Below are 57,671 nucleotides of genomic sequence, written 5' to 3'. Positions count from 1 at the left end.
TCACTGAGGACTGTTGCATGATTTTAACCTCCTGCTTGACTTATCTACTGTTTTTTATAACGACTAGCAAGCATATGTGCTCGGCGTGTAGGTTCAGGCAATCTGTATTTGGTAGTCATCTTCAATACTAGCTCCACAGCCTGTTCGAGGCTTATCATATTACCTACTGATACGTACACAGGTTTCACTCCAGGCTTGGTTCTGACTGCAGCCCCAAGCACTTCACTTCCTAAAGTTATAGGCTTCCAATCTCCCTTGTTGTCCCCTGGTTCCTCAGCATTGCCGATCAGCAAGCTTTTTGCCACTCCTATGGAAGGCTTTCTTAGTATCAGTCCAATGTGACAGGCTATACCAAATCTTCTAGGGTGGGCCTTGCCATGCCCGTCTATCATGATGACGTCTGGTTTTGCTTTGAGAGAATTGTATGCCCTAAGGATTACTGGTGCTTCTCGAAATGCCAGCAGCCCTGGTATGTATGGCATGGTTACGGGCATGTCTTCAAGTATCTCTTCGACAGTCTCCATTGTGCTTGACTCTATTACAACAGCCGCAGCCCTGGCGTTATTTGGGAAACTGAGGTCGAAGCCACCAACGGTAGCAGGAGGGGTATCTAGTGGAGACTCCGCTATATATCTGCTAGCCTTGATTTGTAACCTTATAGCTTCTTTCGGATCTATATGGGTACTTTGTAATTTATTTATAAGATCTTCCAGTTCTTTATCTTTGCTTGAAATCATATTTGGATGTTATTACTTTGTTTGATATGGCGCAAGAAGAAAAAGAGCTGAGAAGTAGCGTGCAAGATTTTCTAGACTATTGTCTAGTTGAGGAGGGTTTATCCCCAGCTAGCGTGAGAACATATCAGCAAGTCCTCTATGCTCTTGTAGATTGGCTAGAGCTGCGATTGCAATCTAAGGTCTACACTTCAGACCTGGACAAACGGTCTGTGAAAGCATGGCAGAGATACCTGGTCGTAGAGAAGCAGTTGGATGATGACACATACGTTAAGTACATTTCTGCTTTGCGAAGCTTTGTTAACTACCTCCATGATGAGGACTTGACCTCTCTCACACGAGACGACATCAAGTTGCCAAAGAGTCATATGGATGTATCCTCGATCAAGGCTTTATCGGTCGATGATGTTAGGGCACTACTGATGGCCCCAGACCCCTCTACTCCTTGGGGCAAACGAGATAGAGCTCTACTTGCGCTGCTGTACTGTACCGGGATGAGGATAGCTGAGCTATGCTCCTTGAATAGAGATCAGCTTCCATTGGAGCATCTATGTGAGGACGAGATACTTGAGGTATCTATTATAGGTAAAGGTAGAAAGCCACGGGTGGTCTTTGTTGATGCTGTAGCTCAGAGATTGCTTAAGGAATATCTACAACTGAGAACTGACGAAAATCCTGCGTTGTTTGTATCTTTCAAGGGTCCAACTGCTGAGGATAGGCTGACCCCTAGAGCCATCCAGATGTCAATAAAGAAGTACGCCAAAAAGGTTGGACTCAAGACTATCCCCACACCCCATACTATGCGACATACTTTTGCTGTGCATAAATTGCAGGGTGGTGCTGACACGCGCATAGTACAAGCCTTCCTCGGACACTCGAGCCTGGCAACTACCCAAAGGTATACAAGAGTCACTGATCGCTACCTCCGCGAGAGCTACGAGCGTACTCATATCCCGGCTGATCTTGACTAGTTTTTGAAGGAACACCACCAACCGGAAATCTATCCTCGAATATTTTAAAATTTTTGATTAATTACTTGGATTTATTAATTGATTGATATATAATCTTATGGAGGTGATCTGAGTGAGAAAAATTCTAGAAAGATGTCCTACTTGTGGTGGCCAATTGATCATAAGAGAGGTGAGGTGTGTAGACTGCGGGACCGAGGTTAGAGCCGAGTACAGGCAGTGTGACTTTTGCTCGCTAACAGATGAGCAAGCAACCTTCCTCAAGATATTTGTAACTTCGAGAGGTAATCTTAGTGAGGTAGAGAAGCGCCTTGGCATAAGCTACCCAACTGTGCGCTCTAAGCTGGAGGAGATAGTGAACGTTTTGACCAGGGCAGAAAATCAGCCTTTGAAGAGGGAATCTGCTAAATCTTCCCGGCGCAGCATTCTAGATGCTGTTGCACGAGGCGAGATAAGCCCCGAAGAAGCCCTGAGCAAGTTGAGATCTACTCAGTAGTTGGATTACCTGAAGGAGGGGGGAAATGTACTACGGGCTCACCGACAGAATCCTCAAGGAGAGGTATAAGGACCTGAGAGACGCCGCTGGCCATAGATACATGGTACGTTGTCTCAAAACTCCTGAAAGGAGCAAAATGAATCTTCTAGATAAGTCGCTGTTGTATCTAGGAGTCTACATGGTCAAGGTTGGTCTGTTATTACAAGAGCATTACTTGAGCAAAGAACTAAGAATCAGGGAGGCATCAAGATGAATATCCAAGAAGTCGCAAACGGAGCTGATGAGTTACGAGTTAGCCTAATACATGGAGATATATCGCTCAGGGTGCAAGGAGAAGAATGGTCTATCAATGTTAGTGGGGGGCTGACTCCATCCATAGAGAGATCGGGAGATATGGTTCATATATCACAGCCTAAGGAAGATATAAGTCTGCGCTCGATTCAGAGAATGGATCTAACTTTGTCTATACCGTCCAGTGTAAACGGGGTAAAACTTGAGACCGGTAAGGGCCAGATCGAGTTCAAGGGGCAATCTCAGTATGAGGGGGATGTGGTATGTCACTCTGGGTGGGGGAATGTAAGCGTTGAGTCTGTTGAGGGCGACGTAAGGGTAGAAACGGGTAATGGAGATGTCAGGGTTATACAAGTAGAAGGTGATATAACAGTCTCGACAGGTAATGGCAGAATCATAGTGACTGATTTCGAGGGTGATGTTACCCTCTCTTCGGGCAATGGGGAGGTAAAAGTGGCTTCTGGAGAGGGCGACTTAAAGGTTTCTACGGGCAATGGAGACATTAACGTCCAACAAGTTGAGGGGGATCTAAGTATAAATACTGCCCATGGGAAGGTGAATATTTCTGGTTGTGAGTCCGCGCGTATTAGGGCCTCTTCTGCCATGGGGCCGATGCGGGTGGTAGGTTGTGAGATCGGAGAGATGCAACTTAATTCCATGATGGGTGACATCTACTTGGATTCAGAGCTAGACGAAGGTAGGTATCAACTGTCGTCTGGCCTAGGGGATGTGGTTGTTATCTTACCTGATGATATATCTGTACGCATCGATGCCCAGACAGGTTTTGGAAAGGTGCATTCAGAGTTCCCTCTAGTGCAAGTGGGTAGATCTGGGCCAATGGGCTTTGGTGGCGTAAGAATGGTAGGTACCACTGGCAGCGATCATCCAGAAGCAGACCTATCAATAAAGACCGGCAAGGGCGATATCTCTATTCGTCGCGGCGATGGACAAGTTTTGCAACCTCGATCGGATAGGTCTGAAGATGCTGAAGAGGATCTACAACAGGAGCCGACATCTATACAGGATGCTAATGTAGATACTTCTTCAGTTCCCACTCCTCAAGCTGATTACACACCTCTGATGAAGCCTATGCTCGAGAGTAAGGGCAAAACTAACGAGGAGTTCGTAAGAGAGGTACTCAGGTCGCTATCCAAAGGCGAGATAACTCCGGACGAAGCTGAGAGACTTCTCCAGAGCGTATTATAGCCAGTTTGTATTGGATAACATAGACGTGTAGTTGGTAATATTTATCGCGTATGGAAAAAGCCGCCGTATTGTGGGATCTTGATGGAGTCCTTGTGGACTCTAGACAATTTCACTATGAGTCTTGGCTATATGTAGCCCGCCCTAGGAGTGTGGAGATTAGCTATCAGGATTTTCTCCCGACTTTTGGGATGAGAAATCCTGATGCTATTCGTGTCTTGTTTGGGGATCTTCATGAGGAAGAGATAAACAGAATAGCTGAAGACAAAGAGAGATACTTCCGGGAGTCTATTAGAGGGAGAATTAAGCCACTTCCTGGAGCTTATAACCTGGTAGTGTCTTTGCATGCGAGCGGACACAAGCAGGCTATAGCTTCTTCTACTCCCAGGTTGAATATAGAGGCGATATTGACAGAGATCGGCTTGAAGGGCTGCTTTGACGAAATAGTATCTGGGGATGACGTCGAAAATGGTAAGCCTAACCCTGAGATATTCCTCCTGGCTGCCGACAAGCTTGGTGTTGATCCTCAGTGTTGCGTCGTTGTTGAAGATGCTGTAGTGGGAGTTCAGGCTGGTAAAGCCGCGGGGATGAAGGTTTTTGCTGTTGCCGGGACGCGACTACCAGAGGATCTACATCTTGCCGATAGGGTCGTTCACTCTTTGGAAGAGTTATCCCCTGAGGACTTTCGGATAGATTGCTAATCTATATGCCTGAATTTATATTGTCTTCGTCCACGGATTTAGGATAGGAGCCCAAAACTTTTACCCATCTCGACTGTTTATTTAGACAATCTAAGGCTCTCATTAAATCCGGGTCGGTTACCCACCCTTGACAATCTACATAAAATATATATTCCCATCCTTCGCCTCGCGAGGGTCTTGACTCTATCTTCGTTAGGTTTACGTTGTTTTCGGCAAAGCACCCAAGGGCATGATAGAGAGCCCCGGGCTTGTTGGGGGTTGAGAACACCAGCGTAGTCTTGCCTTCCTCGCTGGGTTGCTCTATATGTACTACAGGCGATCGGCCTATTATCACAAATCTTGTACGGTTAGTTTTGTTGTCTTCTATGTTGGCTGCTAAAACCTTTAGTTCCCATACCTCAGCTGCTCTACTTGAAGCTACAGCGGCGATAGTAGGATCTTGCAGCTCGGATACAAGCTTGGCTGCGCCTGCCGTGTCGTAATACGCGACAGGCTGTATGTTATGTGCTCGTAACCAGTTTGCTGCTTGAGCCAATGCCTGTGGATGAGAATAAGCCTTATTAATCCTAGCCAGCTCAGTATCCTGTACACCTAGAAGGCAGTGCCGCACTCTAAGCTCATGCTCGCCTCTGATAAATATTTTGCCGGCATACTCGAGCAATAGGTCGTAGGTTTCATGTATGCTACCTGCTTGTGAGTTCTCTACAGGGACCACCGCTAAGTCTGTATGCTTGTTAGCCACCGATTCAAAGACATCCCTTAGTGATGGTAACGGTACAGGCTCGCATCCCGGCACAGAAAGTAGAGAAGCTTCTTCGCTATATGCTCCTGGTTCTCCCTGAAACGCTACGCGCTGTCTATCTGTCATCGCACCTTCCTATAGCCGCTTTTGTCTTATTGTGCCAGACAGGGCGGCATGTATAGAAGATCGTTAGAGGCTCTATTTGCTACTATTAGGGATGTGACGATAAAGAGATTGGTGCAGGATAAAAACAATGATTGTGAGGGTGATGCAAAGGTATGAGTCAAGATATAGAAATTAGGAATAAACTGAATGATCTAGCTTATAACCTTAAGTGGAGTTGGACTCCATCCACTGGAGAGCTATTTTCCTATATAGATCCCGAAAAATGGCGGAAAACCAAGCATAATCCAGTGCTGCTGCTAAAGCAGGTATCTGATGAAAGGCTGCAGGTACTTCTAGCTGATAAGTCGTTTGTAGATAGGGTTAACCAAGAGCATGCTTTCCTTCAACAGTATCTTGAGGCTAATAACACTTGGTTCACAGAAAATTATGGCGTCAAGGATTTCAGCGTTGCCTATTTCTCAGCTGAGTTTGGCTTAGTAGAGTGTCTCCCCATCTATTCTGGAGGTCTGGGAGTGCTCGCTGGTGACCATCTTAAGTCCGCCAGCGATCTGGGTGTTCCTCTGGTGGGGGTAGGTCTGCTCTATAAGAATGGCTACTTCTTTCAGAAGATAGATGAGAATGGTTGGCAGCGAGAGGAGTATCCAGATATGAACTATCTGGACACTCCGATAACACTGGTAACCGACATGTCGGGCAATCGAGTAATAGGCGAGGTTGATGTCGCCGACGCTGTGGTTAAGTTCCAGATATGGAAGGCAAAGGTAGGGAGGGTAGACCTATATCTTCTAGATACTAATTTAGAAGAGAATGAGGCCCCCTACAGGGATATAACCGATAAGCTTTATGGGGGGGATTCTGAAAAGCGCATTCAACAGGAGATCGTGCTTGGGATCGGGGGCATCAAGGCTCTGCGAATGCTTGGGCTATATCCCCAGGTCTATCATATGAACGAGGGACACTCAGCGTTCCTCGTCCTTGAGCGCATGAGGGAGATGATCCAGGATATGGGCAAGAGCTTCGAAGATGCTCTAGAAACTGTGCGATCTACTAACGTTTTTACTACTCATACCCCTGTAGCTGCTGGACATGACTACTTCTCAATCGATCTGATTAAGAGATATCTACAGTCTTATATTAACAAGTTAGGTATCTCATTTGAGCAGTTGTTGGCCTTGGGAAGGAAGAACCCAGAAGATGAAAACGAACTCTTCTGCATGACCGTGCTTGCATTGAAAGCATCCGGTAAAAACAACGGCGTAAGTAAGTTGCATGGTCGAGTCTCTCAGGAAATGTGGCAATCCCTATGGCCGAAGCTGCCTGTCGAAGATGTGCCGATTGGTTATGTTACCAATGGTGTGCACGCGCCTACATGGTTATCCAATTCTCTTAGAGATGTTCTAATCGGATCAGGTGGGAATATAGATTGGCAGAAAATATTGGAGGTGGATGACGAACTTTTATGGCGTCTGCACCAGGAGCTCAAGAGACAATTGATCGAGTTCGTCAATAGCAGGTCGAAGATAGGTGAGCTAGGAAATCTTACTGCTGATGTCCTGACTATAGGATTTGCCAGGAGATTTGCTACTTATAAGAGAGCGACTTTGCTCTTTAGTGATGAAGAGAAGCTTGCTGCTATATTAAATAATCCTCAGTATCCAGTACAGATACTGTTCTCGGGCAAGGCACATCCGCGTGACAACGGCGGTAAGGAGCTGATACAAAAGATCGTACAACTCTCCAAGCGTGAGCCCTTCCTTGGAAAGATAGCCTTTATAGAGGATTATGACCTAGATATTGCCCGTCACCTTGTTAGGGGATGCGATGTTTGGCTGAATAATCCAGTACGTCCAATGGAGGCAAGCGGTACTAGTGGAATGAAAGCCAGCATGAATGGGGTGCTTAATGCAAGTACCCTGGATGGATGGTGGGCAGAAGCTTGGGAATTCTCAAACAAAGGTAAAGATGGCTTTGGGTGGGCTATAGGGGACGGGAAAGTCTACGAAAACCCAGAAGTGCAGAACGAGGTGGAATCGAGAGCAATATATGAGTTGCTAGAAGCAAGCATAATTCCTCTCTTCTACGATCGAGATGAAAAGGGGATCCCCCGTAAATGGGTCAGGATGATGAAGGAGGCTATATCTAGTTTGGGGCCTAAGTTTACCACCGATAGAATGCTGAGAGAATATGTGGAAAGCTTCTATATGGTGGGTCGTACCGGTGATAAGGTATTAGTGTAATTTCTGGACTTTAAACTAGAGAACTGCAGGTGCTCATATGAGCACCTGCAGTTCTCTTTTACATGCTAGCTGAAAGCGAAGGATGTCCCGTGCATCTGTTGAGCAATCTGGTAAAGCCTTGCAACTCTCTTGGCCACTGGAGGATGCGTACTGAACAAAGAGGCCAGATCTGCACCTCTCAGTGGCTGCACTATGAAGAGATGGGATGCTGCAGGATTGACTCTCATCGGATGCATCGCCACAGATGCCTCAAGTTTTTGTAAGGCCGATGCCAGATCTAGCGGTCTTCCCGTCAGCCTGGCAGCCCCCTCGTCAGCTGCATACTCCCTGGATCTAGAGATTGCTAGCTGTACTAATGTAGCCGCTATCGGCGCTACTATGATCACTAATAGTGCGCCTAATGGATTAGCACCACCCTCGCGATCGTCAGATCTACTGTATCCGCCGAATATGAACGCCCACCGCGCCATATTCGCCAGGAACATGATAGCACCAGCTATGGTAGCTACGATAGTTTGTATGAGTGTATCTCGGTTTCTTACATGAGTCAGCTCGTGAGCAATTACCCCGGCTAGCTCTTCCCTATTTAAGATACTCATTATTCCTGTTGTTACAGCTACTGCCGCATGCTTGGGATCTCGGCCTGTTGCGAAAGCATTAGCTGCAGGAGTGTCTATAACATATACCCTGGGTTTCGGTATCCTAGCTTGCTGAGCTAGCTGATCCACAATTTGATGCAGCTCTGGAGCCTCGTCCCATCCAACTTCTCGGGCTCCAGTCATCATAAGAGCTATCTTATCGCTGTACCAATAGGAAAAGAAGTTCATGCCTAGAGCAAGTATGAAAGCAAATACTAGCCCCTGCCTACCGCCCAGCAGCATGCCTACTAACAGAAACAATCCTGTCAGTAGTGTGAGTAGGAGTACTGTCTTTATACCGTTCTTTGATGTCACCTCGTCGAGGCCTCCGCAATCTAGTATTGTCTACATAAAACTATATCCGTGCTTGTTATCTCAGTCAAACAGCTGAGGGAATGAGATTAACCTGAACCTTTCTTACGAGATTGTCCACATTAGTGTCAACTAGTACTATGGACTGCCAGGTTCCTAACTGTAGTCGTTTATCTCTCACAGCTAATACTAGAAAAGGAGATATGAAAGCCGGCAATATATGGTCTCGCCCGTGTCCTGGAGATCCATGTGCGTGTCTATAGTTGGAACTTTTGGGAAATAGTTGGTCTATCGTGTTAATTAGATCTTGCTCAGAACCTGACCCTGTCTCCATCAATGCCAGTCCAGCTGTGGCGTGTGGTACGAAGATGTGTACCAATCCTTCCTGTAAATCTTTAACTGCGCCTTCTATTTTACTCGTAATATCTACCACAGCAGGCTTATTACCAGTGTTGATCGTAAACTCAAGAGTCTTCACTCTTTATACCTCCCGATTCACTTGATCCTAGCAGGTTTACCTTGGATTTTACTCTTAGAATATAGTGATATAATGCTGAATCGAAAGCTATCTGTTCTCTATATTTTGCAGGAGGAGATGTCATGAGTGACTCGATACATGATATCGCTATAGAAAGCCTCATGAAGGAGGAGCGTATATTTGACCCTCCTGAAGAGTTTCGTAAGAGAGCGAACGTCAATTCCCCCGATATCTATAAGAAGGCTGAGGAGAACTTTGAAGCATTCTGGGATGAGCTTGCCAAAAGCGAGCTCCATTGGTTCGAACCTTATCAAAAAGTGCTGGATTGGAATCCTCCTTATGCGAGATGGTTTGATGGTGGCAAAATTAACGTCTCCTACAATTGCTTAGATAGGCATGTCCTCTCAGGTGGTGGTGACAAGATTGCTTACTATTGGGAGGGTGAGCCCGGCGATACACGTGAGGTAACCTATGCAGAACTCCTTAGAGATGTAAAGAAGTGTGCTAATGCTCTCAAGCAGCTTGGAGTGCAGAAGGGTGATAGAGTGGCCATATATATGCCTATGGTGCCGGAACTCCCGGTTGCTATGCTTGCATGTGCCCGTATAGGGGCTCCTCACACTGTGGTGTTTGGAGGATTTTCAGCCGATGCATTAGCTGGCAGAATAAATGATTCCCAGGCTAAGGTTCTTATTACTGCTGATGGCGGATATCGTAAGGGGAATATAGTCCCCCTCAAGAAAAACGCAGATGAGGCTCTAAAGAATACATCTAGTGTCGAGAAGGTAATAGTCCTCAGTAGAACAGGACATGATGTAGACATGACTCCTGGTAGGGATATCTGGTGGCATGACATTGTTCCAAATCAGTCCGAGGACTGCCCCGCCGAGCCGCTCGATTCAGAGCATATGCTATATCTGTTGTATACCTCCGGTACTACTGCGAAGCCCAAAGGTATAGTCCATACGAGTGCTGGATATCTACTTGGTGTATCCCTGACCCACAAGTGGATATTTGACATAAAGCCTGAAGACGTCTATTGGTGCGCTGCTGATATAGGTTGGGTTACAGGGCACTCCTATATAGTCTATGGGCCCCTAGCTAATCATACTACCAGCGTTATCTATGAAGGGGCGCCAGATTATCCGGGACCTGACCGTTGGTGGTCAATAATAGAGAAGTATAAAGTGACCATACTCTATACAGCTCCAACAGCTATAAGGGCACACATGAAGTGGGGTCCTCAACATGCTCAGGCTCACGATCTGTCTTCTCTCCGTCTGCTTGGTTCAGTGGGCGAACCGATCAACCCTGAGGCGTGGCTGTGGTACCACAAGTATATAGGTGGGGAGAGGTGCCCTGTGGTAGACACCTGGTGGCAGACCGAGACAGGTATGATCATGATAAGCCCGCTACCAGGTATAACTCGTCTCAAGCCAGGATCTGCTACCTTCCCCTTCCCCGGGGTTCAGGCAGATGTTGTTGATGAACAGGGCAATAGTGTCCCACCTGGGGTAGGAGGGTATCTTGTCCTCAAGAGGCCATGGCCAGCGATGCTTAGGGGAATATACGGAGATCCCGATAGATATGTTCAGACTTATTGGAGCAGGTTTCCTAATATCTATTTCTCAGGAGACGGAGCTAAGCGCGATGAAGACGGTTACTTCTGGCTCTTGGGTAGAGTGGACGATGTAATGAACGTTTCTGGGCATAGAATATCAACCATAGAAGTGGAAAGTGCGCTTGTTGATGATCCGCGCGTTGCTGAAGCAGCTGTTATAGGGCAACACGACGAGGTAACGGGTGAGGCTATATTTGCATTCGTGATTCTTAAGTCCGATGTCGAGCCTACACCCGAGCTCGGAGAAGAACTACGCCAGCACGTTGCGAGGAAAATAGGTCCTATAGCTAGACCTAAACGCATCATGTTTACTCCTGACCTGCCGAAGACTCGTAGTGGAAAGATCATGAGGAGATTGCTGCGAGATATAGCGAATGATCGTCAGCTTGGAGATACTACTACTCTTGCAGATGCATCAGTAGTTGAGTTAATACAGAACGCCACCAAGGCTAACGTTGAGGATGAGGACTCGGTAAGGCGTTAGTAACAAAGAGCTCTAAGGGAGCGGGTATATCCGCTCCCTTGACCCTCCCTAGGGCGCAAGGTATATTGTAAAAGAAATGTAGCAGGTGCAAATTGTTTCAATCGCCATTTGATGCTTTGATTTTCGAGCTTACTTGTGCCCGGAGGATGCTATGCATATACCCGATGGTTATCTCAGCCCGTCAACTTGTGCTGTGATGTATGCAGCAACAGCACCTTTTTGGTATATAGCCTTACAAAGGCTACGCAAATTCCTTTCTAGCAGGCTCATTCCCCTAATATCTTTGATGAGCGCATTCTCTTTTGTGATAATGATGTTCAACATCCCTCTCCCCGGCGGTACCACTGGGCATGCTGTGGGTATGGGTATAGCTTCAATTGTTCTTGGCCCTTGGGGATCGATTATAGCTATATCGATAGCCCTCATCCTCCAGGCTGTATTCTTTGGAGATGGTGGAATCCTGGCAATAGGTGCCAATTGCTTCAATATGGCTGTAGTGGGATCACTAGTAGCGTATGGTGTATACAGGCTTTTGTCGGGGAGGGTGTCTCTCACATCCGGTAGAAGAGTCATATCAGCTGCGATAGCGGGTTATGTATCTATTAATGCCGCAGCTTTTCTTGCTGCTATAGAGTTTGGTATTCAGCCAATGCTTTTCAAAGACGCTAATGGTGTTCCCCTTTATTCGTTTTATCCTCTTTCAGTAGCTATACCTGCCATGATGATAGGGCACCTGACATTTGCAGGTATAGCAGAGGCTATAGTAACCGGGGGAGTAGTAGCTTACTTGCAGAAGGTAGACCCAAGCCTGCTCAGAATGACAGCTGCGGGTGTAGAAGAGGGTGTGCGGCATACTGGTGTATCAACTCGTAGGCTGATACCTTTATGGGTAACTCTTGCGTTATTGGTTGTACTTACGCCTCTTGGATTGCTAGCTTCGGGTACTGCATGGGGAGAGTGGGGTGCTGAAGAGGTGGTTCAAGAGCAAGTTGGGTACTATATACATAATCTGTCGCCTTCTGAAAGGCAGGCACTTGCCTCTGACTTTAGAACCCTAGCGTCGCAGACTTCCGATGAATCGTTACGCAACGATTATAACCTCACTGCTCAATCAATTGAAGGCGGAAATATAAACGAAGCATCTAGCCTCGTCCAGAAGCATATCTCCTTACTAAGGGATGCTAGTAGTAGCCAATATGGAAGAATTAGAGATATGGTCTCTAATGTCCATGAGCCTTCAGGACTCAAGAAGTGGTCTTCCATCTGGACAGCTCCCATTCCGGATTATGCTCCTTCTTTCATGAGGAGTGAGGTGGCAGGTTACATCATATCAGCTGTGGTAGGTATACTACTCGTCACATTGGTTACCTGGCTAATAGGGAAAATATTTTTGGCAAGTAGATGGAACAATGGATCCTAATACACCAGGCTATGGTTTATGGACTTAATTAGTAAAAAGAAGAAGAGAGCCGGATTTCTAGAGAAGAGCTTAGATGGAATAACCAATGCCCTAGAAAGAGCTTCTTTTAGTGAACACACTTATGGTAAAGGAGGCTTCCTACAGCGGCTGGATCCAAGAGTAAAGGTTATAGGCTTCTTGCTTATCATATTATCTTCAGCTGCATCTAAGTCTCTTCTTGTGATCTTGAGCATATATATCTTTTCTATAGTATTGGCTATTATTTCCAAAGTCTCTCTAGGAAATATTGCCAGAACCGTATGGGTTGGTGCTTTCATATTCACAGGGACTATAGCTTTCCCAGCCCTTTTTCTTACTCCTGGGGATGTCGTTTTTCACATTCCAATCCTGGGTTGGGGTGTGACCGAGCAGGGTGTTAAAAGTGCGGCATTTCTCATATCTAGGGTCATAACATCTGCTACCTTTGCATTTCTACTTGTATTGACTACTCCTTGGAGTCACATATTGAAGTCATTGCGTTTCCTGCGGGTGCCTGTATTATTCGTGGTCATACTCAACATGACTTATAGATATATATTCCTGCTATTACGCACGGCGCAAAATATGTTTGAGTCTCGTAAAAGTAGGACTGTTGGGAAGCTCTCTCCTGCCGACAGCCGCAGGATAACTGCCGCAACAGCCGGTGTGCTGCTTAGCAAGAGCATGAAAATAAGTAGTGATGTCTATATGGCTATGCAGTCTAGGGGATTCCGAGGTGAAGTAAGAACACTTGAGGACTTTACAATGAGTTCTAGAGATTGGTTGGTCCTGCTAACATTTGTGTTCCTGAGCTGCATGTGGCTGTGGCTAGGAAGATAGGGAGAGTAACTATGAGTGATGCTGTTTTTGTTCTGGAAGATGTGTGTTATAACTATCCTGGCGGTATAAAGGCCCTTGACGGTCTGAATCTCTCCGTAAACACTGGCGATAGAATAGCCATACTAGGTGCTAATGGTTCTGGAAAGTCAACACTACTTAGGTTGCTGGATGCTCTGTACTTTCCTAGCCAGGGTAAGTTTACCGCCTTTGGAAGGCTAATAACTGAAGAATCTCTCCAGGATGAGGATTTCGCATTTTCTTTTAGAAAAAGAGTGGCTTTAGTTTTCCAAGACCCAGATGTGCAATTGTTCAATGCTACAGTTTTTGACGAAGTCGCCTTTGGTCCATTGCAGCTGGGTTGGGATAAGTCCGAAATAATTCGTAAAGTCAATGACATTTTGGATCTTATGGAGATAGCTCATCTTCGTGATCGGGCTCCGCATAGACTCTCAGGTGGGGAACAGAAGAGAGTGGCATTAGCCTCTGTTCTAATACTGGATCCAGAGGTGCTACTTCTGGATGAACCTACGGCTGCTCTTGATCCTAGGAGTCAAGAGCAGATCATAGACTTCCTAACTTTGTGGGGGCAGAAGGGTAAAACTATCATTTGTAGTACTCATGATTTGGATATAGTAGAGGACATAGCTGATAAGTGCTATGTCATACAAGCAGGTAAAGTCGCCGCGCACGGTAGACCTAGAGATATCCTAGCAGATATAGATCTGCTTCTAAACACTAATCTTATTCGCACATCTAGGGTCAGGCTCAGTAGTTGCTAAGATCTGTACCAGCTAGGCCCTAATAAAGTTTGGGCGCAGAAACTATCTGCGCCCAAACTTATGTTGCTTTTAGGGTTATCTGTTGATGGAGAATGTGACCTGTACGCTGATTGTCACTTTCATGCTGCCGGGCTCTATAGGGGTACTAACATCAGCAGCTGACCTAGCTTCGACACCAGCCGGCAATACTATAGGCGGATTAGAAACTGCTCCCTCGGATATATATACTGGCAGCCCAAGAGTTACACCAGCCGCCTGTGCTAGCTGCTGAGCCTTCTCTCTAGCATTCTCCATTGCTCTCTGGCGTGCTTGCTTCTCGAGCTCTGACTTGTTCTCTATTCCAAAGCTTATACCGCTTACGTAATTGGCGCCAGCCTTAATAGCCTCATCTAGGATATTCGAGGAGGATTCTATGTTACGTATAGTAACACTTACGTTGTTGTTGATAACAAAGACTCGCCTTTCCTGATCGTACCATATGCTGTAATTCGTCGTCTGAATATCCTTTTCCTTAACTCCTAGCTGCTTGATCTTATCAAGGATGTTGTTCATCTGTTTTGCAGCTTCTTCTCTTGCCAACTCTAAAGATGTGTTTTCGGTTTGAAATCCCAAGTTCAGATAGGCAGTATCTGGCCTGGCCACAGCCTCGCCTTCTGCCGTGACAGTTATGCCTGATGACAGTTGACTAGGTGCTGGATCGCTGCTTTGAACATCTTGGTCTTTCAATGTGCTTGCCCTCGTTATAAACAAGCCATAGCTGATAGCTGCAACCGCTAATAGCAATAGTATCGCCTGTACTAGATTCCTTTTTATTAAGTGCCACATTATACTACCCCTCCGATTTGATGACTCTTATTTGTTTTACTTCGCCTGTCTCCTGGGATATCACAAGCAGGTAATTTGTGATACTAAGACTAAAATTGTCCTGGCTTAGTTCCCATTGTATTCAAGAAATATCTTGAACTAAGGTAAAATCGCTCTTTAGAAAACTGTTTTGGAGGGATTATGAGACTAGTAACCTATCTAGAAAACGATCTACCCAAGTTAGGAGCTGTCAATGATAATAGGGTGGTTGATCTAGCCAGAGCTTCTTCCGGAAGGCTGCCTAGCACTATGCTAGAGTTTATTGAGATGGGAGCACAGGCCCTGGACTTTGCAAGGGAGATAGTTTACGGATCAGATAATCCTGCCTCTGTACCCCTTGAGTCTGTTAAGCTTTTAGCACCGATTCCAGTTCCTCGTAGAAATGTAATGTGTGTGGGCTGGAACTATGCAGAGCATTTTGAGGAGGGTTTAAATAAACGGGGACCGAGTGATGCTGAGCAGATGCCAGAATACCCAACGTTTTTTACTAAGCTCACAACTACTGTGGTGGGCCCGGGAGAAGGCGTGCAGTTCAACAGGAAAATATCCGAACAGGTAGATTGGGAGATAGAGCTTGCAGTAATTATTGGTCGTAGAGGCAGAAATATAAGCCAAGAAGAGGCTATGGATTATGTCTTTGGCTATACCATAGCGAATGACGTATCAACAAGGGACCTACAAAGGCGTCATGGTGGCCAGTGGTTTAGGGGTAAAAGCCTAGATACTCACTGCCCAATGGGGCCGTGGATAGTGACTGCTGATGAGATCGAAGATCCTCACGATTTAAGATTGTCCCTCAAGGTAAATGGTGTCGTAAAGCAAGATTCAAGTACCAAATACATGGTCTTTAGGATTCCTAGACTTATACAAGAACTGTCCTTGGGTTCAACCTTATTGCCTGGTGATATTATCTTGACCGGTACGCCTTCTGGGGTAGGATTTGCGCGTACTCCAGCGGAGTTTTTGCGTCCTGGTGACGTCATGGATCTGGAGATAGAGAAGATAGGTAGACTATCTAATCCAGTAGTAGAGTTCAACGATTAGCTGATTTCTAATGCAGGTGCGCATATAAGCCATTTTGCTTACTAAGCAGTAAGCAAAAAGTAGGATGGAACTATGCGCACCTGCACGATGACGTTTCTCCCTCAAGTAGCTAGTATCTAGAGTGAGAGGGAATGGAGGGAGAACGTGAATTCAGAACTCAAGGACAATATAAGTACTCAGCACATCTTGGACAAAGAAAGAGAGTTGGTAGAAAAGTCAAAGGTAGATAAGAGCGCGTTCGCTGAGCTGTACGCTTCATATGCCGAGAGGTTATATAACTATGTTTACAGCAGAGTTCATAATCGCGAGGATGCTGAGGATCTTACATCTCTGACTTTTATGCTTGCCCTCGAGGCTATAGAGAAGTATGAATGGCGTAATTTGCCATTTGGAGCATGGCTATTTAGGATAGCGTCCAATCAGATAGCCGTATACTATCGCAAGAAGAGGAACCTTCAATCAATTGAAGATCTTGCGATCGCTGATAGCGCACTTGATCCGGAAAGAGAAACTATGCGCATCGGTGATCAGATGATGATCCAGAAAGCGATCAACAGACTTAACCCCGACCAGCAAAAGGTCATACGCATGCGTTACTCACACGGTATGAAAAACAGAGAGATAGCAGAAGTGATGGGTCGTACTGAAGGTGCAGTTAAGCTGCTCATACATCGTGCGACAAACAATCTTCGTGCCCAGATGAGTAGAGCGCTCTGATTTCTAGAGCGCTCTACTCTTTGCTATTTGTTGTCTTCTTCCTGATCTTCCTCGTCGTCCTTGTTTCTGTTCTGGCTTTGCTGACGTAGATATTCCTCTATGGATCTGATTAGTCCCTCAGCCTCTGAGGCATCGTAACCCTCAGGGGTACCTTCGTCTTGTGTCTCCTCGCTCTGTTGATCCTCCATGCGCTGTTCCAGTTCGTGTACGTATTGTTCTATATCCGGATTATCTGAGACAGCAGCATCTACTTGTGATTCAAAGGTTATAGCTTCCATCTGAAGTCTGTCCACAGACACTCTGAGTCCTGTTAGTCTCTCGACACTGTCTACAAGAGCTAGTGCTGCCTTTGGATTAGGTGATGCGGATATATAATGAGGAATGGAAGCCCAGATACTGGCATGCTGAATACCTGACTCTGCTAGGGTAAGCCCTGCAACGCTTACAATCCCCGTGGGCCCTTCATAGAAGGAACTGTTTATGCCTAAACTCCTTAGCTTTTCTCCAAGCTCCGGACTGCTAGCCCCACCGCTTAGGGGTACAGGGCGAGTATGAGGGGTATCGGCAAGCATGGATCCAAGAGATATAACTTCTTTAACGCCTAACCTGTTTGCCATTTTTACCAATAATGAAGAATACCTTCTCCACTTCAGATTAGGCTCGGTGCCAACGAAAAATACATAATCCTTGGATTCTGAGATATGTGCGTAATAGAAGTTATTCGGAGTCCAGGTTATTACTCGGCCATAATCTCCTATAGGTCGTGTGTAAGGTCTTACTTGTGTAAAGTCATAGAATTCGTCAGGATCTATGGACGCGAACATGGTAGCGCCCGTCTGCGAGATTATATACTCGAGCGCATATGTGGCAGCGTTACCAGCATCATTCCAGCCTTTATAAGCAGCTATCATTGTGGGATTCGCCAGGTTAGGCCAGCTTTCTGCTCTGATCTCTTCCAATTCATGTCCCCCTAAGAATTCAGAAGATAGATTTCATTATGCCACGCCCGTCTGGACCTTTGATACCTTCAGGCAGCATAATGTGATCATGAATCTTTTCCTTTTCGACAGCATTCTGGCTTCTGTACCTATATCCGTACGAAGTTTATTAATTCTAGCTACTGCGGCTTTGATTGCGGGGGCTATTAATGCTATAGCTGGCGGAGGCTCTCTCATCACTTTCCCAGCCCTTCTTGCTGTGGGTCTACCTAGCGTGACGGCCAATGTGACGAATACGGTAGCATTATGGCCTGGGACTATAGGCGGGAGTGTAGCCTATCGAAGGGAACTTCGCTGTCAAAGCAAGAGGATATGGATCCTGGGGACTGTAGGTTTTGTAGGAGGACTGCTTGGATCTTTTATCTTGCTAATCAGTCCTCAGTCTGTATTCGACCTTATAGTACCTTTTCTTATACTCTTTGCTTGCGGCCTCCTGCTTGTACAGAAGAGAATAGCTAGGTGGATACTAACAAGTAGAGACGGCAAGGGAGAGAATTTGTTATCTCCTGGCATCCTGCTCGGACAGTTTCTTGCTGCTGTGTATGGAGGATATTTCGGGGCTGGATTAGGAATAATAACCCTAGCTATTCTGGGGCTTTTCCTAGATGATGATCTTCAAAGGATAAACGCTCTGAAGGGTGTTCTAACGCTAATTATTAATGGTATAGCAGCGTTATATTTTGCTGTGTTTGGTAATGTTGTGTGGCCTTTAGCATTACTTATGGCTATTTGTAGTTGGACGGGAGGATTCTTGGGCGTAAGGGTAGCGCGCAGACTCAATCCGGACGTGTTGCGGTTGCTAGTAGTAATATACGGTATAGTTGTGTCGATCAGGTTGATGTTTCCTTAGGTTACATAATATTTGTTGCCTCAGGCGTTTTGTTTACTGAGAGCTTAGCAACCACTATTCCATTATGTACGTCGTGTCTAATAGAAAAACCTAGTTTCCTACAGAGCTTTTGCATGCCGTAGTTTTCGGGTAGTATCTGAGCTTGAAGATTCGCTATACCTTCCCTTTTTGCTACTTCAATAAGTTTGCTCAATAAGAGGGTGCCTATTCCTCTGCGCTGAAACTTGTCGCTGATTATCATTGCAAATTCAGCATCTTGGCTCCATTCCACCCTGCTTAGTCTAGCCACCCCTATTATTTCGCTCCCCGCGCTTGGATCATATCTTTCCGCTACTAGTGCCATCTCCCGATCATAATCTATGAAGCATATTCTGGTTAGTCGCTCGTGTGCCGTCCTCTGAGTCAGACTCATCATCCTGAAATATCTAAAGTAGATACTTTCTTCTGATAATGTCTGGTGGAACCTCACGATTAAAGGCTCATCTTCTGCCCTGATAGGACGAATAGTTAGCTCTGTACCGTCTTCCAAGTTTACCCGCCATATGTACTCTGCCGGATAAGGTCTGATGGCGGGCCTAGGGAAAGAACTAACACCCTGATTGTGCAGTATAGCTCGAGCGTCTAGTGCCAGTATGTTGTTTGAAGATGCTAGTAAAGGATTAATCTCTATTTCTTTGATTTCTGGGTAATCAACTACCAGCTGACTGAACCTTACTATTATTTGCTCAAGAGCGTTAATGTCTATTCGCTTTCTTCCCCTTACTCCCAGTAGCGCTTGAAATATCTTAGTTCTCTCCATCATTCTACGAGCTAGGGTGGTGTTCAGAGGTGGCAGGCCTAGTTCCCTATCTCTATATACCTCTACTAGCTGTCCTCCTGATCCAAAAAGCAGGACTGGTCCAAACTGAGGGTCTACACTGCTACCAATTATAAGCTCGTAGCCTGATTCCTTTATCATTGGTTGGACGGTTACGCCATCAAAGTCCCCTCCCAAGGCCGACTTCATCGTATGCCAAGCATCTTTGACCCCTTCAGGGTTCGTTATATTTAGGTACACTCCTCCCACATCCGTTTTGTGTGTGATCTTGTTAGATAAGAGCTTGACAACTACTGGATAGCCAATCTCAATAGCAGCATCTAAGGCCTCTTCTAGTGTGTAAGCAGGTATAGTTCTAACGGTGGGTATCAAGTAATAGCTTAGGATTTGCTTCGTTTCCCATTCAGTTAGGACTGTTCTTCCAGCATTCCTACATTCTTGGATCTTATTAGCTATATCCTGACGATCCTCGTTAGATATGTTGATACTGGCTAGAGAAGGGGTTTCATACAGCAACCTCAGGTTTTCGTTGTACTGCCACATGTAATTAAACATTCTTACTGCTACATCTGGGTATCTGAATGTGGGGATGTTAGCGTTATTTAGCACTCTTTCTCCTTCAGCAATCATCTCTGCGCCCATCCAGCTTGCTAGTACAGGCTTTTTTGAATGCCTGGTGTTTGATACAAGTGCTTGTGCGGTGCGTGTTGGTTCAGTCATGGCTTGTGGGGTGAGAATTACTAGCAGTCCATCAGAGTTAGGATCTTCGACTACAGATTCTATGGCTTTGTTATATCGGTCGGCATCTGCATCTCCCAGAATATCTACGGGGTTGCCGTGGCTCCAGGTGGGTGGGAGAAAAGAATCTAAGATCCTGCTAGTATCTTCGGATAGGGTAGCCAATTCTCCTCCACCGCTGATCAGTGCATCTGTAGCTAGAACACCAGGTCCACCAGCATTAGTAACTATTAGCAACCTCTTCCCTTTGGGCCTCGGTTGCTTGCTAAGAACTTCGGATATGTAGAACAAATCAGATATGCTGTTGACCCTAAGGGCACCTACTCTTCTTATGGCTGCATCAAAAACCTCGTCACTTTCGGCAAGTGCGCCGGTGTGTGAGGCTGCGGCTCTAGCTGCAGCTTCGGTTCTACCAGCTTTTACTATGATGATAGGCTTTGTGAGCGCGATCTCTCTTACAGCAGAAAGGAAAGACCTTGTATCTCCTATGGATTCTATGTATAGCAGGATGCTGCTAGTGTGAGGATCATCTCCTAGATAGTAAATTAGATCGCTCCAGCTTATATCTAACATGGAGCCAATAGATATGAAGGCCGAAAATCCTACATTTTCCCTAAGGCTCCAATCCAAAATAGCGGTACAGAGTGCCCCACTCTGGCTTATAAAGCCCACGCTTCCTGGCTTCGCCATGGATGCAGCGAACGTGGCATTTAGACCTATAGGTGGCCTCATGATACCAAGGCAGTTAGGACCAATGATTCGCATCCCAGAGGTTCTAGCTATATCAAGGATTTCGCTCTCAAGCTTTTTGCCTTCTTCACCACGCTCTCGGAAACCTGCACTAAGTATTATCGCTCCCTTGATACCTACTTGAGAGCACTCCGATATTACTTGAGGTACAGTTTGTGGAGGAGTAGCGATAACAGCTATATCTGCTTGGTCAGGAATGTCCATTACAGACCGGTAAGCTTTTATGCCAAGGACACTGGACCTACGTATATTGACTGGGAATACCGTTCCTCCAAAGGGATTGCTAATAAGGTTCCATAAAACAGTTCTACCTACACTCCCCGGCTCTTCACTAGCGCCTATTACAGCTACGGCCTTGGGTGCAAATATCGCATCTAGTGCAGTCCTTCCATAGCCTAGTATATTGTGAGCGGGATCACCTGCCGTTACGGACCTATCGTGCACCTTTGTACTCCTAAGAAAGCATATTCTAGTGCCAAAACTAGGACATTGAATACCATGTTTACTTAGTATAATTGCTGCACTGTATATCCATCCTATTTTCAACCTTATTATCTCTGTCTATCTGGGGAGCATCAATGAAGATAAGCAATAAAATGGCAAGATATGCCTTATTACATGCTCAGGGACTTAGGAAGAGAGCTGAACCTGCAACTAAGTGGGATGTGCTTCAGGCTATCAGGCGGATGGGAGCACTCCAGATAGACACTATAAATGTAGTGGCTCGTAGCCCCTATCTAGTCCTTTGGAGTAGATTAGGTGATTACGATCCTAGATGGCTAGACGAACTACATGCTGAGGGTCATCTTTTTGAGTATTGGTCACATGCAGCATGCTTTCTCCCCATCGAGGATTATCCGATCTATCGTAGACGTATGATCGATAGATCTAGATCATTAGCCAAGTGGTATCAGGTAGACTCTGAGACTATCGATAGTGTCTTAGATCTTGTATATAACTATGGACCCGTACTATCATCTAGCTTCCCCAATCTTGACAAGCGTGCCGGAGGTTGGTGGAATCGCAAGCCTGAGAAAGAGGCCTTAGAGTACTTGTTCGATATAGGCGTGCTCATGGTAAAGGAGAGGAGAAATTTTCAAAGAGTTTATGACCTGCGGGAACGAGTTCTGCCAGATTGGGACGATTCCAATGTGCCCTCTACCGAAGAGATGAATAAGTCATTAGTACTTAAATCAGTAAAAGCTATAGGAGTAGCTAAGCTCGCATGGGTAAGTGATTACTTTCGCCTTGACAGAACTTCGACTGTAGCTGCTATCAAACAATTGCTGGACGAGGGAGAGTTAGTTCAAGTAGATGTAGATGGATGGGATGTTCCAGCTATAGCAAGCAGTAGTTTTATATCTGAGTTGAATGTAATTGATGAGGAGATTTCTAAGTCTCAGATTACTACCTTCCTATCTCCTTTTGATCCAGTGATTTGGGACCGTAAGAGGGCTTTAGAGCTGTTTGATTTCGACTACAAAATAGAAGTATATACGCCTGCTTCCAAAAGGATATACGGATACTTTACGTTGCCGATTCTTTACAAAGGAAGAATAATAGGACGCATCGATCCAAAGGCTCATCGTAAAGATGGAATCATGGAGATAAGGGCTTTGCACTTGGAATCTGGGGTTGAGATAGATGATGAGCTCATCTTCGAAGTCAGCGAAGCCTTAAGGAGTTTTGCTAATTGGCATGGTACTCCTGAACTTCTAGTAAGGCGAGCTCCCTTTCAAATATAGATTTAGATGCACTAATGACTATTGGTGACGTAACTCTCTACAGGTTGCATCTTGACGCCTGCGAAAATTATTTTCCCCCTTTATTCCAAAGCAGTGACAAAGTAGCTGACAAGAGCGCTCTCTATCATTTCTTTAGAATCAGAGATCAATTTTCAAGGGGGCAGATGTATGAAGTGGTTTACGTCTATATTATCTACTCTAGCTTTGGTAATGCTTGGCGTTAAGGGGATTGCTCTAGCAAAACAAATATATGGTAATAACGCTAACAATTACCTCGTAGGTACTAACTCCTGGGATACGATCTTTGGTAGGGGAGGCAGGGATACAATCTACGGCTTGGGTGAAGATGATGATTTGTACGGCGGCGACGGCGGAGACAGAATCTATGGCGGCTCAGGATGGGATACAATCCGTGGCGATGATGGTCCTGATTATGTCGAAGGTAATAGCGGTATTGATGATATAAAAGGTGGTTACGGAAATGACACACTCTCAGGGGGAGGCGGAGATGATGATATCGCAGGGGGCTATGGTGATGATGTGATCCACGGTGGCAGCTATGATGATTGGCTTGAAGGGCAGAATGGCAAGGATAAAATATACGGCGATGCGGGTGAAGATTATATCGATGCAGGGTCAGGGTCTGATTATGTGTACGGCGGTGATGATGATGATTCCATAGATACTTATGGAGACGGCTCCAAAGACTACGTGTACTGTGGGAAAGGAGTAGACGAAGTTTTTGCGGATAGCTGGGACTACGTCTCAAGGGATTGTGAGGAGGTTTACTAGCGCGTAGTCAACGCGCTAGTAAACCTAAACAGTATCGAATTTATGATATTTTTGCTTCAAGAATATTCTCTTTACGGTTTATTACTTTAAATTATGGCTATAAACCGTAAAGAAACTGGGGAAGAACGATGTGGACACTAACGGGACTGGGCGGCAACTTCACGACAAAAGACGAAATGATGCAATCTGTGGAGCTTATACTCCAGATAGCTGTACAAAGGCTGCAGGAAAGTAAGGACGAAGCTGAAGCTATGTCAATCGCGATGAAGGATCTGGCGAGGGATATACTTGCTGCATCTGATTCAAGCTCCCAAGTAAGGGATAGCCTGCTTCTATCTTCATTGCTAAGATTGTATGCGCTTTGTATAGCTGCAGGTATCTTTGACGAGAGAGGTAAGCTTATCCAGTTCAAGACTCACCCTTAATTTTTTATATAGTAGAGGGTAGAAGAGAGTAATCTCTTCTACCCTCGGATAGTATTTATGAGTGCGATATTTGCTATAGAACCGTGAGTATTGTCTGTTATATGGCAAGGACGTTTATCGACTGTGCTGAAAACTCGTAGCTACTATCTGGCAACTTGTAAGGTTCTACTATTTGATAGATAAGGTCTCTAAGTTCTAAGAGCGCGTCTTCACGCAGAGTGCTGATAAATCCCGAGTAGTCGCCACCAAGTCGGGTTATTACCTGCCAGTAGGTTTCCTTGTCAGGAAATCTCAATTTTGTTTCCATGCTGCTCATTTCAAGTGTCAAAAAACCGCTCTCTGTGAGTGCCTCTTTTAAACTGTCACGATTAGAGAGGTTGAAGATATCGGGAAAACTGGATTTGGGGATAAACCCCTTACCTATTAGCAGGTTATGTACTAGTGAGATCCAGGGATTTTTTATGGGATCACCCCATACTGCAAGAGCCAACCTACCCCCAGTTCTTAGCACACGTCTTGATTCTCGAAGCGTTTCCTTGTAATTAGTGGAGGTTATTCCCCATTTACAGATGGTTGCGTCTACACTATTATCAGGAAGTTCTATCTTTTCTGGGTTCAACACTTTGAACTCTACGTTATTTATCCCTAACTCCTTAGCTCTCATCCTAGCAATGTCAAGAGCTTCTGTGCTTCGGTCACTGCAGATCAATTTTCCATTGGGCCCCAAGAAGCTAGCAGCCACAAAGCCGGTGTCTCCTGTTCCCGCTAGCAGTTCCAGTATTACTTCTCCCGGCCCTGGGTTGATCTGTCTTACTAGCCAAGCTGTAACGGGTCTGGATATAGTCCATAATTCGTTTCTAAGCCTGTAAAGGCTCGTAGTCAATTGCCATCTGGCTTCCTTATTGTGGTCTTCTATTGGTTCCATAATCCCTCCAGTTAGTAAGCCATTATAGGGTTAGAAGGATTGTTATCTGTCATTGTGGGAGTGAATTTATAGTTGATCTTTTGTAGAGGGGCATCTTATGGACTAATTATTTTGCCGAATAGTTGGAAATTCTAAATTATGCACAAAAATTTGCGCGACAAGTCGCACTCTACTGTTGCCAAGTTTTCACTATAGTAGTAACCTTCTGATAAGTCACTTTCTATGCGGGGGTAACTATTATTGAAGCCAAAACTTGCAGTCTCTAGCTACTCCTTTCATCGCTTTGGATGGGGGCCCGAGGGTAATAATAAACCAAGCCTCGAGCAGATGATAGATAAGTGCTCTGAACTCGGTTTGGAAGGAATAGAACTTTTGGGGGTTCACTTTGAGAAGTCGGATCCTACCTATCTACATAGCCTCAAACAGTACGCTTTTATGAGAGGTATAGATATAGTAGCCGTATCGGCTCACCACAACTTCGTACATCCTGATTACTCGACCCGCATGGGAGAACTAGATAAGCTAGTTAGATGGATAGACGTGGCCTACGAATTAGGAGTCGCTACTGTACGGGCCTTCGGTGGAAGGTGGAATACCATTGGGAGTTTCGAGGATTTTATGGCTGCCGGTGGGGACGAACCTCCTCTCGATGGGTATACAGATGATGATGCTTTTGATTGGAGCATCGAGTGCTTCAAGATAGCTAGTTATTATGCAGGTAAGAAAGGCGTAACCATAGCACTTGAGAATCATTGGGGACTAACTGGAAAGGCTGAAGGCGTACTAAGGATAATAAACAGTGTCCGGTCTCCTTGGCTAAAGGTAGTGCTAGACACCGGGAATTTTAACTTCCGTCCCGATCAGTATGAGGAGATGCGAACTCTCCTACCTTACGTGGTCATGTTGCATGCCAAAACCTATTTTGGTGGAGGGATATTTTACGACGCCCACCTAGACTATCAAAAGATTGGTCAAATGCTTCGAGAAGCTAATTTTAGTGGTTACGTATCTATTGAGTTTGAAGGAAGGGATCACCCTAGTAAGGGTATCCCGTCGAGTATAAAGCTCCTTCGCTCTTGCCTGTAGCTGGGTATCAATTAGCAGTACGTTCATTTGCTACTAGTTGTTGACAGCATGTGACTATGGTTTTATACTTTGGCCGCATTACTGGATGAATGTTATAGAAAGGAGAGATAATGGCAGTCATTCAGGAAGGACGCGCTGTAGCTGAACCCAACGTTGGTATCGTGGTACTAGCGCGTCGGGTGGTGGGTAACTATCTGCTGCGGAGGATAATCAGAGCTATACTTACTATCTACCTGGTATCTACTATAACCTTCTTTCTTGTAAGGTTAGTTCCGGGTAGCCCCATCGAGGTCTATATTTACAACCTAGTCAACCAATACGGAATTCCCTATGAAGAGGCAAAGCAGCAAGCGGCTTCGCTGTTCTCTCTTGATCTGGATGCTCCAATATGGCGGCAATACTTTGACTATATGGGAGGACTTCTCCATGGGGATTTTGGTAAATCCCTTATAAATGTTGGTACGCCGGTAACTACTTATGTGCTCAAGTACCTCCCATGGACGCTGTTTAGTGTGGGTATTGGAGAGATACTAAGCTTCTTGCTAGGAATGTCCATAGGGATGTTTATGGCCTATCGTAGAGGGTCGAGACTAGACCACGTAATGACTGTAGTTGCCTCAGCACTTAGCTCCATACCTAATTATCTTGTAGGCATGATGCTAGTTGTGTTCTTAGGAGTGCAGCTGGAGCTCTTCTCGTTTACGGCTATGCGTGGGACGATTTCTCCTGGTATACAACCGGGATTTAGTCTGACTTTTATCAAAGATGCACTTTATCATGCATCTTTGCCTATAACCGTCTACCTACTCACCACTATTGGTGGATGGATACTCACCATGAGAAGTAGTACCGAGTCAACACTTGGAGAGGACTATGTCACGGTCGCTAAAGCCCGTGGATTGAAGGAAAGAAGGATAGTAACTTCCTATGTGGGTAGAAACGCCTCATTGCCCCTGTTCACGCAGTTCACCATATCGCTAGCCTTCGTAGTAGGCGGGTCCTTCTTTGTAGAGTGGTTGCTGAACTATCAAGGTATTGGATTAGTTCTTTTCAATGCTATACAACAGCGCGATTACCCAGTGCTCCAAGGTATATTCCTGCTAATCACTATATCTGTAATATTTGCAAACCTCCTGTCAGATCTAATCTACGCGCGACTTGATCCTAGGATAAGGCTTGTTGGAGGAAGATAGGCAATGACCACCACTACAGTAGAGGCTAGGTCTAATCCGCTCTCCTGGCTTGCTAGTGTGATCAGCTGGATTGGTACCACTCTCAAGCTAATATCCAATAATAAGGTTGGTTTTGTGGGATTTATAGGACTGGTAATTATTCTACTGATAACCTACATAGGACCTATATTTGTACCCATGGACATGTCGGCTAATGTGGGGCAAATATATCAACCCCCATCTCTCGAGCATCCCCTAGGAACAGATTCTGAAGGCAGGGATGTTCTTGTGCAGATCATCCACGGTGGTAGATCCATCATATCTGTCGGTTTCATGGCGGCTGTGATATCTACTTTTATAGCGTTAACCTTGGGTTCAATAAGCGCTTATTTTGGAGGGCTAGTAGATACCATCCTCACTTGGATAGCTGACGTCGTTTTGACAATACCCAGTGTTATCTTCCTTGCTGTGTTAGCCGGAATATTTCAATTCAAGACTCAGGCTAGTATCGCACTTATAATAGGTGCTATTAGCTGGCCCAGCTTGATGAGAGCAATTAGGTCACAGGTACTATCCTTAAAAGAAAGGGATTATGTAGAAGCTGCTAGATGTCTGGACCTAGGTACTACACACATCATATTTAGGGAAATAGCCCCCAACATGGCAGGTTATATAGCCATAAGCTTTACTCTCGCATTAACATCAGCAATGTATGCCTCAGTAGGATTGATATTCTTGGGGCTTGTGCCTCTGGCAGGAATAAACTGGGGGGTGATGTTGAACCTTGCCTGGGTACGAGGGGCGATATTCTTTAAGGATAGCCTTCTATACATACTCTCCCCTATTGTAGCCATATCCTTATTCCAGCTTAGCCTGGTGGCATTCTCCAGGTCTCTGGCTGAGATCTTTGATCCAAGACTGAGAGGAGGTTCCTAGGTGAAAGAGAAGACCTTATCCAGTGCGGAGATAAGGGGATTTGAAAGAACCGCACTGTCTGTCGAAAACCTGGAGATAGGCTACAGGGCTAGCAGAGGAATTGTTCACGCTGTAAGAGGGGTTAGTTTCGATCTACTAGAGGGCGAAAGCCTAGCTCTAATAGGTGAGAGCGGTTCTGGGAAGACTACCATGGGATTGGCTTTGGTTCGGCTACTTCCAACTTCTGCTAAGGTCTTTAGCGGTAGAATCATTTTCAAAGATGATACTGGTAGACAGCTAGATGTACTCAAGCTTGAAAAGGAAGGTCTGCGACGCTTTAGATGGGAACAATGTGCGATGGTCTTCCAGTCGGCATTGAATGCGCTCAATCCTGTTCTCAGGGTTAGAGATCATTTTCTGGATACGTATAAATCTCACAATTCTGGTGGCCAGGTAGATGAGAAAAAGGTCATCGAAAGGGCTAAAGAAGTTCTAAGATTTGTCCAACTCGATCCAGATCGAGTACTTAACTCGTTCCCGCATGAGCTCTCCGGTGGTATGCGTCAAAGAGTCATGATAGCTCTGGGTTTGTTGCTAAATCCTAAAATTATTATTCTAGATGAGCCTACAACTGCTTTGGATGTTATTACCCAGAGGGCTATCATTGATGTTATACGTCGCCTGAAGCAGGAACATGAATTTGCAATGATATTTATATCGCACGATCTATCGCTAGCTGCTGAGCTAGCTGATCGGGTAGCGACTATGTACGCTGGACGTGTGATCGAGATTGGCAGTGTGGAGGACATATTCTATAAGCCTTGTCATCCCTACACTGTAGGTCTACTCAAGGCAGTCCCGACACTCGAGGGCGGTAGGAAAGACCTCATATCCATTCCGGGTTCTCCCCCTGACCTTATAGATATGCCTAGTGGTTGTAAGTTTCATCCACGTTGTCCCTATGCCACTCAGCAATGTATGGAAGAGGAGCCCCCTCTAATAGACGTTGGTAATAATCACGGGACCGCTTGCTGGCATTGGCAGCGCGTCATGCAAGATTGGGAAGTAGGAAAGGATGCCTATGAGCGAGACAGCGATTGAGTTTGTACATGTGAGCAAAATTTTTGGCCATGGCAAGAACCAAGTAAGGGCCGTGGATGATGTCTCATTTAAGATCGAGAAGGGTAAAACCTTGTGCCTTGTTGGCGAGAGTGGATCGGGTAAGTCTACTACTGGCAAGATGGTAGCAGGTTTGCTCCCACCATCTGAGGGCAAGATACTCTACAGGGGCAAAGACGTCTCCACCTTAACTCATTCTGAGAGCAAGCAGTTTCGCCGAGCGGTCCAGATGATTCACCAAGATCCATATGCTTCTCTTAATCCTGTAAGGTCGATTGCACAAATTCTTGCTACTCCTCTTCAGCATCACCATATAGTTAGATCTAAGCCCGAATTATACAGAAAGATGGAAGAGTTGCTTGAGATCGTAGGGCTTACACCTCCACGTGATTTTCTGTTCAAGTATCCACATCAGCTCTCAGGAGGGCAGCGACAAAGAGTAGCGGTAGCACGAGCCCTGACTGTAAATCCAGAGCTTATAGTGGCGGATGAAGCCGTATCCATGGTGGACGTATCTCTGCGTGTCAGTCTCCTCAATATGATGCTCAGGCTTCAAAACGAGCTGGGTGTTACGTTTCTTTTCATAACCCACGACTTAGCGGTTGCCAAGCATTTTGCTTGGGAAGGTCAGCTCGCTGTGATGTATTTGGGTAGAATAGTCGAGTTGGGTGATACCCAAGACTTGATAGCCGACCCTATACATCCCTATACAAGAGCTCTTATAACCGCACTCCCCGAAGCTGATCCTGTGGTAACTCGGACCAAGAAGAGACTTATATTGCGTAGTCCAGACATACCTAGCCTCCTTAATCTACCATCTGGATGCACTTTTCATCCTAGGTGTCCGCTATATGAAGAAGGTTTCTGTGAGATAGAAAGGCCGGCATCTGACGTGGTCAACATTAATGGACATCTAGCTGCCTGTTTTGTCGAGGCTCGCAAGAGAGGGCAGGAGGACAGGATCCCGGAGTCCGTTCGCTCTGGGGGCGTGAAGGTGTAGCTATGAACCCGCAGACAGGACAAGCAGCTTTCAGAATAGGCTGCTTTATAGTTCTATTATCTGCAGCGCTGTTGATATGGCTAAGACCTGGTACTGCTGAGTTCACTATAACAGTATTCATGCTGTTCATAGGGATTATTTTCTTGTTCATTGTAGCTTTAGTAGTTCGAAGATCTATCTAGGCTATACCTTGGAAGGGGGTGATGAAAGGGAAAGGGGCACTGCGTAGGTTAGCCGGAAGGCAAGGTTGCTGGCTGGTCGTGTCATGCCAAATAGACTTTTTGGGAGGGAATACCTAATGTCAAAGGATAGCAAGATTAATAGAAGGAAGTTTTTGAAGTTTTCAGCAATGGCAGCAGGTAGTGCGATACTTGTTGCTTGTGGTGGGGGTACACCTGGATCTACACCTACTACAGGAGCTTCGCCAGCTCTAGGAGGATCTCCAACGCCAGCTGCTTCAGCTGGTGGGAGTCCTTCTCCAAGCCCGGCTGCCAGTCCAACTTCGGCTGCTAGCCCAGCTCCATCTCCAACTAGTGTGGCAGCTTCACCTACTCCAGCTATGCAGGAAACACCTGCTGCGTCACCCACTTCAGCTGGACAGGCTGGAGGTAATATAACCGCTCAAATAGCTCCTATGGCACCTGAGATCAAGCCCTCTGGTCAACCGACTGGAGGTGAATTCCATGGTGCTTGGCCTTACCAGATGCCTCCTACGGGACACTGGAATACCTTTGCCACGAATAACAATAGCTTTGGCATATATTGGGACATGCTTGAGATGCCATTAGGCTTTTATCTCTGGGACAAGAATCAATATGTACCTCTGTTGGCAGTCAGCTGGGAGATAATACCACCTGATACCTTCCAGGTGAAGCTCCGCCAAGGTGTTAAGTGGAGTGATGGCTCACAATTTACATCTAAGGATGTAGTAACTACCTTCACTTTGCTGCGCTTGCAGGATGCTGTGGTTTGGAACTACCTAGGGTCCATAGACGCACCTGACGATTACACTGTGGTGTTTAAGATGAAGGACCCATCGACCGTAGTACCTAGGTACATTTTGCGGGAACATATAAGGGCGAACTCCGTATATGGCGAATTTGCCCAGAAGGCTAAGGCCATGTTCGACAAGGGTGCAACTACAAGCTCAGCAGATATGAAGAAGCTACGCACTCAATTCGAGGGCTTCCGCCCCAAGGAGCTTGTGGTAACCGGCCCGTACAAGGTCCAGCCTGGAAGCATGACGGAATCTCAAGTTACGTTGGTCAAAGTGCCAGACGCATGGAATGCCAACATGGTTAACTTTGACAAGATAGTTCTCTATAACGGTGAGACGCCCACGGTCACCCCGATCCTGCTTTCCAAGCAGATAGACTATGCTACCCACGGCTTCCCGCCAGCTACTGAGAAGGCTCTACAGCAGGCTGGCTTTCGTATCATAAGACCACCAGTGTACTCTGGCCCGGCATTGTTCTTCAACTACAAGAGGCTAAATGAGTTCTCTGACCCTAGGGTCCGCCAGGCCATAGCTATGGCTGTCAATATGGATCAGAACGCCACCGTGTCCCTAGGGGAGTCAGCAAAGCGTTGCAAGTACATGGCTGGTGTATCCGATGCGATACTTGAGAAGTGGGTACCGCAGAGTGAGTTATCCAAGTTGAACTCTTATGCATATGATCCAGATAAGGCGGCTCAAGTACTCCAAAGTGCTGGATTCAAGAAACAAGGAGACACATGGGTCACCCCTAATGGTAAACGTATGGAGTACGAGCTTGGTGTACCTGCAGAATACGCCGACTGGTCAGCAGCTGCTCAAAACCTAGCTGATCAGCTGACTAAGTTTGGGATTAAGACTACCGTAAGGCCTGTCACGTTTACTCAGTGGAGTACGCAGATGGATGCCGGTAGGTTCCAACTGGGCATTAATGCGTGGGGAGCTGGTAATCCTCATCCTCACTTCTCTTATGTTGCGGATCTTCTTACTCATAATGCTCCTCTCGCTTCTGGTGGAGGTATGAACTATCCTCTCAAGCAGAAGACACAGTCTGTAGGTGAGGTGGATCTGCAAAAGTTAACCATTCAAGCTGCTTCTGGGCTCAATATTGACAAACAGAAAGAGGTGATTACTACTCTAGCTAAGGCCTTCAACGAGCTCCTGCCGATAATCCCTCTATGGGAACGTTATGGTAATAACCCGGCTCTCGAAAACGTGAGAGTTGCGGGCTGGTTACCTGAGAACGATCCTATCTATGCTAACAGCCCATATAGTGATAACTTTGTGACTTACATGATCCTAAATGGCACGCTAAAGGGCGTTAGTAGATAGGAAATACTTGAGCATGGGTAACATAGTACAGCTATGTTACCCATGCCTACTTCGCCGTAACGACAGTAAGTAGCTGTTGTGCCAAGTAAATGGCGCTACCCCACATAACTATGGCTGACGCCTTGTTCAAGACACCCTACATTGCTGTGCTTTTCTTCATAATTCTGCCGGTTAATGCTAACAGAGCAAACCAGATCCAAGATACTGCTATAGTTGCAAGGGTAAAAGATAGCTTTTCTTTCCCAGAGTAAGTTAGCGAGCTTGTACCTATCACACCTACGGTGTCCATTATTGCTCCGGGATTCAGGAGAGAAAAAGATAGTGCAAATACAACTTGCCTACGAACTGGCCAATTCGTCGATTCACCAGTATGTATAACGTGGTTGTGTGCCTGAGAGCTTTTCCAGTTAACCCATCCTGTGTAGATTAGGAATACTGTACCTATAGTAGTCACCGTTACCATTATCCAAAGCTTGTTCAATACCAACAAAGACACGCCTAACACTGCGATAAGGATCAGAATTGTGTCGGATACCGAGGACGTAATAATAGCTGGGATAGCCTTAGCGAACCTTGGATGTGTAGCTCCCTGTGTGAGAACGAACATATTTTGTGGGCCGATGGCGATTATCAACCCAACGGCCAACAAAAAGCCGTGTAGGAAAGCTTTTAGCATAACTCCCTCAACTTTTTGATTTGTTTTGTCCTTCTTTGAGGCTTGTAATTGCTATATAATTCGCTCTGATTCTGTATATGAGTCTGCAATAATTATTACGAGTTTTCACGCTGGAGGTCACGATCGTAAACATGAAGAAGAGCAAACAGGCCATAAAAAAGTCTCTAATGTTTCCAATATTGATCTTAGGATTAACCTTTTTGATCGCCTGTGGAGGGCAGCAGGGAGGGGCTACCCCCACCTCTGGTAGCACCGGCACATCGTCTCCTTCTCCCTCTACTCAATCTCCATCGCCATCTCCTACTACAGCTGCATCTTCACCTGCACCTCAGCTAAAGCTGATAAATGATGGGTATCTAACTGTAGGAACGGATGCTAGCTATCCACCTATGGAGTCCGTTGATCCAAAGACAGGACAAATAGTAGGCGCTGATGTGGATTTGGCCAATGCCCTTGCTAAGGCGATGGGGCTAAAGGGCGCCAAGATGGTAAACAATTCCTTTGATACGATAATCGCGGCACTGCAGAGAGGAAAATTCGACATAATAATGTCCAGTATGAACGACACTCCAGAAAGGAGGCAACAGGTCGATTTTGTAGATTATATGACAGCCAGCATAGGAATCGTTGCCCCCAGCGACAGCAATATTAAAGCTGATAGCTATAAGGATCTCTGCGGCTATACTGTGTCTGTTCAAAGGGGGACTGTGGAGCTAGATGAGCTCCAAAAGGTCAATGAGCAATGTACCAAGAAGATGACCCTGAAGACCTTTACGCAGGATACCGATGCCTGGCAGGCACTTGTATCTGGACACGTAGATGTATATACTTCGGATCTCCCCGTGACTGCCTTTCACATAAAAGAAAACCCATCTAAGTTCAAGCTGGCTGGTAAACCTTTCTCCGCTGGTCAGAATTATGGTATAGCGATTCCCAAAAATAGGCAGGATCTCAAGAATGCGCTGACTGAGGCGCTGCAACAAATAAGGGCAAGCGGGGAATATGACAGAATCCTCAAGAAGTGGGGCGTAGAGGGAGCAGCTCTCAAAGAGTAAATTTATGGATCGGGATTTTGAGAGATGAACTTTGATCCGGCAATATTTTGGGAGTACTTATTTCACCCTTCTATAGTTAGAGGGGCCGAGTTAACTATATTTCTCTCTGTAATATCACAGCTTCTTGGCATATTGCTGGGATTGGTAGCGGCTTTGGGGAGAATATCTCATAGTCGTATACCTGTATTCAGGTGGATAAGCGGTTTCTACATATGGCTTTTCAGAGGTACACCTCTGCTTGTACAGATAATATTCGTCTATTTTGCCATTCCGCAACTTACTAATCAGAAAGTAGTGATACCAGAGGTGCCATCAGCAATAATAGCTCTCAGCCTGAACGAGGGCGCGTACATGGCTGAGATTATACGTGCAGGCATTCTTTCTGTTGAGGGCGGCCAAATGGAGGCCGCCCTCTCCTTAGGTATGACTAGGTGGCTAGCAATGAGAAGGATAATTCTTCCTCAGGCTATAAGGATAATTATTCCTCCCACAGGTAATGAGTTTATCTCAATGCTCAAAAATACCTCCCTTGTGGCCGTTATAAGCGCTCATGAGCTGCTCTTCGCTACCCAGGAGATATATAGTGCTACATTCAGATACTTCGAGCTGCTCACTATAGCTTCTCTGTGGTATCTTGCTATGACTACCGTAGCCTCTTACTTGCAAGGCAAACTAGAGAGAAGGTTTGAAAGAGGATTTGTGCGTGAGCCTCAAGCAGCAGGTCTCTTTGGAAGGATGATGACAGGAGCTCTGAGAAGAGGATGAATGCTCAGAATGCTATGGTCTATGTAGAAGATGTTCATAAGAAGTTTGGGCACATAGAGGTGCTTCGAGGAATAACCCTGGAGGTCCAAAAAGGTCAGACTATAGTTATAATTGGTCCTAGCGGATCTGGGAAGAGCACACTCCTGAGATGTATAAACCATCTTGAAAAAGTAGAATCAGGGCGCATATATCTAGAAGGTCACCTTGTAGGGTATAAAGAGGTTAACGGCAGACTTATAGAGTTGTCCCCCAAAGCTGTAGCTCGGCAGCGTGCCGAAATAGGCATGGTGTTCCAACGTTTCAACCTTTTCTCACATATGACGGCTTTGGAGAATATCATAGAGGCTCCTATTCACGTCCGCGGTATTCCCAGGAAACAGGCTATAGAAGAGGGCTTGAGCCTACTATCTAAGGTGGGGCTTGCTGATAAGGCTAATAGTTATCCTAGCCAGCTTTCTGGAGGACAGCAACAGAGGGTAGCTATAGCTAGGGCCCTAGCTATGCATCCTAAGGTTATGCTGTTTGATGAGCCCACTTCAGCTCTTGATCCTGAATTGGTGGGAGAGGTTCTTATGGTTATGGAAAACCTTGCTTATGAAGGTATGACCATGATTGTTGTGACTCACGAGATGGGATTTGCCCGTAAGGTTGCTGATGAAGTCGTATTTATGGATCACGGTGTTATTTTGGAACAAGGCAAGCCCGAGGACATATTCAGCAATCCTCAACATGACCGCACGCGCACTTTTCTACGTGCTATACTCTAAGCCTTCTGGACTGGTTCTAACTAAACAAATGTTAGTTTATCTCTCTGCGCCTGTATTGTATAGCCTCCGCTACATGTGATGTTTGTATCTGATCGTAACCCTCTAGATCTGCTATTGTTCGGGCTAACTTGAGTATTCTATGGTAGGCCCTTGCTGATAGGCCAAGTTGTTGCACGGCCATTTTCAGAATTGCTTGACCCTTTTCGTTTAGCTGGCAGTAACGTCGTATGTCAGCAGGATTCATGTTTGAGTTTTGCTTGTGAGGATTATTATCAAACCTCTTTTTCTGTATCTCTCTTGCCTTTTCCACTCGCTCCCTTATATTCTTTGAGCTTTCTCCTGTTCCTCGAGAAGCTAATTTCTCAAATTCCACTCTGGGAACCTCAATGTGGATGTCTATCCGGTCCATCAATGGCCCAGACAGCTTCTTTTGGTAGCGAGTGATGGCAGCTGGAGAACACTGACACTCTCTTACCGGATCCCCAGCGTATCCACATGGGCATGGGTTCATGGCTCCAACCAACAGAAAGTCAGCCGGTAGTGTAATGGTGCCAGAAACTCGGCTAATGGTAACTACTCTATCTTCCAGTGGTTGCCTCAATAACTCGAGGATGTTCTGCGCAAATTCCGGCATCTCATCAAGGAATAAAACTCCTCGGTGTGCAAGACTAACTTCGCCAGGTTTGGGTTGTCTTCCGCCTCCAATCAATCCCGCGTAAGATATAGTGTGATGAGGTGCTCGAAAAGGTCTCTCTGTTATCAAAGGTCTATTCTTAGGGAGTAGCCCTGCTACGCTATAGATCTTGGTAACTTCCAGCGCTTCTTCTGTATACATTCTGGGTAGTATGGTTGGTAACGATCTAGCTAGCAACGTCTTCCCAGATCCAGGAGGCCCTGACATAAGGATGTTATGATGACCCGCTGCTGCTATCTCTAGGGCTCTCTTTGCATGGTCTTGCCCTTTTATTTCTGACATGTCTGTCAGACCTTCTATAGCAGCCTCGTCTTGCCATCCTGCACTATTAGTAAAAGGTACTATGGGGGCTTCACCTCTTAGGTGTGCTGCCAACTCTCCAAGTGTGTGTACTGGGTAAATAGTTACATTTGGTATAAGGCTTGCCTCCGGTGCATCCTCCTTGGGAACGAATACCTGAGAGAAGCCTTCTTCCATGGCAGTGCTTACCATAGAGATTATGCCGTTTACATGTCGTACTGTCCCATCTAATCCAAGCTCTCCTATGAACACTGATTTCGGCGTTGAGGTGTTGGCCTGGCCTGAAGCTATTAATATGCCCACCGCAATTGGAAGATCATATGCTGGTCCTGCTTTTCGAAGGTCTGCTGGTGCCATATTTACTGTGATCTTTCTGTTAGGGAAAGCGCATCCCGAGTTCTTGATGGCTGTTCTAACTCTCTCCTTAGCTTCTTGAACTGCGGTATCTGGAAGACCTACTATGGTAAAGGTGGGTAAGCCTGGCCCTATGTCTACTTCGATGTCTACTAGTGCACCATTTAGCCCTATAACTGCACAACTAGCAACGCTTGCGAGCATAGAAACCCCTTCTGTATAGATATAGAACTTTACTTATGGTCCCCTTTGCGCCACACTGCTACCTGATTTATAGGAGCTTATCTATTCTGCTGGACCTGATTCCTCAGCCTTGATGAGGCTAGAGACCTAATGTTGGCAACATCTCGATCCATTTGATCTATGAGATCTTCTACAGACGCGAACTTGAGCTCGTCTCTAATTCTGTGAATGAATTCAAGTTTGAGTGTCCTGTCGTAAAGGTCACCATACCAGTCCAGTAAGTAGGCTTCTATTGTTCTTTCTCCACCTCCAAAAGTGGGCCTAGTGCCTATGCTTACTGCAGCTACTTTTGGTTGTGTTGATGGTTCATCTAGATAGGCATCGCAGTAGTAGATGCCATTGTATGGCACGACTATATCGCTGCTTATACTGAGGTTTGCTGTGGGATAACCTAGCTGCCTGCCCCTCCCCTCACCATGTACCACTGTTCCTTTGATGTAATAGTTACGGCCAAGGAGAGAGGCTGCTGATTCTACATCTCCCTCTTGGGTCAATAGATGCCTTATTCGAGTACTCGAGACAGGCTGCCCATGAATATATAGTGTTGGCACTGATATAAGCTCCCATCCAAGTTCCTGTCCAAGAACATCTAGTTCTTTGACTCCGGCTTCTCGGTTACGACCTGTGCGGAAGTTTTCACCCACTACTAGTGCTGCTGGCACTATCCATTTTGAAAGGAGTTCGAAAAACTCCTTTGCCGTTAGCTTGGCTAGCTCTAGATCGAAATTAATGCACCATACATGGTTGATGCCCATATCGGCAAGAAGGTCTAGTCTGTCTTCTAAGGGCAGTAGTTGAGGAACTTTACTCCCGCTAAGTACATATCTAGGATGCGGGTGAAATGTGATGGCAGTACTTTCTAAGCCATGTTCTTCAGCTATTGCTAGTGTCTTTTTGATTATTGCCTGGTGCCCAAGATGTAAACCATCGAAGGTCCCCATAGTTATTACTTGAGGCCCTGGGGATTCTCGGTATGGCCTTTCGTGGATAAGCGAAGAGATGTATTTATGCATACGATTACTTTAGCATTATACGAGGGAATAGTGTATTATCTCTATACTCAGCAAGACCAACTATTTCTCCGTTGGCACTATATATTCTTACTAGAGGAACAGTTTCTTCCGATATATCTGCCATTTTTACCGTCGCTCCATTACTTATCCTATGGACCTCTAGCTCGTCCAGCACGACTGCTGGTAAGTGGGTAAGTGCGTCATCTGGAGGATGTACCAAAGCAGCCTGTAGATCGTTGTCTGTCGATTCCAATTCCTCTATAGTTATGGAACTCTCGATGCTAAATGCCCCTACACTTGTTCTTACGAGCTTGCTGAGGTACCCGTATGCTCCTAGACGCTCAGCTATATCCTCGGCAAGCGAGCGTATGTATGTACCCGATGAGCAAGATATAGCTAGTTTTAGGGTACAATCTCGAAATTCCAACACCTCTAGCGAGTAAATTTCTACCTTGCGAGTAGGCAAGGTCAATTCTTTCCCTTGTCTAGCTAATTCGTAAGCTCTCCTACCTTCGATCCTAATTGCAGAATATTTGGGAGGATTTTGCTCTATTTGACCTATAAACTCTGGTAATATCTCCGCTATATCTTTTGGCCTAGGGATAATGTCCGATTGGGCAATGATATCTCCCTCTAAATCGCCAGTAGAGGTCTTGAACCCAAAGGACAAGTCGGCTACATAAGACTTGGGACGTGAATGGATAATATCGGCTAGCCGATTTGCTTTGCCCATAGCAATGGGCAGCACGCCTGTTGCGAATGGATCTAGTGTCCCTACGTGCCCTACACGTCTGGTACCAAACAGTCTTTTTATCCTATTGACTACCCACTGAGAAGTAACGCCGAGAGGTTTATTGATTACAACGAAGCCATTGAGAGATTCTTTACTCTGATTCTTTCTGTCTGTCATCTGGGGGTAGGACTTGGTTTAACAGTTGGCTTATACGTATAGCCTCTGCGGCACTTCTGTCTGGCTCAAACCTTAGTTCGGCCATTTTCCTGAGCCTTATGCGTTTGGCAAGCTCGGATCTGAGGAATCCGGAAGCTCTTCTAAGTGCTTTCATGGTTTCCTTCTCATCTTCCTCAGATCCGAGCACGCTTACGTGTATAGTTGCATGCTCCAAGTCGGGAGATACCTCTACAGCGGTAACAGTTACGAACCCAATCCTAGGATCCCTTACTTCCTGTACAAGAAGCTCACTTATATGTCTTTTGATTTCCTGAGCTACTTGCTCAGTCCTTCTACTCATGCTATTGCCTACTAACCTGCTCTGTATGATAGAACTCTACGTGGTCGCCCTCTTGGAAATCGTTGAAGTTGGCTACAGTGAGTCCGCATTCGTATCCTGCTGCCACTTCTCGGACATCATCTTTGAAGCGTTTGAGAGAGGATACTGTTCCGTCGTATATGACCGCTCCGTTTCTAATCACCCTGACTCTGCTATTTCTAAGCGCTTTACCATCTAGAACATAGAGACCAGCAGCTTGTTCCTTATTAGGAAGTCTGAATACAGCTCTCACTTCTGCGTAGCCGTCTATAACCTCCTTGGATTCTGGCTCTAGTAGACCTGCTAGAGCGGCCTTTACATCGTCGAGCAAGTTGTATATGACGTTATAGTAACGGATATCGATCTTCTCAGCTTCAGCAGTCTTGCGCGCGGCAGGGTCAGGTCTGACATTAAACCCGATAATGATCGCGTTGGAAGCCGCAGCCAGTTTCACGTCTGACTCTGAAATGGTTCCAGTACCTGAATAGATGATAGATATCTTGGCACCTTCTTCTTGAACCTGCGAGAGCGCATGTTGTATGGCTCCAATGGAACCTTGCACGTCTGCTTTCAAGATGATGTTAAGCTCTTTCTCTTTGCTATCTGAGGCGTTCTTGAATAGCTCCTCAAGCGTTGCTGGGCGGTTACTAGCCAATGCAGCTGCTTGAGCGGCCTTGGCCCTTTGGAGAGCAACCTGCTTGGCAAGTTTTTCATCGGTGACGACGAGCAATTTATCTCCAGCCTCAGGTACCCCCTCTAGCCCTATGATCCTTGCTGGAGTAGAAGGCTCGGCCTTCCTCAGCTTCTGTCCCTTGTCATCGAACATTACCCTGATTCTGCCAGTTACAGATCCGACAAGCACAAAATCTCTGGGCTTGAGTGTACCATTCTGAACTAGTACTGTGGCTGTTGGCCCCTGATTGGGGTCTAGGTGAGCCTCGATTATTGTGCCTTCAGCCAACCGTGTAGGATCTGCCTTGAGTTCGCGCATGTCTGCCACTAGGAGCAATATAGATAGTAGATCTTGGATGCCCTCACCAGTTAGAGCAGATACAGGTATGAATGGGGTATCTCCACCCCAGTCATCGGGAACGAGGCCCTGCTCTGAAAGTTGTTGCTTGACTCTGTCTGGATTTGCTCCCTCTCGGTCTATCTTGTTGATAGCTACGACTATGGGCACGTTGGCAGCTCTGGCATGTGCTAGAGCCTCAAGTGTCTGGGGTCTAACACCATCATCTGCAGCTACCACTAGCACTACTATATCTGTTACCTGGGCACCACGTGCCCTCATGGCTGTAAATGCCTCATGCCCGGGTGTGTCCAGGAAGGTTATCTTTCTGCCTTGGTACTCTACTTGGTAAGCACCTATGTGTTGCGTGATACCTCCAGCTTCACCCGCTACTACATTCGTCTTTCTGATGGTATCAAGCAGCTTGGTCTTACCATGATCAACATGACCCATTACGGTAATAACAGGAGGCCTGGGTTGGAGAACGCCCTTAGATACTCTTTTTTGCTCTTCCTCCAATTCGGCCAGCAGTTTTTCCTCATCTGTTTGAGGAACAACGAGTCGTGTCTCGTAGCCTAGCTCGGAAGCTATAATCTCCGCTGTGTCATAATCTATCTGTTGGTTGATAGTTACCATGATGCCGTTTTGCATCAAAGTCCTTATGACATCAGCAGAACTGACTCCCAGAGAATCAGCTAATTCCTTGACAGTCATAGTAGGAGGAAGTTCGATGATTCTTCTGACCCTTACGGCAGTAGCAGCTCTCCCCGCCTGTGGACCTCCCCTTACAGGTCTTTCTCTACTCCTGACAGCGGCTCGAGTAGTAGGTTGTTTGGTAGCTCCTGCCTTTCTGCTCTTAGGACGTTTAGCTACAGGAACCTCGTCTTCCTCAAGTATTTCTTCCAGATCTTCAATTGTCTCCAAATCCAAATCTCTATCTGCCATCACTAAAAACCTTCAAACCCTTTTCCATACTAATTATCAAACACTGCTCTTATTAAGTTTCTTCCGAATCATCAGAAGAGGCAAGGTTCCTCAACTCAGATATTACCTCTTCTCCTATATTTGCTTTCAAGCTTCTTGAAAGTGCATTACTTGCGATAGCCTGTTCTATACAATCAAGGCTCTGATGTACGTATGCACCTCTACCTGCTTTCCTGCCAGTAGGATCTACCTCTACTATACCATCAGGACGACGCACTACCCTGATGAGTGTGCGCTTACCTTCTACTTGTTTGCACCCCACGCAAGTTCTCTGAGGTTGTCTTCTTACTCTGATTATCTGTCCCTTTTTTGGCATATCTAAACGCAATACGTCTTACTCGGATATAGTTTCTGCTGAAACGTCTTGTTCTAGTCTGTCTGTTTGCTCTTCTGATACTGCTGTGGAGGAACTAGAGAAATGCTCTACATTTTCTGGGCTTCTAATGTCAATCCTCCATCCTGTGAGGTTTGCAGCCAGTCGAGCGTTTTGGCCATCTTTTCCTATTGCAAGGGATAGCTGCTTTTCTGGCACTATAACAGTAGCGGTTTTGGTTTCTTTGTCCAATATTACTTCGTTGACTTGTGCAGGGCTCAGTGCCCTAGCTATAAAAGTAGCTGGGTCATCGCTCCATTGTATAATGTCGATCTTCTCCCCTTGCAACTCGTCTACTACATTCTGGACACGGGTACCTCTGACACCTACACAGCTACCCACAGGGTCAATCCCAGGTTGCCTTGCCGACACCGCTATCTTCGATCTTACTCCGGGTATTCTTGCTATGGCCTTGATCTCTACAGACCCGTTATATATCTCAGGAACTTCTATCTCAAATAGCCTCTTTAGAAGATTTTTATCCCTGCGGGAGACAATGAGCTGAGGTCCCCTGGGTGTTTTAACAACCTTTAGCAGTAGTACCTTCAGTCTCTGACCAGGTTTGTAGTTTTCGCTTTCTACTTGCTCGGCTTTGGGCATAATAGCTTCTGCTTTGCCTAGCTGGACTATAACCAAGCCGTTCTCTACTCTCTGGACTACTCCTGTTACCAGTTCTCCTTCTCTGTCTCCGAATTCTTTGTATATTGTTTCGTGCTCAGCCTCTCGAATCTTCTGCAGCATCACCTGCTTAGTCATCTGAGCGGCGATTCGGCCGAAGGTATCGGGGGTAACATCCTGATAGATGGTGCTACCTATCCTGGCATCTTTATTGATCTTCTTTGCATCCGCTAGGCTTATCTGGGTCTTGGGATCTTTGACATTTTCCACTACTTGCAGGACACGATAGACAGTCGCCTGTCCGGTGTTGGGATCTATCTTGACCTCTATGTCACCGGAGGCATCGTAGTTTTTACGGTATACAGCTTTAACTGCCTCTTCTACTGATTTAATAAGCACATCTCTAGGGATGCCTCTTTCAAGACTTAACTGGGAGATGGCTGCATAGAATTCGCCTCTCATATGCCCTCCGACCAAATCACCTTGTATAACTTTTTATATAAATAAAAAAGTGGGTTGCCCCACTTCCCTTCTTACTTCTTACTCCGTTTGACGTATTATAACAGTTAGTGACGATTCTCTTCAAGAAATTATTATTTACCCTCCCTTTCTTCTTTTGCTGATTGCTATAATGACCGCAATCTAAGTGTTTTTTCTATAAACCGATTGATCAAAAATTATCTATATAAAAACTAGGGAGGGAAACTGGTGGCTCGAGTTGCTATTAACGGTTTTGGGAGAATTGGTCGACAGGTTTTTAAAGCTATACGTACTTATTATCCCGATGACATAGAAATTGTAGCCATAAACGATCTCACCAGTAGCGATGTCTTAGCTCATCTTCTAAAGTACGATACTAATTATGGTAGATACGAAGCTGAGATATGGGCATCGGATGGTCAGCTTAGAGTTGATGACCTCGAGATATCTGTTTTCGCTGAGAGAGACTGGACTAAGCTGCCTTGGGGAGATTTGGATATAGACTTCGTCATAGAGTCTTCTGGAGTAGGGACCGATGGAGCTCGTGCGAAAGCTCATATTGATGCAGGTGCCAAGAAGGTCTTGATAACTGCTCCAGCCAAGAATGAGGATATAACCGTTGTTCTCGGGGTAAATGATGATAAGTATGACCCTAACAAACACAATATAATTTCGAACGCCTCATGTACTACCAATGCTCTAGCTCCAATCGCGAAGGTTATGCTAGAACATTTCGGTATCGTACGTGGCCTTCTTACCACCATCCACTCATATACTAATGACCAGGTGATACTTGATGCTCCTCATAAAGATCTTCGTAGAGCCAGAGCTGCAGGAGCTAACATTATACCTACAACCACCGGTGCTGCTAGGGCAGTGGGGTTGGTTCTGCCAGAGCTTAAGGGTAAGTTCGATGGTTTCTCACTACGTGTACCTACCCCGACGGTTAGCATAATAGACTTCGTAGTGGAGGTCGAGAAGGATGTGACTGTCGAAGAGGTAAACTGTAGCTTTAAAGAGGCAGCGAATGGCAGGTTGAGTAGGATTCTAGGTTATACCGAGGAACCTCTGGTATCATCAGACTTCAAAGAGGACACTCACTCCACGATAGTCGATGGTCTGTCTACGATGGTGATAGGCGGAAAGATGGTCAAGGTAATTTCCTGGTACGATAATGAGTGGGGCTATTCCGTCAGGGTGGCTGATCTTGCTGCTATGATAGCTGCGAGCATGGCTTAGCATGCGCACACTCGAATCTCTAGATGTAAAAGGGCGGACAGTCTTAGTCCGCGTGGATTTCAATGTCCCATTATCTGATACGGGTGTTATTCTGGATGACACCCGTATCAGGGCAGCTATACCCACCCTGACAAGATTATTTGAGCTAGGGGCATCCAAGCTGGTTCTAGCTTCCCACCTTGGTAGGCCCAAGGGGCAGTTCAATCCGAAGTACAGCATGGCTCTTGTTGTAGACCGTGTTTCCGATCTATTAGGCAGGCCTGTTCAGTTGCTTCCTCTTGATCTTGAACAAGCAAGGCAAGTTATACAAAACTCCGGAGAAGGCTCAGTATTTCTACTAGAAAACACTAGGTTCTATCCTGGTGAGGAAAAGAACGATATACAATTTGCACATCAACTCGCGAGCTTAGCAGACGTATATGTGAACGATGCATTTGGCTCCGCCCACAGGGCACATGCGAGTACCGAGGCCGTAGCAAAACTGTTACCCTCAGCCGCCGGACTGCTTATGGAGAAGGAAGTCGAGGTCCTTACCAGTATTCTAAAATCTCCGAATAGGCCTTTTGTGGCTATTTTGGGGGGGGCCAAGGTATCGGATAAATTAGGAGTCATCTCGAATCTGTTACCACGCGTTGATAAGGTGCTTATAGGTGGAGCAATGGCCAATACTTTCCTCCTAGCCCAAGGGTTGAAGGTAGGTAAGAGCCTAGTGGAAGCGGACATGATAGATACTGCACAACGACTGCTAAGCGAGCAAAAAATAGAGTTGCCTATTGATGTAGTAGTTGCTACTAGTTTGCAAGATACTAATAGTAAGGAAATAGTTGGGGTTAACTCAGTGCCGGAAGATAAGTCCATATATGACATAGGGCCGAGGACGATCGAAAACTACTCTAGTGTTATAGCGACTGCTTCTACCGTTTTTTGGAATGGTCCTATGGGAGTATTTGAGACCGAGAGTTTTGCTGACGGAACCTACGCAATAGCAAGGGCTGTCGCGAATTGTAGTGGATTTACTGTTGTTGGGGGCGGAGACTCGGTATCTGCTTTGGAGAACTCAGGCATGTCTTCTTTGGTTGATCATGTGTCTACTGGGGGAGGTGCATCGCTCGAATTCCTGGAGGGCAAAAAGTTACCTGGTATAGCAGTTCTGGAGGATAACAATGCGTAAACCTCTAGTTGCAGGTAATTGGAAAATGCACACCAATTCCTCTCAGGCTCAGGCTTTAGCATCCTCTGTCGTATCAAGAGTTTCATCCGTGACGGATGTTGAGGTTGTTCTTTGCCCCCCGTTTGTTTGGCTTGAAAGAGTGGCAAGTTTAGTTAGGGAAACCGGGATACTTGTCGGAGCTCAAGATACATTTTGGGAGGATTGGGGTGCGTACACAGGAGAGATATCTCCACTGCAGCTCAGTGAGATGTGCAGCTACGTCATAGTTGGTCATTCTGAAAGGCGACATATTATCGGAGAAACTGATGAAATAGTAGCTAGGAAAGCTAGAGCTGTGTCCAGAGCAGGAATGGTCCCTATACTAGCTGTTGGGGAGCTGGAGCAGGAGTACAAAGAAGGAATCTCCAAGGAGATCGTTAGTAATCAGCTCTCTGCTGTCCTTTCTGATGGTTGGGACCATGAAATCGTAATCGCATATGAGCCTGTTTGGGCCATAGGAACGGGTCTGGCTGCTTCAGCTCTGTATGCTCAGGATATGGCAGCGTTTATAAGAGAGCAACTTGGTTCATATGGGCTCAATCAAGAGAATGTTAGAATACTCTACGGTGGTAGTGTCAATAGAGGTAATTTCAGAGAATTCATTGGTCAGAAAGATATTGATGGGGCTCTGGTAGGAGGAGCTAGTCTCAAGGCGGAAGAATTTGCCGAGCTAGTGATGATGGCTTCTCCTGCTATGGTTGATTAGAAATTATTACCCTGTTATAATGCCGAGCAGAGGATATAGAGTTGGAAACATCTATAAAGATAGCTGAGATTATAGTCTCTATACTTTTGATAGTTGTTATTCTAATGCAAAGTAAGAGTAGCAGCTTCAGTGGTGCTTTCGGTGGAGATCCGGGTTCAATTTATCACACTAGGCGAGGGCTAGAGAAGACTCTCTTCCAACTCACAATAGTCCTAGCTGTGGTGTTTGTAGCTGTATCTCTGCTGAGCGTGGCGCTCTCGTAGTAAAATTAGTCTAGGAAGTCAGGAGGAAAAACAGATGCCATTCGGTTTAGGCGCTCCAGAGCTTATAATCATCTTAGTAATAGTGATGCTTGTGTTTGGTGTCGGGAAGTTGCCAGAGGTAGGTGGGGCTCTTGGTAGAGGTATAAGGGAGTTTAAGGACAATCTTACAGGTAAAGAGCTGGAGGAAGATAAGACTGCGGAGCGCCAAGAACTCAAAGGCTAGTCCCGGTAACTAAATTTTGTTTTGAATTGTCTGGGCAGGAGTAATAAACTCCTGCTTTTGTTTTAGATGTTCCTTGTACTTAGATCCGATAAGATTTAGAATCCCATACAGAGATTGCAATTTCAGTGTTTGTGGGGTGATCGTGCAAAGAGATGTTGATAGTGCTACTTCGACAGAAGTAAGCCAAAGCGAAGTTGGATCTGTTAAAAAACGTAGCTTTGCTAGGGAATTATTAGAGACTCTGATACTGACCATAGTTATATTCGTGGGTGTCAGAGCCGTTGTGCAGTCCTTTAGAGTTGAAGGAGAGAGTATGTACCCTACCCTCCTGAACAACGAACTCGTTTTAGTAAACAAAGCTCTGTACTGGCATGTAGATAAGGATTCCCTTCTAGCTCGTATAGCTCTTGGTCCAGAAACAGGTACAGGCGATGTATATCTATTTCGAGCTCCACAGAGAGGTGACGTTATAGTATTTCATGCTACTAACGCTCAACCTGGCACGGATTATATAAAGAGGATAATAGGCGTCCCGGGTGATACGGTAACTATAGTCGATGGTTCTGTTTGGGTCAATGGCAGAAAGCTTACAGAACCTTATGTCCATGGTGTTACAACCGAAGCAATGCCTTTCTCTCAGAACACCTGGAAGGTGCCGGCCGGGAAGTTTTTTGTACTAGGTGATAATAGATATCATAGTAGTGATTCTAGAAGTTGGGGTTATGTCTCACTAAATGACATAATAGGTAAGGCGTTTTTCTCGTACTGGCCAGTTAGCAGGATAGGGCCTATCCCTGGAGGATTGAAGATAAGCAGTGTACACTTAGCTATTAGAGGGTTTGTATCATTACCAGTTTTGTCGTAGCTTTACGTCAGGTATTCGGGCTAGTCGGAGGAGAGGCGGCTATGATCGAGACAGTTATTCAAGCAGTCCGCATTAACGTAGTGAATGAACAACATGTAGTCCTCCTTAAAGAGGTGGGAGGCTCCAGGGTCATACCTATATGGATAGATCCATATCAAGCCCACCAAATAGCTCTTCACCTTGGTGGCAGGGAAATAGCAAGGCCTATGACCCACGATCTTATGACCTCTATAATTACGGAGATGGGAGGTGTGGTAGAGAGGGTAATCGTTAATGATCTTAGGGATCAGACCTTCTTTGCGCTCGTCGAGATAGATCAGGGCGGTAAGAAGTTGCTTATTGATTCGCGACCCAGCGATGCTATTAACTTGGCTATCCGGTCTAATGCATCTATTTACGTTGAAGATCACGTCATGGATCAAGCTGGTTTCGTGTTGCCTGTAGAACAAGAAGAGACTCAGTCTCCGGAACCTGAGAAAGAGTCTTCTGAGATCTCGGATGTAGACAATGAGCGCCTAGCAGTATTCAGAGAGTTTATAAATAGCCTTGACCTAGATGAGCCTAATCAGGAAAAGAAAGAATAAGAACTGGTAAGTATGAGCTCAAGCGATTCTTTCCTTACTCTTCAGGAGAGGTTGGGTTATAGTTTTAGGAACATAGAGCTGCTCAAGACAGCTCTTACCCACAGATCCTTTGCTAATGAGTCCTTGGAAAGGGCAGAGACTAATGAGAGGTTTGAGTTTCTTGGTGATTCTATCCTCTCATTCGTAGTGGGGGAGGCTTTGTTTAGGCTGTTCCCAAGGGCTAGTGAGGGTATTCTAACTAGAGCTAGAGCTCATCTTGTTGGTAGAAAGAACCTTGCAGATATATCTCGTACTTTAGGTATAGGAGATTTTATTTTACTGGGCAAAGGCGCAAGACTTTCTGGTAGTAACCAATCTGAAAGCGTGCTGGCTGATGCTCTGGAAGCGCTAATTGCAGCGGTGTATCTGGATTCAGATCTAGAAACATGTAGGTCTGTTGTATTTCGTTTACTACGTCTTAGCAAAGAAGAGCTAGAGCATTGGCTTGATGTGAAGGATAACAAGACACGCCTTCAAGAACTGTCTCACAGACTATATAGAACAAATCCCATTTACACAGTTATTGCTGCACCTCCAGTTCAAGATAATTTCATAGTCCAAGTAAAAGTAAACGATGTTTCTGCTCAGGGCGAGGGGAGAAGCAAATCTGAGGCTGAGCAAGAAGCTGCTAGAAAGGCTTTGGACGTCTTTGACTTCAAGACTTCCTCTTCAATATAGAGATACGAGGTGCAGTAACTTTGGATTTCTATCCTCCTGAACCTCAAAAGTTAGACCTAGCATGTATTTGTGACTCTTTCCAATCACGCTTAGGCTCAGGCTTCTTCAACGACGTGTGGGAACTTACGAATAACAAGGATTATGTTGTTAAGGTAGCTAAGCCTTATTTTGGATACAATCAGCCTCTGAGCTGGTTAATTCGACAAGCTAACGAACATTCAATAGCTGCCAAGTATTTTAGAGTGCCTCAGAGCTTTTTTGTAAGGTCTAGAACTTCTAGTGGCAAACCTGTAAACCTAGTTATCCAGAAGAAAGTCAATGGTACACCTTTGTCTAGGCTGGGAGATAGAGAATTGACGATTATTAGAGATGAATTGCTGGGCTTGGTTGAGGCTATAAAGATGTGCCTAGCGGAGACTAATTCGTTACCAGATGTCATAGGTGGACCACCTAGATGGTGTATGCATGATATAAGATGCTCAAACAACCTTGTGGTAGATGAACAGCGCAAGATATGGCTGATTGATCCAGCAGCTATGTTTCTATGGTTTTCGCGTAGTAATATATTCGGCAGGTATTATACTAACCTTCTTGTTAGAAGTGCGGAGAGGTTAGCAAGGAGAGCAGGTATACCAAAACTATAGCAGTTCTATATGCTTGAAAGCTTCGGCGTACTTCACGCCTATACGCTCTCCGGTAACTTCTGCCCACTGTATTACTCTGGATTGCCAATTGGGGAGGTGTCCCAGCTGGCTATGGTGGCAAGCTAGAGCTTCTATCTTCTTATCCATGAAGTCGCTGATATCTTCCAGATGGTCAGGGCTATCAGTGCTAAACAGAAACACATGGGAAGTGTGGTGTGGCTCTAAACCAGCCACTAGTTGTTCGGGGACGTATAAATGATCTCTCGCGGCTACTATTGCATCAATGCTCACCATGCCGACTGCCCTGTGGTCAGGATGTATTTGGTAAGCTCTCCATGGATCGTGAGTGATGAGGGCATTAGGCTCAAATTTCCTGATGATAGTGCTGATTTGTCTTCGAAAGTCCATAGTAACTTCGAGTTCGCCATCTAGATGACGAAGAAAAATGACCTCTGATATACCTAATACTTCTGCAGCTTTCTTCTGCTCTTGCTCTCTGATTTCGGCAATGTGAAAAGGAGACTTACTCCTATCTTTTGTACCTTTGTCGCCACTCGTGGCAAGTACCAAGCATATCTTTGAACCTGCTTCAGCCCACTTAGCTACGGTACCTCCACAGGTAAACTCCATATCATCCGGATGAGCCACTATAACGAGGACGCGTTCAGGAATGAGAGAGTTGTTCTGCATGGATCTCCTCAGGAAGGATTTGGCGGCCCCGGAGGGACTCGAACCCCCGACACGCGGTTTAGGAAACCGCTGCTCTATCCTCTGAGCTACGAGGCCGCGTCTGCATTGATAAGTATATCAAAGGCTCCAAAACCTGTACAAGACCAGTGGGATCCCGTGACTGGAAGCAGGACTACAATTTTGCTATTATTAGCCTTGCCGGGGCGTGGCGCAGCCCGGATAGCGCGCACGGTTCGGGACCGTGAGGTCGGAGGTTCAAATCCTCTCGCCCCGACCAAGGAACCCCCAAGTGCTACCTGGAGTTCAAACATAGCCCCTTCGACCGGTGAGGTTCGAAGGGGCCTCTTGGCTTGGGCTAGCCTAGAGTGCTTCCATGCATCTAGTAGCCTCCACGTCCATATCTACCATCCGGTGAGAGTATATGCCCAGAGTGATGCTGATGTGCAATGCCCTAGATGCTGCTGGATCAGTGATGGTTGACTTCCTGTCGCAGCAGAAGGCCTGCGGATGTGGGGCGCAGACAGTGGAAGGGCATCTTGGATGGCTCACTCTAGAATCCTATTTATTTGTTGTCTAAGGATAACTCTTTTGCTACAATCCCTGCGATGTCGATGACTACCCGCTTCATCAAACTGCAGGAAACCTTCGGTGATTATCTCTAGTTTTAAGCTGCGAATTATATTCATCGGTTTTTGCGTAATTTGTCTTCTGGGTATTTCCCCTTACGATCGTAATCCCAATAATGTCGACTTCAGTAGTTCGCGTTGGACCATTCAAGATATCTCGAATGAGCAAATCCTTAAATTCTCCGTTCCCCCTGCGAGGAAGCTAGATCTGTTGAGGTCTCGCCTAGGGTTAGTTCAGGAGGTGAATAACACTAGCAACAGTACTAAGGGTTGGCGTGTAGGTATAAGGAAAAGCTTTTGGGTGCTAAATCAAGAGAGTAACTCCTACTTACGGAAGCAGGCGGTACTTCAACTCGTAACTCCTAATGCATATTGGTTTGTTGAGGAAGGGGTAGGGTTTTCTGAGTTTGATCTTCGGCAAGCTGCGGATCAATTTGAATCTCTTATACCAACCCTAAGGTCGGTCTTTGGAACCGAGTGGAGGCCTGGTATAGATGGTGATTCTAGGATTGTTATATTCATAGGGAATATTCCAGGTGTTGGTGGCTATTACTCCAGCAATGACGAATACCTCAGTAGTGTCAGTCCATATAGCAATGGACATGAGATAATTTATATTAATTCTAACCCGGGTAGCCCTTCCTTCATCTCTACACTTGCACATGAGTTTCAGCATATGATCCATTGGTATCAACATGCCAACCAAGATGTATGGATAAATGAAGGCATGTCTGAGTACGCCTCGGAGCTTTCAGGACATATTCCTTCAGAAACTAGCAAGTCTTTCGCTAATAACCCTGATATACAGCTAAGTAGTTGGAGCAGCAATCCAGATGAGTCCTTATCTCATTATGGGCAATCATATAGACTTATGTCTTACTTGGCGTATAGATTTGGCCCCGATATTCTCAGGCATATAATAAGGTCTAAGTATCCAGGCTTGTTAGCTTTATCTGAAACCTTATCTGCTTATGGATACGATTGGTCTAAGGTCTACCCTCAATGGCTCATAGCCAATTTAGTGGATATCAAGGGCAATAAGATATTTGGGTATAGATTTGATCAACCCAATGTAAGATATGCTTCTTTGAGCATTGGTTCTGATCTAATAACCAATATCAACCAGTGGGGTGCTGACTACTACAAGTTACCCCAAAATACATCGGACTACTATGTGTTTTTTGATGCGGATCCTCGGGTACCTTTGTTGCCTGTGCTTCCCAAGAACGGCCAGAAATTCTGGTACAGTAATCGAGGTGACTTGTTAGATAGTACTCTAACGCGTCAGGTAGACCTTACAAGGGTGAAAAGAGCCACTCTGCAAGTGGATCTCTGGTATGACATAGAGAAAGGATACGACTATGGCTACATAATGGTATCTAGTGATGGCGGCAGAACCTGGACTACACTTCGTGGAAAGCACTCTACTACCAGTAATCCAAGTGGAAACAACCTGGGAAGTGGTTACACAGGCAAGAGTGGTGGATGGATTACTGATACTTTTGATCTTACTCCATATGCAGGTAGAAAGATCCTGTTAAGATTTGAGTATGTTACAGACGATGGGTACAACTCGGCAGGTATGGCTGTGGATGGAGTGCGTGTACCTGAGATAGGTTTCTACGATAATATGGAAAGTCCTAACGATTGGCAGGCTAAAGGGTGGGTTCTAAGCGGACCCTATGTTCCAGGTAGATATAGTCTGATTATCCTAGATGCTAACAATCCCAAAGGGTATGTATTGGTAGATGCTGGCGCGGATGGCAAGGCTATCTATGAGCTTTCAGCACAAGAGCTCAAGGGCGAACCATTCTTAATAGTTGCCGCTAAATCTAATTACACCCTTCAAAAATCCACGTATAGAATTCAGATCTTGCCAAAAGAACCTGGCTACCTTACCTTGTTAGCAGGTAGAGCCTCCAGATAGTTTTATAACCGTCTGGTAAAGTTGAAGCTTGTAGGTTGATATAATTTGTCTAGTAACACTGGAGACTAAATCATGCTGCAACGTGCTATCGATCCTACAAAATATCCAGAAGACGACATACAGGAAGCCACGGTCAGGCCCAAGCGACTAGATGAATATATCGGGCAAGATCAAATAAAGGACCGGGTCAAGGTTATCATCGAGGCGGCTAAGGCAAGGGGAGAGGCCATAGACCATATATTGCTCTACGGTCCACCAGGTTTAGGCAAGACTACGCTTGCTACGATTATTGCCAACGAAATGGGTGTAAAGATACATTCTACATCCGGACCTGCTATAGAAAGACCCGGTGATGTAGCATCTATATTATCTAAGTTACAGCCTTTTGAAGTCCTATTTATTGATGAAATCCACAGACTACCTCGACCTGTTGAGGAGATGCTCTACTCCGCTATGGAAGACTTTAAGGTAGATTTCGTCTATGGTAAGGGCCCTAATGCTGGTACAGTCACCTTGCCTTTACCTCCTTTTACACTCATTGGTGCTACCACCAGGCTGGCTTTGCTCAGCTCTCCACTACGAGGTAGGTTCGGGGATATCTTTAGGCTTGAATATCAGGATATCGACTCGATGGCGGCCATAGTGAAGAGGGCTGCTAATATACTCAAGGTAGGCGTCACAGATGAGGGAGCATTAGAAATAGCCCGCCGTAGCAGAGGCACTCCTAGGGTAGCTATTAGACTCTTGAGAAGGGTAAGAGATTACGCTCAGGTAAGGGCTGATCACTTAATTGACCATAAGACTGCATGCAAGGCGCTTGATATACAGGGAGTGGATGAGCTTGGTCTTGATGAAGTCGATAGGCGTATACTTCTTGCCATAATAGAGAAATTTGATGGTGGTCCTGTAGGGCTCGAGACTCTGGCAGCGTCCATCTCAGAGGAACCAGATACTATAATGGACGTTTATGAACCCTATCTGCTGATACTCGGGTTCATACAACGCACACCTAGAGGTAGAGTTGCTACCAGAAGGGCATATGACCACTTGTCCATACCATATCCAGAAAGTAAGTCCAAGACAGAAAATAACATAGAACAACCTACTCTTTGGGAGAACGACGAAGACCGATGAGTGAGCTGGCCAAGATATTTATTTTTGTTGGCTTATTCTTGCTAGTAGTAGGGATTATCATAGCTGTGTTTGGCTCATTTTTGCCGTTTGGTAGACTTCCTGGGGATATTAGATTTAGCAGGGATGGATTTAGTCTCTACGTACCTATAGTCTCGTGCATAGTGATTAGCATTGTACTTACAGTAATAATCAATATAATTTTGCGTATTTTGGGACGTTAGCTTATGAGGTTGCAGGATTTTGATTACTATCTACCGCCTGAGCTTATAGCTCAAACACCAGTTGAGCCGAGGGATTCATCACGACTGCTTGTGCTTAGTAAACGTACTGGTGAGATCGAACATGCTATATTCAGGGACCTGCCCAAATACTTATTGCCTGGAGATGTATTAGTATTCAATGATACGCGTGTTATCCCGGCTAGATTGCATGGGCGTAGAAAGCAGACAGGTGGCAACGTTGAGTTCTTGCTGGTTAGGCATGTTAAAGATACCGACTGGGAGGCCATGGGGAGACCTGCCAGAAGGTTGAAGATTGGAGAGAGGGTTACTGTTGCCGAAGATCTCGACGTTCAGGTACTAGAAAAGCTGCCAGAGGGATTATTGCTTATTAGGTTACCACAAGAAGTACACGAGAACCTCGACAAATATGGTGAGATACCATTGCCCCCATACATACATGATTTTCATGGCGATGCTTCGAGATATCAGACTGTCTATGCTCGTGACCCTGGTGCTGTGGCTGCGCCGACAGCAGGATTGCATTTCACTGAGGAGTTGATATCCCGCTTAAGGGACTATGGAGTAGAACTAAGATTTATAACTCTCCATGTTGGTCCTGGGACATTTCAGCCTGTAAAGACGGAGCGTATCGAAGAACATAAGATGCACTCTGAAAGATATTACATCCCGGAGGGTTTGCTTGAATACCTTGAAGAGAAGCGTAGTGCTGGCAATAGAGTAGTAGCAGTAGGTACTACCTCTGTCAGAGCATTGGAAGATGCTGCTGTAAGACGCCAGACAGGTGCTTGGGTGGAGACGGATCTGTTTATAAAGCCAGGCTATCAGTTCAAGGTAGTGGATGCTTTGATAACCAATTTCCATCTTCCTAAGTCTACTCTTATGATGCTGGTAGCTGCGATAGGCGGCTATGAACACATTATGAATGCCTATAGGATAGCTGTAGAGAATAGATATAGATTCTACTCCTTTGGGGACGCAATGCTCATTATCTAGGGAGGATTATGGATATCGATCATACCCAGTTCTCTTTTGAGGTTCATGCTATAGATGGGCTTGCAAGAGCTGGAAGATTGACTACTCCTCATGGGGACATAAAAACTCCAGTATTCATGCCCGTAGGTACCCAGGCAACTGTCAAGGCTATGAAGCCTGAAGATGTAGACGCACTTGGGGCTCAAATAGTGCTCTCCAATACCTATCATCTCTACCTTCGCCCTGGTGTAGAGATAGTAGCAAAAGCGGGTGGACTACATAACTTCATGCGTTGGCCCAAGCCTATACTTACAGACAGTGGAGGCTTTCAGGTATTTAGCCTAGCTTCTCGAAGAGAGATACTAGATAATGGGGTGCGATTTCGTAGCCATATTGATGGGAGCGAGCATCTATTTACGCCCGAAAACGTGATTAAATACCAAGAGTTTTTGGGTGCAGATATAATCATGGCCTTCGATGAGTGTGCTCCCTATCCTGCGGATAAGAGCTATGTCAAAGAGGCCATGGAAAGAACTCACAGGTGGCTCGAAAGGTGCGTAGCTTCTAAAACACGCCCTGATCAGGCTTTGTTTGGAATAGTCCAGGGAGGAATATGGCCTGATCTACGGGAAGAAAGTGCTCTCTTTGTCTCCTCCATGGATCTTCCAGGTTATGGAATAGGTGGCCTTAGCGTTGGTGAAGACAAGGAGCAAATGCTTGAAGCTCTTTCGATCGTGACCGCTATACTTCCGATGGACAAGCCTCGTTACCTCATGGGGGTAGGGTCTCCAGAGGATCTGCTGAACGGCATTGCTCTGGGTGTAGATATGTTTGACTGCGTTTTGCCTACACGTAATGCGCGTAATGGAGCCCTTCTCGTGCCAACTGGCAGGTTGAATATCAGGAATGCGCAATTTAAAGAGGATTTCAATCCTATACAGGAGGATTGTGATTGCTATACCTGCAGTAACTTTACGCGTGCGTATCTTCATCACCTCTTTAGAGCCGAAGAGCTGCTAGCTTATACCCTGGCTACTACCCATAACCTTAGATTCCTTGTCAGGTTGATGGATGGCGCCAGAGAGGCCATCCTAAAAGGGGAGTTTGAGAATTATAGACAGCAGTTCCTAGCTAAATTTCAACCACCAGATCCCGAGGCAAGAAAGCTCAATCGTGAGAGGCGCTTAGTCGGATTGTTTGAGGAAACTAAGTAGAATTTAAACTTGGAGTGCTTGTGAAAGATATTGAGAGTTACTGTATTCCATATTGTGGCATTGATATAGTAGAGGTCCCTCGTATAGCAGCAGCGTTGGAGCGTTGGGGAGAAAGGTTTTTGAATAGAGTATATACTGCTAGAGAAAGGGATCTGTACTCGCGCAAGTTGTTGTCACTTGCTGCTAGGTTTGCTGCTAAGGAGGCGGTTATGAAGGCTTTGGGGACCGGGATGCGTGGAGTGGGTTGGAAGGAGATAGAAGTTGTACCAGATCATAGAGGTAAACCTGTGCTGCATCTTTACGGTAGAGCTTTGAATAGAGCCAAGGAGCTTGGAATACAAAGCTGGGATATAAGTCTCACTCACTCTCGCGATACAGCAATAGCAAGCGTTGTGGCTATAGCTCTAAAAACAGTTGAGGAGTAGGGAAGTGATACCCGTTGTAACCGCAGATCAGATGAGATCTATAGAGCAACTGGCTTTCACGTCTGGAGAAACCGTAGAGTCCCTCAGCCAAAGAGCTGCGGAGTCCATAGCTGATGAGATTCTCAGGCTTATAAGGGAAGAGTTATTACACCCTCCTGTGGCTGTTATCGCGGGGCCAGGGAATAATGGATTGGACGCTATCAAGACCGCAAATATACTTGCTAATTCTGGAATTAGTGTCAAAGTCTTTTCTTGGAAGAGGCAGGAAAGTAATTCCCAGCAAGCAGAACTTGAAGATGTGCTCGATGAATCAAGGACCATACTAGATGGTATTTTTGGTATTGGCCTTTCCAGAAATGTAGAAGGTGAGGCTGCACAGATCATTGAAAGATTGAACTCATTTAGATCTGAAAAAGATGCTAGGACCGTCTCCGTTGACATTCCCAGCGGCTTACATTCAGATAATGGTCGGGTCATGGGAGTATCCATTGTTGCAGACTATACAGTTACTCTTGGCTATCCCAAGAGCGGACTCTATACAGGAAAGGGCCCAGAGTCCTCAGGAGTGATCATCCATAAGCCTTTGGGATTTACTATTCCCGAAGACTTTAGACCATTGGCTTGGGGATTTACTCAGAATAATTACAAAGTTAAGTTTCCAGAAAGAAAGATAGGGTCACACAAGAACGATAATGGGCGCCTAATAGTTCTGGGCGGTAGCCTGAAGTACCCTGGGGCCCCAGTTCTTGCAGCGAGAGCAGCGGCGAGAGCAGGGGCTGGCTACGTTACGGTAGCTTTCCCGAGATCGCTTTACTACACGATAACCTCCCATCTCAATCAAGAGACCGTTTGGCCTCTACCTGAAGCTGAACCCTTTACCTTAGGTCCAGCATCTGTGGAGGAAGCGCGTGAGGCGGTTTCTACCTACAAGGCGTTAGTGGTTGGTAATGGCGTCGGTAGAGAGGAAGCAACGGTAGACTTTGTCTTGGAACTTCTGGGATTACCTGGGCCTGAGCAACG

General features: G+C 45.8%; 60 protein-coding genes and 2 tRNA genes (2 of these 62 cut by a window edge). 43 read left to right on the top strand and 19 right to left on the bottom strand.

The genetic code is table 11. The features are described 5' to 3' along the window. Together N2245_RS10255 and nfi are read right to left on the bottom strand one after the other, a co-directional pair. Positions 1-19, bottom strand: the beginning of a protein-coding gene (locus N2245_RS10255) for an aldehyde dehydrogenase family protein (RefSeq protein ID WP_494536634.1). Its footprint begins 1,568 nt before the window's first position; the window shows 19 of its 1,587 coding nt (coding positions 1-19); its start codon is at positions 17-19; the stop codon falls past the left edge of the window. 25 nt (positions 20-44) lie between these two features. Continuing rightward, positions 45-737 (bottom strand): deoxyribonuclease V, encoded by a 693-nt coding sequence (nfi, locus tag N2245_RS10250; RefSeq protein ID WP_494536633.1) that lies wholly within the window; start codon positions 735-737, stop codon positions 45-47. A gap of 26 nt (positions 738-763) precedes the next feature. On the opposite strand from nfi, the gene N2245_RS10245 reads away from it, so the two are divergent. The 5 genes from N2245_RS10245 to N2245_RS10225 all read left to right on the top strand — a co-directional run bounded on the left by N2245_RS10245 (position 764) and on the right by N2245_RS10225 (position 4,393). Next, a complete protein-coding gene (locus tag N2245_RS10245) occupies positions 764-1,705 on the top strand; it encodes a tyrosine-type recombinase/integrase (RefSeq protein WP_494536741.1) in 942 nt (313 codons plus the stop codon). A gap of 112 nt (positions 1,706-1,817) precedes the next feature. Continuing rightward, positions 1,818-2,198, top strand: a complete 381-nt coding sequence (locus tag N2245_RS10240) for a DUF2089 domain-containing protein (protein ID WP_494536632.1) — start codon at positions 1,818-1,820, stop codon at positions 2,196-2,198. 25 nt (positions 2,199-2,223) lie between these two features. Beyond that, positions 2,224-2,451, top strand: coding sequence for a hypothetical protein (locus N2245_RS10235; protein WP_494536631.1), 228 nt, complete (start codon positions 2,224-2,226; stop codon positions 2,449-2,451). Further along, the gene (locus N2245_RS10230) at positions 2,448-3,695 is read left to right on the top strand and encodes a DUF4097 family beta strand repeat-containing protein (RefSeq protein ID WP_494536630.1); all 1,248 of its coding nucleotides are present in this window, start codon (positions 2,448-2,450) and stop codon (positions 3,693-3,695) included. The genes N2245_RS10235 and N2245_RS10230 overlap by 4 nt, the downstream gene beginning before the upstream one ends. A 50-nt stretch (positions 3,696-3,745) precedes the next feature. After that, positions 3,746-4,393 carry an HAD family hydrolase gene (locus N2245_RS10225; RefSeq protein ID WP_494536629.1) on the top strand — a complete coding sequence of 216 codons (648 nt, stop codon included), beginning with the start codon at positions 3,746-3,748 and terminating at the stop codon, positions 4,391-4,393. 1 nt (position 4,394) lies between these two features. Here the strand turns inward: N2245_RS10225 and pheA are convergent, their stop codons facing one another. Then, complete coding sequence (pheA, locus tag N2245_RS10220) at positions 4,395-5,261, bottom strand: prephenate dehydratase (RefSeq protein ID WP_494536628.1); 867 nt, start codon at positions 5,259-5,261, stop codon at positions 4,395-4,397. A 152-nt stretch (positions 5,262-5,413) separates the two neighbouring features. Here pheA and glgP point away from each other — a divergent pair, with 152 nt between their 5' ends. Continuing rightward, positions 5,414-7,498: an alpha-glucan family phosphorylase gene (gene glgP / locus N2245_RS10215; RefSeq protein ID WP_494536627.1), complete on the top strand. Its 2,085-nt coding sequence runs from the start codon at positions 5,414-5,416 to the stop codon at positions 7,496-7,498. Between the two features lie 65 nt (positions 7,499-7,563). On the opposite strand, the gene N2245_RS10210 is transcribed toward glgP, so the two are convergent. Both N2245_RS10210 and N2245_RS10205 read right to left on the bottom strand, forming a co-directional pair. Further along, on the bottom strand, positions 7,564-8,451 hold the full coding sequence (locus tag N2245_RS10210; protein ID WP_494536626.1) for a zinc metalloprotease HtpX: 888 nt from the start codon (positions 8,449-8,451) through the stop codon (positions 7,564-7,566). A gap of 64 nt (positions 8,452-8,515) precedes the next feature. Beyond that, positions 8,516-8,926, bottom strand: coding sequence for a secondary thiamine-phosphate synthase enzyme YjbQ (locus tag N2245_RS10205; RefSeq protein ID WP_494536625.1), 411 nt, complete (start codon positions 8,924-8,926; stop codon positions 8,516-8,518). A 122-nt stretch (positions 8,927-9,048) separates the two neighbouring features. On the opposite strand from N2245_RS10205, the gene acs reads away from it, so the two are divergent. From acs to N2245_RS10185, 4 genes are all read left to right on the top strand, one after another. Continuing rightward, positions 9,049-11,031, top strand: a complete 1,983-nt coding sequence (gene acs, locus N2245_RS10200; protein ID WP_494536624.1) for an acetate--CoA ligase — start codon at positions 9,049-9,051, stop codon at positions 11,029-11,031. Positions 11,032-11,182: 151 nt separating this feature from the next. Beyond that, positions 11,183-12,451: a cobalt transporter CbiM gene (gene cbiM / locus N2245_RS10195; RefSeq protein WP_494536623.1), complete on the top strand. Its 1,269-nt coding sequence runs from the start codon at positions 11,183-11,185 to the stop codon at positions 12,449-12,451. Positions 12,452-12,469: 18 nt separating this feature from the next. Beyond that, entirely contained in the window at positions 12,470-13,309 is an 840-nt protein-coding gene (gene cbiQ, locus N2245_RS10190; protein ID WP_494536622.1) for a cobalt ECF transporter T component CbiQ, read from the top strand. An 11-nt stretch (positions 13,310-13,320) separates the two neighbouring features. Next, positions 13,321-14,088 (top strand): energy-coupling factor ABC transporter ATP-binding protein, encoded by a 768-nt coding sequence (locus tag N2245_RS10185; protein WP_494536621.1) that lies wholly within the window; start codon positions 13,321-13,323, stop codon positions 14,086-14,088. Between the two features lie 75 nt (positions 14,089-14,163). On the opposite strand, the gene N2245_RS10180 is transcribed toward N2245_RS10185, so the two are convergent. Beyond that, on the bottom strand, positions 14,164-14,913 hold the full coding sequence (locus N2245_RS10180; RefSeq protein ID WP_494536620.1) for an SIMPL domain-containing protein: 750 nt from the start codon (positions 14,911-14,913) through the stop codon (positions 14,164-14,166). A 180-nt stretch (positions 14,914-15,093) separates the two neighbouring features. On the opposite strand from N2245_RS10180, the gene N2245_RS10175 reads away from it, so the two are divergent. Together N2245_RS10175 and N2245_RS10170 are read left to right on the top strand one after the other, a co-directional pair. Beyond that, entirely contained in the window at positions 15,094-15,996 is a 903-nt protein-coding gene (locus tag N2245_RS10175) for a fumarylacetoacetate hydrolase family protein (RefSeq protein ID WP_494536619.1), read from the top strand. Between the two features lie 144 nt (positions 15,997-16,140). Next, on the top strand, positions 16,141-16,713 hold the full coding sequence (locus N2245_RS10170) for an RNA polymerase sigma factor (RefSeq protein ID WP_494536618.1): 573 nt from the start codon (positions 16,141-16,143) through the stop codon (positions 16,711-16,713). Positions 16,714-16,736: 23 nt separating this feature from the next. Here N2245_RS10170 and N2245_RS10165 read toward each other — a convergent pair whose 3' ends face one another. Continuing rightward, positions 16,737-17,672 carry a PAC2 family protein gene (locus N2245_RS10165; RefSeq protein WP_494536617.1) on the bottom strand — a complete coding sequence of 312 codons (936 nt, stop codon included), beginning with the start codon at positions 17,670-17,672 and terminating at the stop codon, positions 16,737-16,739. Between the two features lie 88 nt (positions 17,673-17,760). On the opposite strand from N2245_RS10165, the gene N2245_RS10160 reads away from it, so the two are divergent. After that, on the top strand, positions 17,761-18,561 hold the full coding sequence (locus tag N2245_RS10160; protein ID WP_494536616.1) for a sulfite exporter TauE/SafE family protein: 801 nt from the start codon (positions 17,761-17,763) through the stop codon (positions 18,559-18,561). 1 nt (position 18,562) lies between these two features. Here N2245_RS10160 and N2245_RS10155 read toward each other — a convergent pair whose 3' ends face one another. Further along, positions 18,563-21,310 (bottom strand): bifunctional acetate--CoA ligase family protein/GNAT family N-acetyltransferase, encoded by a 2,748-nt coding sequence (locus N2245_RS10155; protein ID WP_494536615.1) that lies wholly within the window; start codon positions 21,308-21,310, stop codon positions 18,563-18,565. A 134-nt stretch (positions 21,311-21,444) separates the two neighbouring features. Between N2245_RS10155 and N2245_RS10150 the strand changes: the two genes are divergently transcribed. The 3 genes from N2245_RS10150 to N2245_RS10140 all read left to right on the top strand — a co-directional run bounded on the left by N2245_RS10150 (position 21,445) and on the right by N2245_RS10140 (position 23,828). After that, positions 21,445-22,611, top strand: a complete 1,167-nt coding sequence (locus tag N2245_RS10150) for a winged helix-turn-helix domain-containing protein (RefSeq protein WP_494536614.1) — start codon at positions 21,445-21,447, stop codon at positions 22,609-22,611. 168 nt (positions 22,612-22,779) lie between these two features. Further along, positions 22,780-23,403 carry a calcium-binding protein gene (locus N2245_RS10145; RefSeq protein ID WP_494536613.1) on the top strand — a complete coding sequence of 208 codons (624 nt, stop codon included), beginning with the start codon at positions 22,780-22,782 and terminating at the stop codon, positions 23,401-23,403. A gap of 128 nt (positions 23,404-23,531) precedes the next feature. Continuing rightward, positions 23,532-23,828 carry a hypothetical protein gene (locus N2245_RS10140; protein WP_494536612.1) on the top strand — a complete coding sequence of 99 codons (297 nt, stop codon included), beginning with the start codon at positions 23,532-23,534 and terminating at the stop codon, positions 23,826-23,828. A gap of 97 nt (positions 23,829-23,925) precedes the next feature. Here the strand turns inward: N2245_RS10140 and N2245_RS10135 are convergent, their stop codons facing one another. Beyond that, positions 23,926-24,753 (bottom strand): class I SAM-dependent methyltransferase, encoded by an 828-nt coding sequence (locus tag N2245_RS10135; RefSeq protein ID WP_494536611.1) that lies wholly within the window; start codon positions 24,751-24,753, stop codon positions 23,926-23,928. A 240-nt stretch (positions 24,754-24,993) separates the two neighbouring features. Between N2245_RS10135 and N2245_RS10130 the strand changes: the two genes are divergently transcribed. The 7 genes from N2245_RS10130 (at position 24,994) to N2245_RS10100 (ending at position 32,371) form a co-directional block, all read left to right on the top strand. Beyond that, positions 24,994-25,839: a sugar phosphate isomerase/epimerase family protein gene (locus tag N2245_RS10130; RefSeq protein ID WP_494536610.1), complete on the top strand. Its 846-nt coding sequence runs from the start codon at positions 24,994-24,996 to the stop codon at positions 25,837-25,839. 110 nt (positions 25,840-25,949) lie between these two features. Beyond that, a complete protein-coding gene (locus tag N2245_RS10125; protein ID WP_494536609.1) occupies positions 25,950-27,032 on the top strand; it encodes an ABC transporter permease in 1,083 nt (360 codons plus the stop codon). Positions 27,033-27,035: 3 nt separating this feature from the next. Continuing rightward, on the top strand, positions 27,036-27,947 hold the full coding sequence (locus N2245_RS10120) for an ABC transporter permease (RefSeq protein ID WP_494536608.1): 912 nt from the start codon (positions 27,036-27,038) through the stop codon (positions 27,945-27,947). Next, a complete protein-coding gene (locus N2245_RS10115) occupies positions 27,948-29,027 on the top strand; it encodes an ABC transporter ATP-binding protein (protein WP_494536607.1) in 1,080 nt (359 codons plus the stop codon). Beyond that, positions 29,008-30,045: an oligopeptide/dipeptide ABC transporter ATP-binding protein gene (locus N2245_RS10110; protein WP_494536606.1), complete on the top strand. Its 1,038-nt coding sequence runs from the start codon at positions 29,008-29,010 to the stop codon at positions 30,043-30,045. Before N2245_RS10115 ends, N2245_RS10110 begins: the two co-directional genes overlap by 20 nt. 2 nt (positions 30,046-30,047) lie before the next feature. Next, a complete protein-coding gene (locus N2245_RS10105) occupies positions 30,048-30,227 on the top strand; it encodes a hypothetical protein (protein ID WP_012874852.1) in 180 nt (59 codons plus the stop codon). A gap of 116 nt (positions 30,228-30,343) precedes the next feature. Further along, positions 30,344-32,371: an ABC transporter substrate-binding protein gene (locus N2245_RS10100; protein ID WP_494536605.1), complete on the top strand. Its 2,028-nt coding sequence runs from the start codon at positions 30,344-30,346 to the stop codon at positions 32,369-32,371. Between the two features lie 136 nt (positions 32,372-32,507). On the opposite strand, the gene N2245_RS10095 is transcribed toward N2245_RS10100, so the two are convergent. Continuing rightward, positions 32,508-33,047, bottom strand: a complete 540-nt coding sequence (locus N2245_RS10095; protein ID WP_494536604.1) for a LysE/ArgO family amino acid transporter — start codon at positions 33,045-33,047, stop codon at positions 32,508-32,510. 131 nt (positions 33,048-33,178) lie between these two features. Between N2245_RS10095 and N2245_RS10090 the strand changes: the two genes are divergently transcribed. The 3 genes from N2245_RS10090 to N2245_RS10080 are packed head-to-tail and all read left to right on the top strand — an operon-like array spanning position 33,179 to position 35,634. Then, the gene (locus tag N2245_RS10090; protein ID WP_494536603.1) at positions 33,179-34,102 is read left to right on the top strand and encodes an ABC transporter substrate-binding protein; all 924 of its coding nucleotides are present in this window, start codon (positions 33,179-33,181) and stop codon (positions 34,100-34,102) included. Positions 34,103-34,126: 24 nt separating this feature from the next. After that, on the top strand, positions 34,127-34,867 hold the full coding sequence (locus tag N2245_RS10085) for an amino acid ABC transporter permease (protein ID WP_494536602.1): 741 nt from the start codon (positions 34,127-34,129) through the stop codon (positions 34,865-34,867). Next, positions 34,864-35,634 carry an amino acid ABC transporter ATP-binding protein gene (locus N2245_RS10080; protein ID WP_494536601.1) on the top strand — a complete coding sequence of 257 codons (771 nt, stop codon included), beginning with the start codon at positions 34,864-34,866 and terminating at the stop codon, positions 35,632-35,634. The genes N2245_RS10085 and N2245_RS10080 overlap by 4 nt, the downstream gene beginning before the upstream one ends. Before the next feature lie 31 nt (positions 35,635-35,665). Here N2245_RS10080 and N2245_RS10075 read toward each other — a convergent pair whose 3' ends face one another. The 7 genes from N2245_RS10075 to nusA form a co-directional block, all read right to left on the bottom strand. Next, positions 35,666-37,186 (bottom strand): YifB family Mg chelatase-like AAA ATPase, encoded by a 1,521-nt coding sequence (locus tag N2245_RS10075; RefSeq protein WP_494536600.1) that lies wholly within the window; start codon positions 37,184-37,186, stop codon positions 35,666-35,668. Positions 37,187-37,263: 77 nt separating this feature from the next. Beyond that, positions 37,264-38,238 (bottom strand): bifunctional riboflavin kinase/FAD synthetase, encoded by a 975-nt coding sequence (locus N2245_RS10070; RefSeq protein WP_494536599.1) that lies wholly within the window; start codon positions 38,236-38,238, stop codon positions 37,264-37,266. Positions 38,239-38,242: 4 nt separating this feature from the next. After that, positions 38,243-39,148, bottom strand: a complete 906-nt coding sequence (truB, locus tag N2245_RS10065) for a tRNA pseudouridine(55) synthase TruB (RefSeq protein ID WP_494536598.1) — start codon at positions 39,146-39,148, stop codon at positions 38,243-38,245. Beyond that, entirely contained in the window at positions 39,123-39,488 is a 366-nt protein-coding gene (rbfA, locus tag N2245_RS10060; RefSeq protein ID WP_494536597.1) for a 30S ribosome-binding factor RbfA, read from the bottom strand. The genes truB and rbfA overlap by 26 nt, the downstream gene beginning before the upstream one ends. 1 nt (position 39,489) lies before the next feature. Then, positions 39,490-41,460: a translation initiation factor IF-2 gene (infB, locus tag N2245_RS10055; protein ID WP_494536596.1), complete on the bottom strand. Its 1,971-nt coding sequence runs from the start codon at positions 41,458-41,460 to the stop codon at positions 39,490-39,492. A gap of 52 nt (positions 41,461-41,512) precedes the next feature. After that, positions 41,513-41,815 (bottom strand): RNase P modulator RnpM, encoded by a 303-nt coding sequence (rnpM, locus tag N2245_RS10050; RefSeq protein WP_494536595.1) that lies wholly within the window; start codon positions 41,813-41,815, stop codon positions 41,513-41,515. An 18-nt stretch (positions 41,816-41,833) separates the two neighbouring features. After that, positions 41,834-42,952, bottom strand: a complete 1,119-nt coding sequence (nusA, locus tag N2245_RS10045) for a transcription termination factor NusA (RefSeq protein ID WP_494536594.1) — start codon at positions 42,950-42,952, stop codon at positions 41,834-41,836. 246 nt (positions 42,953-43,198) lie between these two features. On the opposite strand from nusA, the gene gap reads away from it, so the two are divergent. The 9 genes from gap (at position 43,199) to N2245_RS10000 (ending at position 49,421) form a co-directional block, all read left to right on the top strand. After that, on the top strand, positions 43,199-44,209 hold the full coding sequence (gene gap, locus N2245_RS10040; protein ID WP_494536593.1) for a type I glyceraldehyde-3-phosphate dehydrogenase: 1,011 nt from the start codon (positions 43,199-43,201) through the stop codon (positions 44,207-44,209). 1 nt (position 44,210) lies between these two features. Then, complete coding sequence (locus N2245_RS10035; protein ID WP_494536592.1) at positions 44,211-45,380, top strand: phosphoglycerate kinase; 1,170 nt, start codon at positions 44,211-44,213, stop codon at positions 45,378-45,380. After that, positions 45,373-46,125, top strand: a complete 753-nt coding sequence (gene tpiA, locus N2245_RS10030) for a triose-phosphate isomerase (protein ID WP_494536591.1) — start codon at positions 45,373-45,375, stop codon at positions 46,123-46,125. Before N2245_RS10035 ends, tpiA begins: the two co-directional genes overlap by 8 nt. A 41-nt stretch (positions 46,126-46,166) precedes the next feature. Continuing rightward, positions 46,167-46,388, top strand: a complete 222-nt coding sequence (gene secG / locus N2245_RS10025) for a preprotein translocase subunit SecG (protein WP_494536590.1) — start codon at positions 46,167-46,169, stop codon at positions 46,386-46,388. A gap of 34 nt (positions 46,389-46,422) precedes the next feature. Continuing rightward, positions 46,423-46,611, top strand: a complete 189-nt coding sequence (locus tag N2245_RS10020) for a twin-arginine translocase TatA/TatE family subunit (RefSeq protein WP_012874869.1) — start codon at positions 46,423-46,425, stop codon at positions 46,609-46,611. A gap of 142 nt (positions 46,612-46,753) precedes the next feature. Then, positions 46,754-47,476, top strand: a complete 723-nt coding sequence (gene lepB / locus N2245_RS10015) for a signal peptidase I (protein WP_494536589.1) — start codon at positions 46,754-46,756, stop codon at positions 47,474-47,476. Positions 47,477-47,517: 41 nt separating this feature from the next. Next, positions 47,518-48,060, top strand: coding sequence for a bifunctional nuclease family protein (locus N2245_RS10010; protein WP_494536588.1), 543 nt, complete (start codon positions 47,518-47,520; stop codon positions 48,058-48,060). Between the two features lie 12 nt (positions 48,061-48,072). Next, positions 48,073-48,777 carry a ribonuclease III gene (gene rnc, locus N2245_RS10005; protein WP_494536587.1) on the top strand — a complete coding sequence of 235 codons (705 nt, stop codon included), beginning with the start codon at positions 48,073-48,075 and terminating at the stop codon, positions 48,775-48,777. Positions 48,778-48,797: 20 nt separating this feature from the next. After that, a complete protein-coding gene (locus N2245_RS10000; protein ID WP_494536586.1) occupies positions 48,798-49,421 on the top strand; it encodes a hypothetical protein in 624 nt (207 codons plus the stop codon). Here the strand turns inward: N2245_RS10000 and N2245_RS09995 are convergent. Then, positions 49,416-50,111 (bottom strand): PIG-L deacetylase family protein, encoded by a 696-nt coding sequence (locus N2245_RS09995; RefSeq protein WP_494536585.1) that lies wholly within the window; start codon positions 50,109-50,111, stop codon positions 49,416-49,418. The two genes, N2245_RS10000 and N2245_RS09995, sit on opposite strands and share 6 nt — an antisense overlap. A 20-nt stretch (positions 50,112-50,131) precedes the next feature. Continuing rightward, positions 50,132-50,207 (bottom strand) — tRNA-Arg (locus tag N2245_RS09990). A 103-nt stretch (positions 50,208-50,310) separates the two neighbouring features. Here N2245_RS09990 and N2245_RS09985 point away from each other — a divergent pair. The 8 genes from N2245_RS09985 to N2245_RS09950 all read left to right on the top strand — a co-directional run. Next, positions 50,311-50,388 (top strand) — tRNA-Pro (locus N2245_RS09985). A 560-nt stretch (positions 50,389-50,948) separates the two neighbouring features. After that, positions 50,949-52,664 (top strand): gluzincin family metallopeptidase, encoded by a 1,716-nt coding sequence (locus N2245_RS09980; protein ID WP_494536584.1) that lies wholly within the window; start codon positions 50,949-50,951, stop codon positions 52,662-52,664. Positions 52,665-52,739: 75 nt separating this feature from the next. Continuing rightward, positions 52,740-53,798, top strand: coding sequence for a Holliday junction branch migration DNA helicase RuvB (gene ruvB / locus N2245_RS09975; RefSeq protein ID WP_494536740.1), 1,059 nt, complete (start codon positions 52,740-52,742; stop codon positions 53,796-53,798). Continuing rightward, a complete protein-coding gene (locus tag N2245_RS09970) occupies positions 53,795-54,019 on the top strand; it encodes a DUF2905 domain-containing protein (RefSeq protein ID WP_494536583.1) in 225 nt (74 codons plus the stop codon). The genes ruvB and N2245_RS09970 overlap by 4 nt, the downstream gene beginning before the upstream one ends. A 3-nt stretch (positions 54,020-54,022) precedes the next feature. Next, the gene (gene queA / locus N2245_RS09965) at positions 54,023-55,033 is read left to right on the top strand and encodes a tRNA preQ1(34) S-adenosylmethionine ribosyltransferase-isomerase QueA (RefSeq protein ID WP_494536582.1); all 1,011 of its coding nucleotides are present in this window, start codon (positions 54,023-54,025) and stop codon (positions 55,031-55,033) included. Between the two features lie 8 nt (positions 55,034-55,041). Beyond that, positions 55,042-56,226: a tRNA guanosine(34) transglycosylase Tgt gene (gene tgt / locus N2245_RS09960; protein WP_494536581.1), complete on the top strand. Its 1,185-nt coding sequence runs from the start codon at positions 55,042-55,044 to the stop codon at positions 56,224-56,226. 20 nt (positions 56,227-56,246) lie between these two features. Continuing rightward, positions 56,247-56,651, top strand: coding sequence for a holo-ACP synthase (locus tag N2245_RS09955; protein ID WP_494536580.1), 405 nt, complete (start codon positions 56,247-56,249; stop codon positions 56,649-56,651). Positions 56,652-56,655: 4 nt separating this feature from the next. Then, positions 56,656-57,671 carry the 5' portion of an NAD(P)H-hydrate dehydratase gene (locus N2245_RS09950; protein WP_494536579.1) on the top strand. It continues 538 nt past the right edge of the window, so 1,016 of the gene's 1,554 nt are visible here — the first part of the coding sequence; it begins with the start codon at positions 56,656-56,658; its stop codon lies off the right edge, out of view.

Source organism: Thermobaculum sp. T2p (genome assembly GCF_059335935.1).
This window is presented reverse-complemented; position numbering and strand designations above follow the sequence as displayed.

Excerpts from the sequence above, each read along its gene's own strand:
- nfi (WP_494536633.1), bottom strand. The coding sequence starts at position 737 with ATGATTTCAAGCAAAGATAAAGAACTGGAAGATCTTATAAATAAATTA.
- N2245_RS10245 (WP_494536741.1), top strand. The coding sequence starts at position 764 with ATGGCGCAAGAAGAAAAAGAGCTGAGAAGTAGCGTGCAAGATTTTCTA.
- N2245_RS10235 (WP_494536631.1), top strand. The coding sequence starts at position 2,224 with ATGTACTACGGGCTCACCGACAGAATCCTCAAGGAGAGGTATAAGGAC.
- N2245_RS10230 (WP_494536630.1), top strand. The coding sequence starts at position 2,448 with ATGAATATCCAAGAAGTCGCAAACGGAGCTGATGAGTTACGAGTTAGC.
- N2245_RS10225 (WP_494536629.1), top strand. The coding sequence starts at position 3,746 with ATGGAAAAAGCCGCCGTATTGTGGGATCTTGATGGAGTCCTTGTGGAC.
- pheA (WP_494536628.1), bottom strand. The coding sequence starts at position 5,261 with ATGACAGATAGACAGCGCGTAGCGTTTCAGGGAGAACCAGGAGCATAT.
- glgP (WP_494536627.1), top strand. The coding sequence starts at position 5,414 with ATGAGTCAAGATATAGAAATTAGGAATAAACTGAATGATCTAGCTTAT.
- acs (WP_494536624.1), top strand. The coding sequence starts at position 9,049 with ATGAGTGACTCGATACATGATATCGCTATAGAAAGCCTCATGAAGGAG.
- cbiM (WP_494536623.1), top strand. The coding sequence starts at position 11,183 with ATGCATATACCCGATGGTTATCTCAGCCCGTCAACTTGTGCTGTGATG.
- cbiQ (WP_494536622.1), top strand. The coding sequence starts at position 12,470 with ATGGACTTAATTAGTAAAAAGAAGAAGAGAGCCGGATTTCTAGAGAAG.
- N2245_RS10185 (WP_494536621.1), top strand. The coding sequence starts at position 13,321 with ATGAGTGATGCTGTTTTTGTTCTGGAAGATGTGTGTTATAACTATCCT.
- N2245_RS10180 (WP_494536620.1), bottom strand. The coding sequence starts at position 14,913 with ATGTGGCACTTAATAAAAAGGAATCTAGTACAGGCGATACTATTGCTA.
- N2245_RS10175 (WP_494536619.1), top strand. The coding sequence starts at position 15,094 with ATGAGACTAGTAACCTATCTAGAAAACGATCTACCCAAGTTAGGAGCT.
- N2245_RS10160 (WP_494536616.1), top strand. The coding sequence starts at position 17,761 with ATGAATCTTTTCCTTTTCGACAGCATTCTGGCTTCTGTACCTATATCC.
- N2245_RS10150 (WP_494536614.1), top strand. The coding sequence starts at position 21,445 with ATGAAGATAAGCAATAAAATGGCAAGATATGCCTTATTACATGCTCAG.
- N2245_RS10145 (WP_494536613.1), top strand. The coding sequence starts at position 22,780 with ATGAAGTGGTTTACGTCTATATTATCTACTCTAGCTTTGGTAATGCTT.
- N2245_RS10140 (WP_494536612.1), top strand. The coding sequence starts at position 23,532 with ATGTGGACACTAACGGGACTGGGCGGCAACTTCACGACAAAAGACGAA.
- N2245_RS10135 (WP_494536611.1), bottom strand. The coding sequence starts at position 24,753 with ATGGAACCAATAGAAGACCACAATAAGGAAGCCAGATGGCAATTGACT.
- N2245_RS10125 (WP_494536609.1), top strand. The coding sequence starts at position 25,950 with ATGGCAGTCATTCAGGAAGGACGCGCTGTAGCTGAACCCAACGTTGGT.
- N2245_RS10120 (WP_494536608.1), top strand. The coding sequence starts at position 27,036 with ATGACCACCACTACAGTAGAGGCTAGGTCTAATCCGCTCTCCTGGCTT.
- N2245_RS10110 (WP_494536606.1), top strand. The coding sequence starts at position 29,008 with ATGAGCGAGACAGCGATTGAGTTTGTACATGTGAGCAAAATTTTTGGC.
- N2245_RS10105 (WP_012874852.1), top strand. The coding sequence starts at position 30,048 with ATGAACCCGCAGACAGGACAAGCAGCTTTCAGAATAGGCTGCTTTATA.
- N2245_RS10100 (WP_494536605.1), top strand. The coding sequence starts at position 30,344 with ATGTCAAAGGATAGCAAGATTAATAGAAGGAAGTTTTTGAAGTTTTCA.
- N2245_RS10095 (WP_494536604.1), bottom strand. The coding sequence starts at position 33,047 with ATGCTAAAAGCTTTCCTACACGGCTTTTTGTTGGCCGTTGGGTTGATA.
- N2245_RS10090 (WP_494536603.1), top strand. The coding sequence starts at position 33,179 with ATGAAGAAGAGCAAACAGGCCATAAAAAAGTCTCTAATGTTTCCAATA.
- N2245_RS10085 (WP_494536602.1), top strand. The coding sequence starts at position 34,127 with ATGAACTTTGATCCGGCAATATTTTGGGAGTACTTATTTCACCCTTCT.
- N2245_RS10080 (WP_494536601.1), top strand. The coding sequence starts at position 34,864 with ATGAATGCTCAGAATGCTATGGTCTATGTAGAAGATGTTCATAAGAAG.
- N2245_RS10075 (WP_494536600.1), bottom strand. The coding sequence starts at position 37,186 with ATGCTCGCAAGCGTTGCTAGTTGTGCAGTTATAGGGCTAAATGGTGCA.
- N2245_RS10070 (WP_494536599.1), bottom strand. The coding sequence starts at position 38,238 with ATGCATAAATACATCTCTTCGCTTATCCACGAAAGGCCATACCGAGAA.
- truB (WP_494536598.1), bottom strand. The coding sequence starts at position 39,148 with ATGACAGACAGAAAGAATCAGAGTAAAGAATCTCTCAATGGCTTCGTT.
- rbfA (WP_494536597.1), bottom strand. The coding sequence starts at position 39,488 with ATGAGTAGAAGGACTGAGCAAGTAGCTCAGGAAATCAAAAGACATATA.
- infB (WP_494536596.1), bottom strand. The coding sequence starts at position 41,460 with ATGGCAGATAGAGATTTGGATTTGGAGACAATTGAAGATCTGGAAGAA.
- rnpM (WP_494536595.1), bottom strand. The coding sequence starts at position 41,815 with ATGCCAAAAAAGGGACAGATAATCAGAGTAAGAAGACAACCTCAGAGA.
- nusA (WP_494536594.1), bottom strand. The coding sequence starts at position 42,952 with ATGAGAGGCGAATTCTATGCAGCCATCTCCCAGTTAAGTCTTGAAAGA.
- N2245_RS10035 (WP_494536592.1), top strand. The coding sequence starts at position 44,211 with ATGCGCACACTCGAATCTCTAGATGTAAAAGGGCGGACAGTCTTAGTC.
- tpiA (WP_494536591.1), top strand. The coding sequence starts at position 45,373 with ATGCGTAAACCTCTAGTTGCAGGTAATTGGAAAATGCACACCAATTCC.
- N2245_RS10020 (WP_012874869.1), top strand. The coding sequence starts at position 46,423 with ATGCCATTCGGTTTAGGCGCTCCAGAGCTTATAATCATCTTAGTAATA.
- N2245_RS10010 (WP_494536588.1), top strand. The coding sequence starts at position 47,518 with ATGATCGAGACAGTTATTCAAGCAGTCCGCATTAACGTAGTGAATGAA.
- rnc (WP_494536587.1), top strand. The coding sequence starts at position 48,073 with ATGAGCTCAAGCGATTCTTTCCTTACTCTTCAGGAGAGGTTGGGTTAT.
- N2245_RS09995 (WP_494536585.1), bottom strand. The coding sequence starts at position 50,111 with ATGCAGAACAACTCTCTCATTCCTGAACGCGTCCTCGTTATAGTGGCT.
- N2245_RS09970 (WP_494536583.1), top strand. The coding sequence starts at position 53,795 with ATGAGTGAGCTGGCCAAGATATTTATTTTTGTTGGCTTATTCTTGCTA.
- queA (WP_494536582.1), top strand. The coding sequence starts at position 54,023 with ATGAGGTTGCAGGATTTTGATTACTATCTACCGCCTGAGCTTATAGCT.
- tgt (WP_494536581.1), top strand. The coding sequence starts at position 55,042 with ATGGATATCGATCATACCCAGTTCTCTTTTGAGGTTCATGCTATAGAT.